This window comes from Allobosea sp. FW305-C-101 (genome assembly GCF_058783685.1).
This window is the reverse complement of the sequence record NZ_JBYSYT010000008.1, coordinates 1-57,671: the sequence shown is the minus strand read 5'-3', so window position 1 is coordinate 57,671 and position 57,671 is coordinate 1. Positions and strand designations below refer to the sequence as shown.

Genomic DNA, 57,671 nt, shown 5'->3' with positions numbered 1-57,671 from the left:
GAATGCGGCCCGGGCGATAGGACATCACGACGACGCGGTCACTCAGTTGAACCGCCTCGGTGATGTTGTGGGTGATCAGAAGCGTCGTCTGTTGCAATTCGGTATGGATCGCCAGCACCCGATCACCGAGCAGGAGGCGAGTCTGCTCGTCCAGCGCCCCGAACGGTTCGTCCATCAGCAGCACGCGGGGCTTGAAGGCCAGCGTGCGCGCGATCGCCGTGCGCTGGCGCATGCCGCCCGACAGGGCTGCGGGCTTGCTCGCCTCGAAGCCCGTAAGACCGACGAGATCGATGTAATGCCGCGCCAGTTCCTCGCGTTCGGCGCGTGGCATGCCCTGGATTTCCAACGGCAGGGCGACATTGGCCAGGACGCTTCGCCACGGCAGCGTCGATTCCTCTTGAAAGACAATTCCGATGTCGCGATGCGTGCCGACATGAGACTGTCCGCCGACGCGAACCTCTCCGTCGTAATCACCGATCAGACCGCCGATAATCCCGAAGAGCGTGGACTTGCCGCAGCCGCTCGGCCCGATGACGGACACGAACTCGCCTTTCCGCACCGACAGGCTGACATCGCTGACGGCCAGTAGACCGCTCGACCGATCGCCATAGCGCTTGGAGACATTGGCGACCTCAAGATCATAGGCCAAAGACAACCTCCTGGATGCATCGCCGCCGCGGCGGCATTTTCCTGTGCTCGATCGCGCGCCCGGCTGATCGCGAGACCTTCGGTACAGCTGGCCTCAGCGGCTGGCGCGCAGAAAGGACGCATCGACCACGCGGCTTGCGTCGAACGGCTCGCTCGCGACCAGGCCTGCCGCCACAAGCGCCTCGTGCACCTTCTTCAACCCCGGCAGCGATACCTCCATGCCTGGCGTCAGGATCCCGAGGCGGGCGGTGTCGGCGATAGCGCGAGCAGCGAGGGGCTCGGACGTCTTCAGTTCGCGCGCGGCAACGGCGGCTGCAGTGGCGGGCTCCGCGGCGATAGCGTCGAGGCCGCGCCGCAATGCGCGCAGCGTCGCCGTCAGGCGATTCCGATTGGCTTCGGCCCAGCGCATATCGACGTTCACGCTGGTGAACTGCCATTCCGGGACGAAGCCGGACAGCGGTCCCAGGTTACTGAAGCCCGCCGCCTCCGCCTCGTAGCTCAAGGGAAACGGCTGCAACCCGGCGTCGATCTCGCCCGATCGCAGGAGGCGCCAGCGGGTCGGGGCGCCTCCAACCGCCTTGACGACATAGTCGCCCGGCTTCAGCCCGGCACTGCGCGTCACCTCGGGCACGAGATGGGTCGTGCCCTCCTGATCCGAGAGGACACCGATCGTCTTGCCGCGGAGATCGGCGATCGTCCGGATTTCCGGCCGGGCGATGATGAAGTGCGGTAAGCGTCCGGCATTGCCCGCGACCACCCGGAGGCTGCCCCCCTTGAGAGCATCGGCCATGATGCTCTCGGGCGTCGACATGGCGATCTGGACCGCCCCCGACCTGAGCGCCTCATTGATCTTTTCCGCGTTGTCGAAGACCTCGATACGCAGATCGATCCCCTCCTCCGCGAAGTATCCCTTCTCGGCCGCCAGCCAGAGCGGGAGGTAGAACACGGTGCGCGAGACGATGGCGAGGTCGATCCGATTCCCGGCTGCGCCGCTGCGAACCTCCTGTGCGTGTGCCGAGACCCAGCCAAAGGCCGCAATCATCAAGGCAAGCATCCACCTTCCGCCCATGGTGTCATCCTCCACACTCGTTTTGTTATAATGATTACTTAGGAAACTAATTTACAATTGCGCAGCTTTCAACCCACAGTCATGATGAGGCAACGAAGGGGCTCGCCGTAACCTCGCGCGCTGCGACTGCGGATGCCCTCAAAAGACGCCGAAGGGAGAGACAATGGCGGTCCGGGCAGGACAAAAGGCAGGTCTGGTGTTCTTCGAGAGCTGGGTCGATCCGATCGCAGAAGACATCCTGGGTGGAAGAGCCGACGTCGACCTGCGGAAACTGAGCTACTCGACCGTCGAGGCGGACAACTGGGACGTGATGTCGAGAGCACATGGCTATCAGGTCCAGGCGCGAACGGAGTTGCGCGAACCTTGGTTCCCCGATGCAGCACTGATCGCCCGTTGCCCTAACCTGCTCGCGGCGAGCTCCACAGGCGCCGGCTACGACTATATCGACGTCGAGGCCTGCACCGCCGCCGGCATCCTTGTCTGCAACCAGGGCGGCACCAATACCGAGGCCGTGGCCGAACATGCTCTAGGCCTGATGCTGTCGCTGTCCAAGCGGATCGGCATCGCAGACAAGGTGTTGCGGCGGCACGGAGCGCAGATCGACCGGTACGCCCTGCAAGGCAACGACATTCGTGGCAAGACGGTGGGCATCGTCGGGCTCGGCGCTATCGGCGGGAGGCTGGCCGAACTCTGCCATGGGCTCTTCGGGATGACGGTGCTTGCCTACGATCCTTATCTCGACGGTGCGGAAATCGTTCGGCGGCGCGGCACCAGCGCAAGTCTGGCGGAGCTTTTGCAGCGCTCGGACTTTGTTTCGGTGCACTGCCCGCGATCCAAGGAGACACTGGGCATGTTCGGAGAGGCTCAGTTCGCCGCAATGAAGCCGAGCGCCTATTTCATCAATACCGCGCGGGGGGGTATCCACGACGAACCGGCGCTCGAGACAGCGCTTCGAGAACGCCGCATCGCTGGCGCAGGGATCGACGTCTTTCTCAAGGAGCCGCCACCGCCAGACCATCCGCTGTTGTCCTTCGACAACGTAATCGCCACGCCGCACACCGCCGGGATTACAAAGGAAGCGCTGGAGCAGATGTCGTCCTCCGCCGCGGACCAATGGATCGAGCTTTTCAACGGCCGTGCGCCGCCCCGAGTGGTCAACCCTCAGGCGTGGCCTGCGTTCAGCCGTCGCTTCGCATCAATGTTCGGGTTCGAGCCCGAGCCCCTGCCTTATGCCTGAGCGGCCGCACCGTTCCCGCCAAGCGTCGCTGGCCGGTCGAAGGCCGGTTTGTGGCGGGAAGACAAGCCGAAATTGTCTCAGTTCGCGCCCTCGAACTTGAATAGTGAAGCCCGGGCCAGCGAGGCAGGGCATCCTCGAACCGTCGCAAGGAGGCGAAACCCGCATGTGTGACACCGCAACCGCCGTCACTGTTCCGGATGGCGCCGCTCCGGGAACGCCGCCGGCGCGGGAACTCATGGACGAGCTCGTCGCAGCCAACCACATTCTGTTCGACCAGGGCGTAGTGGACGCGTTCGGCCATGTGAGCGTGCGCCACGACAAGCGGCCGGATCGGTTCTTGCTGGCGCGCAATATGGCGCCGGGGCGTGTAACGGCAGAGGACATCGTGGAGTTCGATCTCTCGGGCCAGCCCGTCGATGCGAACGGCCGCGGCGTCTACCTGGAGCGGTTCATTCACAGCGAGATCTACCGCGCGAGGCCCGACGTCCAGTCCATCGTTCACAGCCACTCCCATTCGATCGTTCCGCTGAGCGTCGTGAAAGGAACCAGGCTGAGGGCGCTCTTCCATATGGCCGGCTTCATCGGAAAGGAAGCGCCTGTCTTCGAGATCCGGGCGACAGGCGGTGACGCGACCGACCTGCTGATCAGCAGCCCCGAACTGGGGCGTGCGCTGGCCCAGCATTTCCGCAACAGCGACATTGTCCTGATGCGCGGCCATGGATCGACCGTCGTTGGACCGACTGTGAAGAACGCCGTCTACCGGGCCGTCTACGCAGAGCTCAATGCCCGGTATCAGCTGCAGGCCACCCAGCTGGGCGAAGTGACGTACCTGACCGAGGACGAATGCCGGGCCTGCGTCGACCGGGTTGAGGGCCAGGTCCAGCGGCCCTGGGACCTTTGGCTCGAGCAGACCCGCCAGAGGCGGTCCGGGGGCCGGGCCTGACGGCCAAGGGAAGCTGCGAGGTGCCCCGATGCAGTTTCATTTGAACGGCTTCCTGCCCGGCGATCCTGCCATTCTTCCGGTCCCGGAAAGCCGGGCTCCAAGCGGGTCGTCGGACGTCGATGTGCTGATCGTCGGCTGCGGACCGGCTGGCCTCACCCTCGCGGCCCAGTTGTCCGCTTTTCCTGACATCCGCGTCCGGATCGTAGAGCGGAAGCCGGGTCCTCTTCGGATCGGCCAGGCCGACGGCATAGCCTGCCGAACCATGGAAATGTTTCAGGCCTTCGGCTTCGCCGAACGGGTAGCCAGGGAAAGCTACTGGGTCAACGAGACCACGTTCTGGAAGCCCGACGCCGCCGATCCCCGGCGCATCGCGCGCCATAGCCGCATCCAGGATACTGAGGACGGGCTTTCCGAGTTCCCGCACGTCATCCTCAATCAGGCGCGGGTGCATGATTTCCTGCTGGAGACCATGCGCAACTCGGCGAGCAGGCTGGAGCCGGACTACGCGGTGGAGTTCATCGGGCTGGACCGGCCAGCCAATACGACCGAGGCTGAAAGCCACCCCGTCACGGTTCGGCTGAAGCAGCTCGGGCCGGCTGGCTCGGAGCGCGAAGAGGTCGTCACAGCGCGCTACGTGGTCGGATGCGACGGGGCGCGAAGTGCCGTTCGCAAGGCGATCGGACTCGAGCTGCGCGGTGACTCGGCCAACAGCGCCTGGGGCGTAATGGACGTCCTCGCCATCACCGATTTCCCAGACATCCGCATGAAGGCCGCAATCCAGTCGGCCAGCCAGGGCAGCATGCTCGTGATACCGCGGGAGGGCGGCTATCTGGTGCGATTCTATGTCGAGCTCGACAAGCTGGCGAAAGACGAGCGCGTCGCTTCGCGGTCGCTGGAGGTCGTGGACCTTGTTGCTGCCGCGAACCGCATCGCGCACCCCTACCGGATCGACGTCAAGGAAGTGGCATGGTGGTCGGTCTACGAGATCGGCCAGCGGCTGTGCGACCGGTTTGACGACGGCTGCGAGTATGCCGGCCGGCCACCCCGTGTCTTCATCGCCGGCGATTCCTGCCACACGCATAGCCCAAAGGCCGGGCAAGGCATGAACGTCTCGATGGCGGATGGTTTCAATCTGGGATGGAAGCTGGCAGCCGTCATAAGAGGCACGAGCCCCGCGCAACTGCTGCTCAGCTACTCCGCGGAACGCCGGAAGCTCGCCCAGGAACTGATCGACTTCGACCGGGAGTTCGCGGCCATGTTCAGCGCTCGTCCAGCCGGCCCGGGGCCCGACGCCCAACGCGCCCGGGATCCCTCCGAGTTCCAGCGCTACTTCGTCAAGCAGGGTCGCTTCACCGCCGGGACAGCCGTGCGCTACGAGCCATCCGCGATCTGCGCCGACGGCATGCATCAGGGCTTGGCATCGGGCTACCAGATCGGCATGCGGTTTCATTCCGCACCGGTGGTCAGGCTCGCCGATGCCAAGCCCCTGGAACTCTCGCATCGCATCACAGCCGATGGGCGCTGGCGCATTGTCGCCTTCGCTGGAGCCGGCGATCCGTTCGACGGCGGGTCAGGCCTGTCGGAGCTCGTCAGCTTTCTCGACCACGACCAGGCCTCTCCAGTGCGGCGCTACACGCCGCTCGGGGATGCGGACGCCCTGATCGAGGTTATCGCAGTGCTGCAGCAGGCCCATTGCGAAGCCGATCTGGCGCGCGTTCCGCCTTTCCTCCAGCCGGCCAAGGGCCGATACGGCCTGACGGACTACGAGAAGGTGCACTGCGCGGACCAGCGCCCGGGCAGCGATATCTTCGACCTGCGCGGAATCGACCGCGAGCAAGGTTGCATGGTCGTCGTGCGTCCGGATCAGTATGTCGCCGACGTGCTCCCGCTCACCGAGGTAGAGCGCCTGTCGGGCTTCTTCGAGCGCGTCCTGCGCGAGCCGGCGCAGGGTTAAGGCGGCGCGCCGCAGCGACCATGCTCTCGCGGCGGCAGGCCCGCTTGCTCAGGCGACAACAAGCAATGCGCCGACGGTGGCAGCCACCGCCGCTGCGATCGTGATCCAGCCGGGCGCGCGTTCGGTCCGAAGCACGACCGTCGCAATCACCATCGAGACGAAAACCTCGAGCGACTGGATCGCCCCGACAGTCGAGATCGCGGTGTGCTGGATCGCATAAAAGTTGCAGATCTGGCCGATAGAGAAACAGAGGGCGGCCACAACCGCCCAGTTGTTCTTTAGGGACATGGCAGCGAACGTCGCCGTTCTCGCGCGGGCATTGAAGGAGACGGCGAATGCGTAATAGGCTACGGCTGCCATGGAGCCGACGAAGGTGCCGAGTGCGCCATCAGGCACATAGCCGAGGCCCAACTTGCGGGCCACATAGGCCGAGGCGTAGCACAGTGCCGATGCAGTCCCCCATGCGTAGCCGATCGACGCCACCGCACCCGCCTCGCTGCCGCCGCGGCGAGCCAGGTCGACCGCGACCAGAACCGCGATGCTGACGGCGATCAGTGCCAGGCCGAGAAGCTTATTGGAGTTCAGCGTCTCACCCAGAAAAAGGACCCCGAAGACTGCCGCGAAGAAAGGGATGGCACGCTTCACGGCCGATCCGCGCACTGCACCCAGATCGCGCACCGACATGAAGTAGAGGATGCGCGCCAGCGCCGTGGCGAGCAGGCCGGAGACGGCGAACCAGGCAAGCCCGATCATCAAGTCCGGCGTGTCCGGCAAGCTGCCGGCCGAGGTTCCCGCCACCGCCCAGATAAGGGCCGACAGCAGCGTCGTGAACACCACCGAAAGCACGGCGCCGCCATCGCCTTTTCCGTAGAGCTTCGCCTTTGCGATCGAGACCCCGCCATAAGCGAAGGCCAAGACAGAGAGAATGGCGAAGGTCTCGCCCAGCCTGCCCGCAAACCAAGCCATGCCTATTCCCTATCCGCACGCGACGCGGAACAACGGGTTGTCCTCAGCCGCGAGCAGAGGAAGTGCTTTGGCTGCCGAGCCGAACCTCTCGTCCGGTGGCGGCCGATTCGAGGATCGCGAGGCAAGCTGCGAGCGTCGCCATACCCCATTCGCCGGTGTGAAGCAGCGGGACGCCGAACCTGACCGCGGCATGCAGCTCGTCGACCACCTCCGCGCGCGGCACAGCTGGCGCCGGCAATGGATCGAGCCATTCGCGATCATTGGCATAGACACGGATCCCATCCGCCATGGGGCGCAGGTCGGCCTCGTCACAGGAGACCAGGAAATGGCCGAAATGATTATGAGCGGCGGGTGCCGTCCGGCCCGCAACGGTCGCGGACGTACCATAGGCGCGCTTCTCCTTGAGCGCAGCTTCCTCCTCCGGCGTCGAGACCGGCGCGAGGGCCCGACGCGCGGCGCCGTATTGCGAAGGATCGCGACGCTGCCCGAGCTCGCCGAACCAGCCGAGTTGCTCGTCGGTGTCGTACCGCCCATACCCGCTATATGTCAGCGTCGCGCTGGCTCCGTTCTCGAACAGCAGGAAGGCCTGATAAGCGCCTTCCGTCGGCCGGGCGGGGTCGAGGCGCGCGGTGACCGCCCGCAGTGACTCGATCTCCGCCCCAGCGAGAAGGCGGACGACATCAAGCTGATGCGCCGCCTGGCTGAAGACGACGCCGCCACCTCGGGACGTGTCCAGTTCCTCGGGCCGCCGCGGCCGGTACAGGAAGTCCGTATAGTTGCTTCCAACGATCAGGCGCGGGCGGCCGAAGCGGCCCGATCCGATCAGCTCGGCGGTGCGTAGATAAGGCAGATCGAAGGAATGGCTGTGGCCGACGGCCAAGTGGACACCGGCCTCTGCAGCCACATCGATCATGGCGCGACAGTCTTCCAGCCGCAGCGCCATCGGCTTCTCGACCAGGATGTGCTTGCCGGCCGCAGCGGCGCTGCGGACATGGGCGACATGGAACTGGTGAGGGGAGGCCACGTACACGGCCTCGACCGCTTCGTCTGCCAGCAAACCGTCGAGAGTGTCATAGGCCTTCGCGGCGAACCCGTTCGACGAGAATTCCTCGACGAACCGCGACCGCGCCTCCGGACGCGGATCGGTCGCAGCGACCAGTCGAACGAGGGGATGCTGCGCGAATGTCGGCAGCATCAGCATGAAGGCGCGGCCGAGCCCGACCACGCCCAATCGCAAAGGTTCGCTCACCACTGCCTCGCTAGAGATCGAGAACGAGGGCGCCGGATTTGGCGCGGGAGACGCAGATCATGATGTTTCGCGCCTTCTCCTGCTCGGAGAGCGCAAGATCGCGATGGTCGGGCTCGCCTGAGACCAATCGCGTCTTGCAGGTGCCGCAAGTCCCGCTTTCGCAGGAGCTGGGCAGCGTCTTTCCCGCCTCGCGCAGCACCTCGAGGATCGACTTGTCGACGGGAATCTCGAAGATCTCGCCGCTCTTGGCCAGTTCGACGGTGAAGGGCGCATTGTCTTCCGGCTTCGCCTTGGCCGCACCGAAATCCTCGAAATGGACGGCGGCCGAGGACCAGTGGCCGGTCATGTCCCGCACCGCCTCCATCAGGCCCCGCGGGCCGCAGCAATAGAGATGGGCCCCCTTCGGGTCTTCAAGGACCGGCCAGAGGTCAAACGCCTTGTCGGGGTCGCCGTTATCGTGGTGGATGACGACCTTGCCGCGGAATTCCGGCCCGGAGAACTCCTCCCGGAAGGCCATCATCGCCGGTGTGCGCGTGAAGTAATACAGCTTGAAGGGCTTCCCGCGCGTCGCCATCAGATGGCGGATCATCGAGCGGATCGGCGTGATTCCGATGCCGCCTGCGATGAAAATGTAGCTCGACGGGCCGTCCTTCAGCGGGAAATCGTTGCGCGGCGCCGAGATCAGGATGTTGTCGCCGACATTGGTCTGATCGATCAGACTGACGGACCCGCCCCGGCCGCCATGTTCCTTCTTGACGGCGATGACATAGCCCTCGGCTTCGTCCGGACCGTTGCAGAGCGAGTATTTCCGCGTCTCGCCGTTCGGCACCTTCACCGCCAGGTGAGCCCCGGGGGTGTAGGGCTCGAGCATGTTCTCATCCAGCGGCCTGAGATCGAACATGACGATGTCGTCGGCGACCGCCTCCTTCCCCACGATCCTGGCCTTTAGCCACTGCTCCTGATCGCTCATCCAAACCTCCGCGCGGCGCCGTCTCGACAAGCGCTTGAATTCCGAATAATGTGAGACTTAGATACCTAAGTATTATCCGGCTGACTAGCCCGGCCGTCAAATCTGGAGCGAATGAGATGCTGACCCACGAAGAGAACGAATTGCTCTGCCGCGTGGAAGGCGAGGCCCCGATGGGTCAGTTCATGCGGCGTCATTGGGTGCCCGCGCTGCTGTCGGAGCAGCTCATCGAAAGCGACGGCGCGCCTGTCCGCGTGCGTCTGTTCGGCGAGGATCTCGTTGCCTTCCGCGATACTGACGGACGGATCGGGGTGCTCGGCGAGTACTGCCCGCATCGCAAGGCTTCGCTGTTCTTCGGCCGCAACGAGGAGTGTGGCCTTCGCTGCCTGTATCACGGCTGGAAGTTCGACGTGGACGGCAAGGTCCTCGAAATGGTGTCGGAGCCGGCAGAAAGCGGCTTTGCCGATAAGGTTCAGCATAAGGCGTATCCGACCCAGGAGGCGGGAGGTTTCATTTGGGTCTATATGGGTCCGAAGGACCAAATGCCGGAATTCGAGGCCCCGCCGTGGGCGCCCACGCCCGAGGCGAAGGTCTCGATCGTGAAGATCGATCTGCCCTGCAACTGGGCCCAGATCATGGAAGGACAGATCGACTCGGCTCATTCGTCGAGCCTGCACTCCTCCGACATGAAGCCCTCGCGCGTGACGACCGCCGGCGCGACTGCGACGCATTGGACGCGTCCGTCGACCGACAAGAACCCGCGCATCCAGGTCCAGCTGACCAACTACGGCTTCCGCTACGCTGCGCTTCGCCGCCCGATCACCAATGCCCAGACCCACGACTATGTGAGACTGACCGTATTCGTTGCGCCTTTCGCCGCGCTGATCCCCCCCAACTCTTCCTATAACGTCGCGACGGTGATCGTGCCGAAGGACGACGTGTCGAGCTATTTCCATTTCATCGCATGGGGCAATGACGACTGCATCGATCAGGAAAGCTGGCGGAAGTTCTGCGTGGCGCAGGTCGGCATCGATCTCGACAAGACCTACAAGCCAATGCTGCGCAAGCGGGAGAACAACTACCTGCAGGACCGCAAGGCGATGAAGCTGGGGGATTTCACCGGCGTGCCCGGAATTCCCAACCAGGACATCATGATGTGGGAGTCGATGGGCCCGATCGCCGACCGTACCAGCGAGCGCCTCGGCGCGAGCGACATCGCGATCGTGCAGTTCCGCCGGGTGATGATCGATGCAGCGCGCAAGCATGCCGCCGGCGCTTCCCCGCTCGGTCTCGTCGAGCCGCATATCCCGCAGGCGAAGCTGCGTTCCTATCAGGGCATCGTCCCCAAGAGCGACGACTGGCGCAGGCTCGGCGCCTCCAATGAGGAAATCGCGCTGCTCGACGGCATGGAGCAGGACGACACCGAGGCGGAAATGGCGGCTGCCGGCAGCTGAACCCGACGGCGAGCCCGAACGATCATATCGGCTTGGGTGCCCAAGGGATAAAGTCTTGGAAACGCCGGCGGCGCTGCGCGAAACTGAACTTGGAGGGCCGGAGCAAGAGCCCTGGAAACGCATTGGGGTCTTCTTATGCTCGACAAGCCAGCTCCGGCCGGCCGCAGCCTCTACTACGGGGGTGAATGGCGCCATCCGATATCGGGGCGCTACGCCGCAACGTCCAATCCGGGCCTCGACGAGCCGATCGCCGAGGTTGCGGAGGCTGGCGCCAGCGACGTCGATCCCGCGGTCAAGTCCGCACGGCAGGCCTTTCTCTCCTGGCGCGGCGTTGCCCCGCTCGAAAGGGCCCGTCTGCTGAAGGAAGTCGCTGCCGTCGTCCGTGCCAATGCGCGCGAACTCGCGGCCCTCGACGCAGCCAATTGCGGCAATCCGGTTCGAGAAATGATGGGCGATGCCACGATCGCCGCCGCGCAGCTCGACTATTTCGCCGGGCTCGTGACGGAGATGAAGGGCGAGACCATCCCGATGGGGCCGGACGTCATCAACATGACGCTCCGTCAGCCCCTGGGCGTCGTCGCGCGCATCCTCGCCTTCAATCATCCCTTCATGTTCTGCGCCGGCAAGATCGCCGCCCCGCTGGCAGCGGGTAACGCGGTCATCGTCAAGCCGCCCGAGCAGGCGCCACTTTCCACGCTGCGCCTGGCCGAACTGGTACAGGATATCCTCCCGAGGGGCGTATTCAGCGTTCTGCCCGGCGGGCGCGAGGCCGGCGCGGCCCTTGCCTCCCACCCCGGGGTGGACAAGATCGCGATCATCGGCAGCGTCGGCGCCGGTCGTGCCGTGATGAAAGCGGCCAGCGACACCATCAAGCCGGTTCTGCTGGAACTCGGCGGCAAGAACGCATTGATCGCGTTCTCCGACGCCGACCCCGCGACCGTGGCTTCGGCCGTGATCGGCGGAATGAACTTCACCTGGTGCGGCCAGTCCTGTGGATCGACGAGCCGCGCGTTCATCCACCGGGACATCTACGAGGATGTGCTGTCCAGGCTGCCGTCGCTGGCCGGACACTATGTCCCGGGCCTCCCCACGGACGACCGGACGACCATGGGCGCCATCATCAGCCGGCAGCAGCACGCGCGCGTCCTGGAATACATCGCCTCGGCCAAGGAACAGGGAGCACGGCTCATAACTGGCGGTGCGGTGCCCACTGATCCGGCGCTGACGAAGGGATTCTACGTCGAGCCCACCATCTTCGCCGATGTCACGCCGGCGATGCGCATCGCGCGCGAGGAGATTTTCGGGCCGGTCCTCGCAGTCCTGCCCTGGGATGACGAGACGACGATGCTCGGCCAGGTCAACGAGGTCGAATATGGCCTGACGTGCTCCATCTGGACGAACGACCTGCGCAAGGCCCATCGCACGGCGCTTGCCGTCGAGGCCGGGTTTGTCTGGGTGAACGAGGTCTCCAAGCACTTTCTCGGTGCGCCCTTCGGCGGCTGGAAGCAGTCCGGACTGGGCCGCGAGGAATGCCTGGGCGAACTCCTCGCGTTCACGCAGGAGAAGAACGTCCATGTGAGCCTCCGCGGCGGCTGACCGGCGCCGTGGCATCCAATCACATGCGAGACCCTACGTTGCGGCCCTCGGACGGCCCGAATGCCGACCAGACAAGCAAAGGATACACGATGAGCACTCCGATCGACGGCATCGACACGCCTGTCGCATCGCAGGACAACGGCATTTGGGGCAGCGACGCCATTGCCTCGATGCTGCGGCTGCTGGACATTACTTATCTCGCGCTCAATCCCGGCTCGAGCTTCCGCGGGCTGCATGACAGCCTCGTCAACCACCTGGGCAACCAGGACCCCCAGATGCTGCTCTGCCTGCATGAGGAGCACGCCGTCGCTCTGGCTCACGGCTACGCCAAGGTCACCGAGCGGCCGATGGGCGTGGTGCTGCACAGCAATGTCGGGCTCATGCACGGCACGATGGCGATCTACAACGCCTGGTGCGACCGCGTGCCGATGCTGATCCTCGGCGCGACGGGTCCCGTCGATGCTGCCGAGCGCCGCCCCTGGATCGACTGGCTACACACCGCCAAGGACCAGGCCGCCATGATCCGCCCCTATATCAAGTGGGACGATCAGCCGGTCTCCGTCGCAGCTGCGCTGGAAGCTCTGGTGCGGGCGAACAACATCACCCGGGCCGCACCGGCGGCGCCGACCTATGTCTGCCTCGATGTCTCCATGCAGGAGCGCCGCCTGGAGCAGATGCCCGAGTTGCCCGATCCCAAACGCTTCGCTCTGACCTCCCCCGGTGTCCCGGCGGCGCAGGACATCAAAGCCGCCGCGACGCTTCTGAGGAGCGCAGAGCGGCCGATGCTCCTGATCGGCAGGGTTTCGCGCAGCACCCGCGACTGGGCGCGTCGCGTGGCCCTCGCGGAAGCGCTGAACGCGTCGGTGCTCACGGACATCAAGGTGGGCGCAGCCTTCCCGACCGATCACAGGCTGCATTGCGCCAAGCCTGGGCATTTCCTCGACGAGGCCGGCGCGAAGCGGATCGCGGACGCCGACGTCATCCTGTCGCTCGACTGGGTCGATCTCGCCGGCACCCTGAAACAGGGCGGCTGTTCGGCCGCGACCAAGATCATCAATATCCAGCTCGACCATCAGCTTCACAACGGCTGGAGCATGGACCACCAGGCCCTGCCGCCCGCCGACCTGCATTTCAGCAGCGATCCGAACGCGGCGCTCCATCTGCTCGCTGACGAACTCGGCGTCGGTCCCGGTTCCGAACCGGCCGACCTGACGGCATTGCCGGCATTCGACCTGCCCGGCGAATCACGCGAGCTCGACATCGTCTCGCTCGCGGCGGCGATGGGCACGGTGCTGCGCGATGAAGTCGTGTCGCTTGTCCGGCTGCCTCTCGGCTGGGCCGGTGAAAGCTGGCACTTCCGCCATCCGCTCGACTATCTCGGCACCGATGGCGGTGCCGGCATCGGGTCGGGGCCCGGCATGCTGGCCGGCGCAGCGCTCGCGCTTGCCGGCTCAGGCAGATTGCCCGTAGCCGTTCTGGGCGACGGCGATACGATGATGGGCGTTTCCGCGTTCTGGACAGCCGCACACTACAAGCTGCCTTTCCTGGCCATCGTCGCCAATAATCGCTCATTCTACAATGACGAGATCCATCAGGAACGCGTCGCGCGCACGCGCGATCGGCCGGTGGAGAACAAGTGGATCGGGCAGCGTATCGGAGATCCCGACATCGACATCGCCGCGATGGCTAGCGCCCAGGGACTTGTTGGGATCGGGCCAGTCTCGACCACAGACGCGTTGATCGATGCGATCCGGAAAGGGGTCGAGGCTGCTCGCAACGGCGCATCGGTCGTTATCGATGCACGGGTGAAGCCGGGCTACAACCCGGCCATGGCAGCAGGGATGACGCGCGAAGGCACCGGAAAAGTCGGCGACTAACTCGCCGGCACAGAAGCGGAGCCCGCTTTCCGATATGACTGGCGCAGGCGGGACGCTGGAGCATTAGACTTGCTCCAGCGCAGGGTGGCCCGTGAAACCCGGCCCCATGCGCCTGGTCTAGCGCATGGCGCCTCAGTCGATGTCTCTGCCCCCGGAAGGCGCGTCCGCCAGGTTTCGCTGCACCTGCGCCAGGCAACTGATCAGGCGAGCCTTTTCTTCGCCGCTCATCCCGGTTGTCGCGCGCTCGATGACTTCGTTGGCGCAGGGTATCAGTTTCGACTGCAGCGAGCGGCCACGTTCGGTCAGCCTGACGCAGAGCTTCCGCCGGTCGTGCGGATCCCGCTCACGGGTCACGAGACCGGACCTCTCCATTGTCGCCAGCGCGGACAGCGTCGTCGGCTCCATGGTTCCGATTCGCTGGGAAAGTTCTCGCTGGGTCAGGCCGTCCTCCAGCCAGAGAGCCCGCAAGAAATACCACATGCCTAGCGTGACACCATGCGGCTCGATCTGCGATTGCAGATAGCGCTGCACGGCTCTGTTGGCCATCCGGAGCTGATAGCCGACGCTTCCCTCAAGCGGGAGATCGTAGCGCTGCTCGGCGGGCGGCACAGAGGCCTTTGAGTTTGTTTCGGGCATTTCACTCCGTTCTTTCGATCGGACCTTAACGCCCATTGGACGTTGGAGCACGGCATTTTGTTGCCGTTTCGACCGCTACGCAAATGTTTGGAAGACAAAGCGATATAGTATTGGACCACGATGAGGGGCCACCCTAGCGTCGCCTACAAGCGGGCAACCTTCGAGAACGACCTCGCTGGAGGAGATGAATGCCTGCCATCAATCCATTCAAGACCGCATGGGTCGAACGCCCCGACACGCACTGGCGTGACAGGATGCAGGGGCGCAACTCATGAGCGGCAACGATCTGGAGGACGAAAGGCACATGCGGGGGGCTAACGCCAAACTGCGTCTTGCGAGCGAGACCATCGACGAGATCGATGTCGTCATCAAGGACGTTTCGATGCGCTTCGACACGCGCGAAGGAACTGTGACTGCTGTCGATGGCATGTCGTTCGAGATCAAGCGCGGCGAATTCGTTTCGATCATCGGCCCGTCGGGCTGCGGGAAGTCAACGGTATTCAACATCATGGGCGGCCTTGTAGGCGGCTATGAAGGCACCGTGACCGTCGGCGGCGAGAGCGTCTCGGGCCCGCATCCGTCCATCGGCATGGTATTCCAAGAAGAATCGACCTTTCCCTGGCGGACGGTCATCGACAACGTTGCCTTTCCGCTCGAAGTGAAGGGTGTGGGCAAGGAAGAACGCCACGCAACGGCCCGCAAATTCATCGAGATGGTCGGCCTTTCTGGCTTCGAGCAGCGCTACCCGTCGGAACTGTCGGGCGGCATGCGCCAGCGCGTCGCGCTGGCCCGGACGCTGGTGTTCGAGCCCAAGATCCTGCTGATGGACGAGCCTTTCGCTGCACTCGACGAACAGACCCGTGTGCTGCTGGGCGACAAAGTCCTCAAGATCCAACAGGATCTTCGGCAAACGACGCTGCTCATCACCCACAACATCACGGAAGCCGTGCAGCTCTCGGACAGGGTGCTGATCATGACGTTCCGTCCCGGCAAGGTGAAGCGGATCGTCGACATCCGCCTGCCGCGCCCACGCAGCAGCGATGTCGTCGGCAGCGATGCGTTCGGCCGCTATGTGGCGGAGATCTGGAACGATCTGCGAGAAGAGGCATCGCGCGGAATGGCCGATGCCGAGGAAGCAGCCCGCGCGAGAAAAGGCTGACGATGCGGATCCTCGCTTTTCCTCCGATCATATTCGGGCTGGCCACCGTTGCGCTTGTGCTGTGCGGTGTCGAGCTGTTGCTCTATGCCGGGCTGCTCAACCAGTTCGTGATCCCGTTTCCCTCCGCCGTGATAGGCAGCTTCGGCCGCCTGTTTAGCGAGGAGCAACTGGCTCATCGGCTGTTTGTGACCGGATCCGAGGCAGTCGCGGCAAGTCTGCTCGTCATTATCGTGGGTGTCGGCTTCGGAATCTTTCTGCACGAGAGACGCATTCTCAAACTTGCAGTGGAACCCTGGATCGCAGCTGCCGCCGCAGCGCCGATTGTGCTCGCCTATCCCCTCTTCCTAGTCATCTTTGGACGAAGCTCCGCGACAATCATCGCGATGGGATTCGTCGCGGGACTCGCGCCCGTGGCGCTCAAGACCATCGAGGGCTTCCAGGGCGTGAAGAAGACGTTCTTAAACGTTGGGCGCACCTACAATCTGACTCCGTCGCAGCTGTTCTGGAGGATCCAGTTTCCGGCGTCGATACCGACGATCTTCACCGGAATACGTTTGGGTCTGATCTTCACCTTGATCAATCTCATCGGCGTAGAATTCCTGATCAACTTCGGTGGTCTTGGTCAACTCATCAACGACCTGGCCGAACGCTATGATCTGCCCGGCGTCTTCGCAACGATCATCTTCGTCATACTCGTGAGCGTCGTCATTTTCTCGGCCCTGGAATGGCTCGAGCGCTGGATGCGACCCGCACGCTGAATCAGGCTCGGCTCCCGCAGCCGCGCCGGCACAGGGCCGACGCCTTCCTGAGTGCGCCCGTCTGCGCCATACTCCGGCGCAACGGCGAACATCGACAGGAGGAAGTGATCAATCTCAGGCAGCTGCGCTACTTCGTGCGGATCGCGGAAGTCGGCAACATCACCCGGGCTGCCGAACAGCTCAACGTCGCACAGCCAGCGCTCGGTCTGCAGATCCGTCAGCTCGAGCAGGAGCTCAAGACGGAACTCCTGGTGCGCCACTCGCGCGGCGTCGAACTCACCGAGGCCGGCAGGCTTCTGCTCGATCGGGCCCGCCGTATCCTGCAGGATGTGGAGGAGCTCAAGCGCGAAATCATCGGCAATGTCAGTCCCGAGCAAGAGATGATGATCTTGGGCCTCACGCCCAGCATCATGCTGCAGATGGACCCCGACATGCTGCTCAATGCCAAGCGGACGATGCCCACCGTATCGTTGAGCCTTGTCGAAGCGTTGAGCCGGGCACTGACGACATCCCTCGAACAGGGCGAGCTCAGCTATGCGCTGGCTTACGGCGTGGACGAAGCCCGCCCCGGAGTCAGCCGCCGCCCGCTGCTGGTGGAGGAGCTGATCTTTGCTCGTTCGGCGACGGGAGAGCCTCTGCCCCCAACCCTGACTCTGGCGGACGCGCTCTCTCATGACCTCGTGCAGGCCGGCGAGCGCGACATGGTTCAGCGGTTGCTGAGAGACGCCGCAGCCCGCTATTCGCTCGATCTCAGGATCGTCTACGAGGCGGAATCGATTCCGGCGATGCGCAGCCTGGTGGTGCGCGGAGCGGCTGCCAGCATGATGCCCTACGGCACCGCCAGTGAGGAGATCCGGGCCGGGAAGCTGGTGATGCAGCGTGTATCCGATATCCCGTTGACCCGAACCCTCTATCTGCTGAGGCCATCTAACGCGGCCTCTTTCAGAAGCCAGGATCTGATCGATCACTTCATCGATGGGATCGTGAGGCGCCTGCTCGACTCCCTGGGCCCCCTGGCGCGGCGCGTGGGCATCTAGAGCGCGCGGACTTCATTTCGAAACATGCCGTCATTCCGGTCCATAGGATGGAGCCCGGAACCCAGAACCGATGCGGGCCACCGAACGGCACGCGAATGCCGCGGCTGGTCGACGCAGGCGGCCTTGGTTCCGAATTCCGGGCCCATTCCGGCATGCACAGGAAGGACGCTGCGGTCCCATCGTAACCGCGCATAGTCTGGCAACGGCCCGTGCCAGCCCCTCAGCGCATCGTCGCGTCGACCCAGTTCTTCACCTGGTCGAACAGGTTGCGCACGCTGTTCGCATAGGCGTCAGGGTCGGCCGAGCAATTCCGGCACGGGGTGAAGCCGTGGCTGGCGCCCTCGATGAAAAGGAGTTCCTTTTTGGCGGCGACGCTGTTCTCGTATTCCTCTTCGGAGTCGCGAATGAACAGATAGCCCCCCATGCCGACCACGAGCGTCGGCGCGGCAATCGAGCGAACGGCGCAGATGGTGGAATTGTTGCTGGAGCAATGGTCGATACCATCGAGAGAGTTGCTAGAGCGCACGGCCTGAGTGCTCAGGAACGAGCGAAGCGACAGGATTTTTGTGCCGCGATCGAAGCTGTTGGTCGTCTCCTTCGTGTCGAGTTCTGGCGGACTGACGGAGGTAACGATCTGTTCGACGATGCTGCCGTCGTTGCGCACCAGTTTCTGCGGCGCGCGCGTGCGCCGAAGCGGGATCGCCGTATCGAGGCTGTGCAGTTGCGATGCGCCGCCGGGACCCGCGCCGGGATTACCGCCATGCGGGATGGCGAACAGGTCATTGTCCGGATAGGTCCCCTTGCCCTCCCGGATGGCTTTCACGCGCCCCTGCGCGGTCGCGATCAGCGCGTTCATGCGCGCCGACTGCGCAGCAAAATAGCGGGTCTGGAATTCCGGCGAATAGGTTGACGACGCTGTCGCGCTATAGCCGTTACTCGTCAGATACGGGTCGAGCGCGGCATCGAATTTGCCGGCCGTCTCGTCGAGCACCGACCCGTTCAGGCTGCGCAGCAGAATGACCGGCACGCCCGGATGAGCATCGGCGAGAATCAGGCCGTCGGCTTTCGGCATTCCGGCGAGATCGTCGCGGCAGGGCACCAGCTTCTGCGGATCCTTGCAGAAGCCGAGTCCGTTCTCGGCCACCGCCTGATAGAAGCTTGTGGTGGGGCCTCCGCCGCTATGGCCGAACAGCACGACTTTCTCGATACCCTGCTGCTTGCGCAGGAATTCGACGCCGGCCTTCACGTCCAGCGCGATCCGGTCCCAGTCGACCGCGAACTCGTTGTTTGTGAAGCGCGTGCTCATGCACAGGGCCGCAATACCACGCTTCGGCAGTTCGTTGCAGGCGATATGCGTGGTGTAGTTGGCGGTCCGATGGATGACGAGGGCTGCGACCCTGGCGCGCGCAGCCGGTTCGGCATAGACGGCGGTCGCTGGACCCAGGGCGAAGTAGGTGCGCTTCCCCTGGCCTGCCTCCTGGCCTCTCGCCGCCGAGGGCGCGGCGAGAACCGCGCCTGCGAGCAGCGCGAGGGTGATGGCCCGAAATGATCTGGTCATTGATATTCCTCCCTGATCTCCGCTGCGGCGCCTTCCCCTGGTGGACGGTGCCGCCCCCTCACGCACGCAGCGGCAGAGAGACGCGGTGCCGTTGCAAAAGGATCCGCGCCGCGCGGACATACATTGTTATGTGATGCAAAAACGTCGAGAGTCGCCCAGCCGAGATCACGGCATCATCGATCGCATCCCAGCGTTGGGCCGGGCACGATGTCCGCGCCTTTCAGGAGCGACATCAAGTATATTTTGGTTCCTTCTCGTATAAGAAAATCGTCTTGAAGGTCATCGCGCCATCCGGATTCTTCGACGGGCCGCTGCGGCGAACAAAACCTTACGGAGAGGCTGATCGCCTGCACAGTGCGCGTGACGCTGGCGCGACGAGGACGGGCGCCAAACCGTCGAGGTCTCACTGGCATCTCGCAGAAGTCTTTGTCCGAGCCGCGCCCCGGGCGCATCCTGCCTGAAAGCTGGGCCGATGATGCCCGCCTCGGGAGGAAGAATTGTCGAAGCTGCGACTTTCCATCGCGATCGGAGATTACGACCGCAATAGACCATTGCTTGACGGCGAAGTTCAGATCGACGGTGTCGACCCCGTGTTCATGAAGCTTTTCCCGGAGGAGATCTTCTTCCGCGCATTCCGGCATGCCGAATTCGACGTCTGCGAGGCATCCTTGTCGAGTTTCGCGGTGAAGGTCGATCACAGGACCAACCCGTATGTGGGCGTGCCCGCGTTCGTGTCGCGCGCGTTCCGGCATTCCGAGATCTTCATCCGGACCGACCGCGGGATCGAGAAGCCGGAGGACCTGAAGGGGAAGCGCATCGGGTGTCCCGAGTACCAGCTCACGGCATGCGTCTGGATCCGCTCCATGCTCGAGGACGATTATGGCGTGCGGCCCACCGACGTGACATGGGTCCGCGGCGGTATCGAACAGCCCGGGCGCGCGGAGAAGATCGCGGTTTCACTCCCCTCTGACATCCGGGTCGAGCAGGCTCCCGCGGACCGATCCCTAAACCAAATGCTGGCCGACGGTGAGATTGACGGCTTTATCGGCCCGAGGGCGCCCTCCGCCTTCGAGGCGGGCCACCCGAAGATCGCACGACTCTTTGCCACGCCTACGGCGGCGGCCTCCGACTACTACCGCCGCACGAACATCTTCCCGATCATGCATGTGATCGGTGCGCGACGCACGATCGTCGAAGACCAGCCATGGCTGCCGGCCGCTCTCCTGAAGGCGTTCGAGCAGTCGAAGCGGATCGCTCTCTCGCGGCTCACCGATACATCGGCCACAAAGGTCACGCTGCCATTCGTCGAGGAGCAGTTGCAATCGGCGAAGAAGCTGATGGGCAACGATTTCTGGTCCTATGGTGTCGAGGCGAACCGGCACGTGCTGGACGCGTTCCTTCAGGCGCATCACACGCAGGGCTTGTCGTCGCGGCGCCTTGGCGTCGAGGATCTGTTTCCCGCTCCCACGTTGGAGGCCTTCAAGATCTAACGTGCACGGCAAACGCAGCATCCAAGAAATCTGCGACGACCATCAAAAAATGAGGGAGGAAAGATATGACCTTGACGAAGCGAACGGTTCTGGCGGGCGCATTTGCCGGTCTTCTGTCACTCGCGGCAGGTCCGGCAAGCGCACAGGATCAGCTTAAGCTTGCGGTCGGCCAGCGCGGCAACTGGGATACCTCGGTCGCCGAAATCGGCACACGCCTTGGCATCTTCAAGAAGCACAAGCTCGACCTTCAGATGCTGTACACGCAAGGCGGCGGCGAGACGCAGCAGGCCGTGCTGTCGAACAGCGTCGACATCGGCGTGGCCGGCGGCATCATGGGCGCTCTCTCGGCGTTCTCCAAGGGCGCGCCGATCCGTATCATCGGGGCCGAGACGACTGGCGGACAAGATCTGTACTGGTACGTGAAGTCCGATTCACCGGTTAAAACCCTGAAGGATTTCGACGGGCGCACGGTCGCCTATTCGACAAACGGGTCATCGACGCATGGCGTCGTCAACGCCTTCGTCAAGGAAAACGGACTGAAGGCGAAATTGACCGCCACCGGGGGGCCGGCTCCGACGCTCACGCAGGTCATGTCGGGCCAGATCGACGTCGGCTGGGCGGCGCCGCCCTTCGGCCTCGAACAGCTCAGCAAGGGCGAAATCCGCGTCATCGCGACCGGAAACAACACCCAGGCATTCCGGGACCAGACCGTCCGTCTGCTGATCACGAACACGTCGGTGCTTCAGTCCAAGAAGGAGCAGCTCGATCGCTTCATGCTCGCCTACCGGGAAACCGTGGACGCAATGTATGCGAGCGACGAGGCCCTCAAGGTCTATGCTGATTTCGTCGGCGTGCCTCTCGAGATCGCCAAGCGTACCCGCGATGAATTCTTTCCGAAGAAGGCGCTCGATCCCGATCGCATTGTCGGGCTGGACACCATCGTGCCGGACGCCGTGACGCTGAAGTACACCGCGCAGCCGCTCACCAAGGAACAGCTCGGCGAACTGATCCAGATTCCGCCGCGCCGCTAAGACCCCAAGTGACGAGAGTCCGAGCCATGAACCAGGCCGCCGGATCCATGCCGTCTCGTACGACGCCGTGGAAACGCCCTTCGGAAGGGCAAGCAGTCATGCTGACACGCATCGCCATTGTGCTGGCGATCGTGATCGGATGGGAGAGCCTGGCCCGCTCGGGCCTGCTGTATCGCGACGTGGTGCCGCCGCTGCCGCTTATCGGCCGAGAGTTGGCGATGCTGCTGATCGATCGCGGCTTTTACCACAACCTCGCGGTGACCTTCGGCGAGGTTGTACTGGCCGTCGCCATCGGCGGCGGCGCGGGAGTTCTTGTAGGCATTGTGCTGGGACGCGACCGCTTCCTCAGTTCAGCATACGAGCCGCTCCTGCATTATCTGGGTCCGACGCCGAAGATCATCTTCTTCCCGATCATGATCATGTGGTTCGGCGTCGGCCCCGGTTCCAAGGTCGCGATGGGTGCCCTGTCTTGCTTCTTCCCGGTGGCCGTCAGCGTCGCCGCGTCCATGCGCGAGATCGATCGGGTCCTGATACGTGTGGGGATGACCTTCAGACTCACCTCGGCCCAGATGCTGACCAAGATCTATATTCCGGCGATGCGACTGCCGGTGATCAACGGCATCCGCATTGGCCTCGGCGTCGCCATCGTGGGCACGTTGCTGGCAGAGACCAAGCTCGCAAACCAGGGGCTTGGCTACGCCGTCATCCAGACTTACACGACCTTCAACATGCCCCGCATGTACGCATTGCTGCTGATCGTTTTTCTGTTGGCAGTCGGTGTCAACTCCGTGCTCGGCCGCTACACCGAAGTGCGTATGGCGAAGAAGCGCAGCGATGGCTGAACTCGACAGGGGCAAGCCGGCCGCATCCGCGGCAAGTCCCATCCCGCTGGCCTACGTCATCGCCGCGCTGCCTCCGCTCTTCTGGGCGGGTAATTTCCTGATTGCGCGGATGATGCGCGACGACATTCCACCGATCCAGATGTCGTTCTGGCGCTGGGTGCTCGCGTTGGCGATCATGCTGCCTTTCGCATGGTCCTCGCTGCGGCTCGATCGTTCGCGGCTGCGGGAGGAATGGCCGTTCCTGGCCCTGCTCGGCGCAATCGGTGTGACAGCGTTCAACTGCTTCATCTACACGGCGCTGCATCACACGACGGTGATCAATGCTGCCCTTGTGAATTCGCTCCTGCCTGTCGTGACGATCATTCTGGCCTGGGTTCTTCTGGGCGAGCGGATCTTTCCGCTGCGGGCGCTCGGCATCACCGTCTCGCTTGTTGGTGCGGTGCTCGTGATCGCGCGCGGTGACCTTCTCGCTCTGGGCGATCTCGAAGTGGGTCGGGGCGATATCCTGGTCGTCCTCGGCATGAGCTTCTGGGCGCTCTACATGGTTCTCGTCCGACGCCGGCCGCTCGGCCTGAAACCGCTCTCACTGCTGGGAGCGACGACCGTCTTCGGTATTGTCTTCCACTTGCCCTTCGTCCTGGTCGAGACAACCGCGAGCGGTATCTTTGTGCCGACGCTGCACAGCCTGCCGGCTCTGATCTATTTTGCGATTTTCCCGTCGATACTGGCCTATGTCTTCTGGAACCGCTCGATCGCGACGCTCGGCCCGGCAACGACCGGCATGTTCATGCACCTCATGCCGATCTTCAGCGCCATTCTTGCAGCTGCGCTGCTCGGAGAGCGTCTCGCCTGGTACCATCCGGTCGCCTTCATCGTGATCGTGGGGGGCATATTGCTCGCAACGAGGCGCCCCTCCGCAACACCTCAGCCAAATCACCAGAAGCGATAAAAGATGCGCAAGATCTATGACGGCCCGGCAGCGGTGCTGGAGGGCCTGCTTTTCGACGGCATGACGATCATGTCCGGCGGCTTCGGCCTCTCGGGCAATCCCGAAAGCCTGATCCCCGAGATTCGCGATTCCGGCGTGAAGGACCTGACGGTCATCTCGAACAATGCCGGCGCCGATGGCTTCGGCCTCTGGATGCTGCTGCAGACGCGGCAGATCAGGAAGATGATCGCGTCCTATGTCGGCGAGAACAAGCTTTTCGAGCAGCAATATCTTGCCGGCGAGCTGGAGCTGGAGCTCAACCCGCAGGGCACGCTGGCCGAGCGCATCCGCGCCGGCGGCGCCGGCATCCCGGCCTTCTACACCAAGACCGGCGTCGGCACCGTCATCGCCGAGGGCAAGCCGGTCGAGGAATTCGAAGGGCAGCTCTATGTCCGCGAGACCTGGCTCCGGGCCGACCTCGCCATCGTCAAGGCCTGGAAGGCCGACACCGCCGGCAACCTGATCTATCGGCGCACGGCGCGGAACTTCAACCCGAACATGGCGACCGCCGGCAAGGTGACCGTGGCCGAGGTCGAGGAGATCGTGCCGGTCGGGTCCTTCGATCCGGACACGATCCAGACGCCCGGCATCTATGTCGACCGCGTCATCAAAAGCACCATCAACGAGAAGCGCATCGAGAAGCTGACCGAGCGCAAGAGGGAGGCAGCCTGATGGCCTGGACTCGCGAGGAGGTCGCCGCGCGTGCGGCCAAGGAGCTGCAGGACGGCTTCTACGTCAATCTCGGCATCGGCATCCCGACGCTGGTGGCGAACTACATCCCCGACGGCGTGGACGTGACTCTGCAGTCCGAGAACGGCCTGCTCGGCATCGGCCCCTTCCCCTATGAGGGCGAGGCCGACCCGGACCTGATCAACGCCGGCAAGCAGACGATCACGATCCTGCCGAGCTCGAGCATCTTCTCCTCGGCCGACTCATTCGCGATGATCCGCGGCGGCCATATCGACCTGACCATCCTCGGCGCGATGGAAGTCGCGGCCAATGGCGACATCGCCAACTGGACCATCCCCGGCAAGATGGTGAAGGGCATGGGCGGCGCCATGGACCTCGTCGCCGGCGTCAAGAAGGTCATCGTCGTGATGGATCACGCCAACAAGGCGGGCGAATCCAAGGTGCTGGAGCGCTGCGCCCTGCCGCTCACCGGCGCGGGCGTGGTCGACATGATCATCACCGACCTTTGCGTCATGACCTGCGACAAGGCGAATGGCGGCGGGCTCACCCTGATCGAGCTCGCGCCGGGCGTCAGCCTCGACGAGGTCAAGGCAAAGACAGCCGCCTCCTTCGCGGTTGCCACCGAAAAGCAGGACAAGGCGGCGTGAGCAGGCTCATCTTTCCCTATTCACCCAACGATGAGGGCTCTCCCCCCTCTCACTGGCCGGATTACCGCTCCACGGTAGCGAGAAGCCCGCGGCAGGCGCCGCTCGCGATCCCGCAGACGCTGACGGAAGTGACCGGGCCTGGCGACTGGGGCCGGCTGATGGGTCCTGCGATGCTGGACCTGACGACGCAGCACAAGGCTGCACCGCAGGGCCAGCGCATCGTCGTCACCGGCCGCGTGCTCGATGAGGACGGCAGGCCCGTGCCGAAAACCGTCGTCGAAATCTGGCAGGCCAATGCCGCCGGCCGCTACATCCACGCCAAGGACGACTGGCCCGCGCCGCTCGACCCCAACTTCACCGGCGTCGGCCGCGTCATTACCGATGCCGAGGGCCGCTATCGCTATGTCACGATCCGCCCCGGCGCCTATCCCTGGGGCAATCACAAGAACGCTTGGCGACCGGCCCATATCCATCTCTCGCTGCTGGGGCCCGCCTTCGCGACCCGGCTGGTGACGCAGATGTATTTCCCGGACGATCCGCTGATCGAGATCGACCCGATCGCGAATGCCGTGCCGATGCCCTATCGCCAGCGCATGGTCTCGCGCTTCGACATCGACGCTACCGTGCCGAACTGGGCGCTGGGCTATGTCTTCGACATCGTGCTCAAGGGCCGCGACCAGACGCCGTTCGAGGACGACCATGACGACGACCACTGATCTGGAGAGCCGCAACGCCGCCCCGCGACAGGACAGCCAGGATCCGTCGATCTTCGGCCAGACGCCCTGGCAGACCGTCGGCCCCTACTTCCATTACGGGCTGCCCTGGAAGGGCGGCGCCGATCTGGTGGCCGTGTCCGAGATGGGCGCCCGGCCCGACCTGATGCCGCCGGAGCATTTCCTGCTCTCGGGGTCCAACCTCTCGGGCACGCCGCAGGGCGAGGTCATCGAGATCGCCGGCTCGGTGCTCGATGCCGAAGGCCAGCCGATCCCCGACGCCATGATCGAGATCTGGCAGGCCAATGCCGCCGGCCGCTATGCCAGCGCGGACGATACCCGCGAGGATGTGCCGCTCGACCAGCATTTCGTCGGTTTCGGCCGCGGCTCGACCGACAAGGACGGCGTGTTCCGCTTTCGCACGATCCGCCCCGGCCGCGTGCCCGGCCCCGGCAATACGCTGCAGGCGCCGCATGTCGCCGTCTCGGTGTTCGGCCGCGGGCTTCTGAAGCGCCTGCCGACCCGGCTCTATTTCGCCGATGGCGAGGGCAACGAGGCCGACCCGATCCTGAACCTCGTGCCGGAGGCCCGCCGCCACACCCTGATCGCCCAGCGCAAGCCGGACGGAACGTGGTGGCTCGACATCAATCTCGCCGGCGAGAACGAGACGGTGTTTTTCGATCTGTGAGCGTCCTGATACCATGAGCGCTATGCTCAGGCAGCGCCCTGCAACCACCGATACCATGCTGGCCGTCTTCGCGGACGAGGCCACGCTGCGGCATGCGCTCGCCTTCGAGGCGGGTCTCGCCCGCGCGGAAGCGGCCGAAGGGCTGATTGGCGCGGCGGAAGCCGAGGCGATCGCGAAGGTCTGCGCCGCGATCGTCATCGATCCGGCCGAACTCGCCGATGAAGCGGCGCTCGCCGGCACGCTGGCGATCCCACTGGTGGCGCGGCTGCGCGCCGCCTTGCCGGACGTGCCCGCGAAAGTGCTGCATAAGGGCGCGACCAGCCAGGACGTAGCCGACACAGTTCTCGCCTGCCAGATCCGCGCCGCCTTCCGCCTGCTCGACGCTGATCTCGCGCGCCTCGCAACGGCGCTTGCCACGCTTGCCGGGCGCTACGCTACGACCCCCGCCATCGGCCGCACCTTGCTGCAGGATGCCCTGCCGATCGGCTTCGGCCTGCGCATCGCGCAATGGCAGGCCGGCATCGCCGAGGCTGCGGCACGGCTCGGCCGCGAAGTCGAAACCAGCGCGACACTGCAATTCGGCGGTGCGGCCGGAACCCGCAGCGGACTGGACGGCAAGGCTGCCCCCATCGCCTCACGCCTCGCGGCCATGCTGGGCCTCCCCGATGCCGCGCCCTGGCAGAGCCGCCGCGGCGGCATCGCCGGCATCGCGACGGCGCTCGCCATCCTGATCGGCTCGCTCGGCAAGATGGCGCGGGACGTTTCGCTTCTCGCCCAGAACGGCATAGGCGAGGCCCGCGAACCCGCCATTCCTGGCCGTGGCGGCTCCTCCGCCATGGCCCACAAGCGCAACCCCACCGGATGCCAGATCACCCTTTCGGCCGCTTTGCGCGCCCCCGGCCTCGTCGCCGGCATCCTCGCCGGGCTGCCGGCCGAGCAGGAGCGCGGGCTGGGCGGCTGGCAGGCGGAAGGCCCGGCGCTCGCCGATCTCTTCCTGCTCGCCGCTGGAGCCACGGAGGCGATGGCGACGGTCGTGGAAGGGCTGGAGGTAGACGAGACCGCCATCGCCCGCAACCTGGCGGCAGCCGGCATCGGAACGGATATCGGCGAGAGCGCGGCGCTGGTCGCCGATCTTCTCGCCATCAACGATTGAGGACAGGCCATGCCTTTCGCAGCAAGCAGCGGCGCCCGCATCTATTGGAAGCTGGAAGGCGCCGAGGACAGGCCGGTTCTCGTCCTGCTGAACTCGATCGGCACCGACATGTCGCTCTGGGACGCGGCGATGCCCGGCCTCCTAGCCTCGTTTCGCACGCTGCGGATCGACACTCGTGGCCATGGCGCCTCCGATGCACCCGATGGCGAGTACAGCTTGTCGATGCTGGCCGGTGACGTCACCGCTGTCATGGACGCGGCCGGGATCGAGCGCGCCGCGATCGCCGGCGTCTCGCTTGGCGGCATGATCGCGATGGAACTGGCGCTCGGCCACCCTAAGCGCGTCTCGGCGATAGCCCTGATCTGCACCTCGGCCACCATGGACGGCACCGTCTGGCGGGATCGCATCGCGCAGGTGCGTGCCGGCGGCACCGCTTCCATCGCCGATGCCGCCCTGCAGCGTTTCCTGTCCCCGGCCTTCGCCGCCGGACAGCCCGCCGTCGCGGCGAGCCTCAAGCGCAACCTGATCGCCCAATCCGGCCACGGCTATGCCGCGGCCGGCGCCGCCATCCGCGACATGGACCTGATCGGCCGGCTTCCCGGCATCACCTGCCCGGTGTTGGTCGTCACCGGGCAACGCGACGTCTCGACGCCCTTTGTCGGCCATGGCGAGAAGCTGCTCGCCGCAATCCCCGGCGCAAGCCATGCGCATCTGGATTGCTCGCACCTCGCGCCGTCGAAGCCCCGGCGGCGGTCGTCGGCGCGCTGCGCGGCTTCCTGTCACCCGGACCGGACACCGAGGATGCTTCCGAAGCCCTCTTCGAGGCCGGGTTGACGAACCGTCGCCGCGTTCTGGGCGACGCCTGGGTCGACCGCTCGCTCGCCAACCGGACACCGTTCAACGCCGAGTTCCAGGCGATGATTACGCGAATCGCCTGGCAGGAGATCTGGAGCCGGCCCGGGCTGGACGACCGCACGCGCCGCCTGCTGGTGCTCGCCATCACCGCGAGCCTCGGCCGCTGGGAGGAGTTCCGCCTGCATGTCCGCGCGGGCCTGAGCCGCGGCGGCTTCACGCAGGACGATCTCAAGGAGGTGCTGATGCAGACGGCGATCTATGCCGGCGTGCCCGCCGGCAACACCGCCTTCGCAGAGGCGGCAGAACTCATCGCCGAGATCGACGGCGAACAACCAACATCCTAACGAGTGACAGGGAAGATCATGCCCGAGGCCTATATCTGCGATTACATCCGCACGCCGATCGGGCGGTTTGGTGGGTCGTTGTCCGCTGTGCGAGCGGATGATCTTGGCGCGGTGCCGCTAAGGGCGCTGCTTGAGCGCAATGGCGGCCTCGATCCCGCCGCGATCGACGAGGTGATCTACGGCTGCGCCAATCAGGCGGGCGAGGACAACCGCAACGTCGCGCGCATGTCGCTGCTGCTGTCCGGCCTCCCCGAGACTGTGCCCGGCACCACGATGAACCGGCTTTGCGGCTCTGGCATGGATGCCGTAATCACGGCCGCGCGCGCCATCAAGGCGGGCGAAGCCGAACTCGTCATCGCAGGCGGCGTCGAGAGCATGAGCCGCGCGCCCTTCGTCATGCCTAAGGCCGAGAGCGCCTTCTCGCGCAACGCCGAAATTCACGACACCACGATCGGCTGGCGCTTCGTCAACCCGCTGATGAAGAAGCAGTACGGCGTTGTTTCGATGCCGGAGACCGGCGAGAACGTCGCGGCCGATTACAAGGTCTCACGCGAAGATCAGGACGCTTTCGCTGTCCGGTCGCAGCAGAAGGCGGTTGCAGCGCAAGCGAGCGGTCGGCTCGCAAGGGAGATCGTCCAGGTGACGATCCCGAGCCGCAAGGGCGATGCGACAATCGTCGACACTGACGAGCATCCGCGTGGCGACACCACGATCGAAAAGCTCGCCAAGCTGCCGACGCCCTTCAGGAAGGACGGTGGCACCGTAACCGCCGGCAACGCATCCGGCGTCAACGACGGCGCGGCCGCGCTTATTGTCGCCTCCGAAGCGGCGATGAAGCGCTTCGGCCTGACGCCGCTGGCGCGTATCGTGGCCGGTGCAACCGCTGGCGTCGCGCCCCGCGTGATGGGCATCGGGCCCGCGCCCGCAACCCAGAGGCTCTGCAAGCTGATCGGCGTGCAGCCTTCCGATTTCGATATCATCGAGCTGAACGAGGCCTTCGCCAGCCAGGGCATCGCGGTCCTGCGCGAACTCGGGATTCCGGAAGACGGCGCCCATGTGAACCCGAACGGCGGCGCTATCGCGCTCGGCCATCCGCTCGGCATGTCGGGCGCCCGCATCGCGGGCACAGCGGCGCTGGAACTCTCGCTCACGGGCAAGAAGCGCGCGCTCGCCACCATGTGCATCGGCGTCGGTCAGGGCATCGCTATCGCGCTCGAGGCGATCTAGCAACGCGCAGCGACTCGATACCAGATCAGCAGGCATGCGGGCTCTGTTCCGCCAGTGACTATGTAACTTCAATACTAAGGCTGGCGAACATCCTGATCGAGCCCGGCATTGATTTTCTCGACGATGGTAATGAGGAGGGCGACCTCCTCATCGGACAGGAACTGCAGCGCGCGCTCGTTCACGTCGCTGACGCATTGTTCGATACGCGGCCTTAGCGTACGCGCCTTGTCGGTCAGATGGATGTTGGCGACCCGCATGTCCCGCTCATCCCGGACGCGCCGCGCAAGCCCGGCGCGCTCGAGTTGGTTGACCGCGCTGACGACCGAGGGGCCTACGGCCTTGACTGAACGCCCGAGGACCACCTGCGGCACGCCGTCTTTCTTGTAGAGGGCCCAGAGATAGGGCCACATCCCGATGTTGATACCCTGCTCGCCGAGCAGAACCTTGATCTGATCCCGCGCCCGGCGGCTGACCGTCCGGATCAGGTATCCGACATTCCACGGGCCGGAATACAGCGCCCGACGCTCCTCCTCCGACAGCCTCTGTCGACGGCACCCGCCGGGAGCCAGCAGGGCCGTGGCCGTGTCCGATCTGTCACCCATCCGGGCCCTCCCCGACGTTCCGTTTCGAGCGCGGACCCGGCGCGACTGCCGGAAGACGCTCCACTCGTTCTTCCTGCACCGGCCGCCGCGAGCCCTCGTGCAAATCGTCCATTCCATGCGTCGTCGCGCTGATTGGCAGGGCGACAACGCCGAGCCCCCGCAGATGCCGAGGCGAAAAGGACGCGGCGCAACTTACACTGGAAACTCGCCCGGCGATTTAGACCAACAATCCGGATTGACAAGCCCGGCTTCGCCGATAACTTAGTTAGCATAACTAACTTCCTGACGCGAGTAGGGGATCACCCCGCGGAGAGGGACGTGCTGAAATTCCGCAGATCGCGCGCTAACGCCAGAAAGGGCCGGCTTGTCCGGGTCGAGCCTTGCTGAAGGCCGTATCCGCCCGCCTAGCGCTGTCGGTGCCCGTTTTGGCGGGAGCGATCCTCTTCGGATTCGTGCTGCTGCGGGTCGTGCCGGGCGATCCGGCCGCGCTGCTTGCCGGGCAGTCGGCATCGGCTCAGGTGGTGTCGCAGCTGCGGATCGAGATGGGGCTCGACAAGCCCTGGATAGTCCAGCTGATCCACTATTTCGGCGATGTCATCGTCGGAGACCTGGGCCGGTCGATCATCTCGAACCGCTTGGTGCTCGAAGAACTGATCGAGGCTTTCGGCCCCACCGCCGAGCTGGTGCTGACCGCTTTGCTCGTCGCAGTGCCGGTCGGCATCGGACTGGGCGTCGTCGCGGCCGTTCAGCGCGGCACGATCATCGACCGAAGCATTATGGCCCTGGCGGTCGCAGGCATATCCCTTCCCGTCTTCTGGGTCGGCTACATGCTGATCCTCACCTTCGGTGTGCAATGGGGGCTGCTGCCCTTCACGGGGCGGCTCGGCCCCATGTGGACGCTGGAGGGCCTGCAGGGACTTGCTCTGCCGGCCCTGACGGCTGCCTTCACGCTGATCGGGCCTATCGCCCGCATCTCGCGGACTGCCCTTCTGGAGACGCTGCATGCCGAGCACATCAAGCTCGCCAGGGCGAAAGGGGTTCCCGAATACCGGGTGGTGATCAAGCACGGCCTGCGCAACGCGCTCCTGCCCATCGTCACGCTGATTGGAATGCAGATCGGCCATCTGCTCGGCGGCACCGTGATCATCGAGACGATCTTCGCTTGGCCGGGCGTCGGGCGGTTGATCGTGGGCGCGATCATGAACAGCGACTATGCGACCGCGCAGGGCGGGCTGCTGCTGATGGCCTGTGTTTTCGTGATGGTGAACCTGATGGTCGATCTCCTCTATTCTGCGCTCGATCCGAGGTTGTCCTGAGATGGCCGTGGCAGCCAAGCAGGTAACGACCGGCCCCAAATCGAAGCGCCGCCGGGCGCGGGGACAGATCGCCACGATCGCTGCAGCGACAGTGATCGGCGTCATCACCTTCGCTGCAATCTTCGCCCCGCAGCTCGCGCCTTACGATCCGTATCAAGTCGACCTGCCGTCCGCGCTCCAGGAACCGAGTTGGGAGCATTGGCTCGGCACGGACATGCAGGGGCGCGACCTGCTCAGCCGGATCATGTACGGCACACGCCTGACATTGCTCACCAGCCTGACCGCATTACTGATCGGCAGTGTCTTCGGCGCGCTGCTCGGCCTGGTGGCTGTCTTCTTCCCAGCGTCCGATGGTCCGATCGGCCGCCTGCTCGACATCCTGCTGTCGTTTCCCGCCGTGCTGTTCGGCCTGGCACTTGGCGCGAGCCTCGGCCCCGGCCTCCTGCCCGTGACGATCGCGCTCGCGATCGCGACGATCCCAGAGGTGGGGCGCATCACCCGGGCCGCCGCCCTGGTCGTGGCGCGTCAGGAATACATGCAAAGCGGCAAGGCCATCGGCCTCAGCCGCGCGACGCTCTTCTTCAAGTATCTGGCATGGAACTGCGTGCCGACCGTGTTCGTGTTCCTGACCCTGAGGTTCGGATTCATCGTCCTTCTCGGAGCCGGGCTCAACTTCCTCGGCCTCGGCGCCGCGCCACCAACGGCCGAACTCGGCGTTCTCGCCGCAGAAGGACGCAACGTGCTGGCCTTTGCCCCGCATGTGGCGACCTATCCCAGCCTGGCGATCTTTCTGCTGGTGCTTTCGCTCAACGTGCTCGGCGATGCCCTGCGCGACAAACTGGACAAAAGGCTCCTATGAAGCCGGCGCTGCTCGACGTCGAAGATCTGACCGTCGTCTACGATGGCGACGATGGCTCCCGGGTGGACCTGGTCGCAGGCGTCTCCTTCGTCCTCCGCGCCGGCGAGACACTTGGCCTCGTCGGCGAAAGCGGTAGCGGAAAGAGCCTCACCGCTCTTGCGATGATGGACCTGCTCGGTCCCAACCTGGCCGCAGGAGGCACGATCACGCTCGACGGGCGAGAGCTCGGCGGTCTTTCGAGCCGGCAGCGGCGGCGGCTATGCGGTACCGAACTCGCGATGGTCTTCCAGGACCCGATGACGGCGCTGAATCCGGTCTACAACATAGGCGACCAGATCGCGGAGGTGCTGCTAACCCACCGCCTGGTCTCGCGTGGTCAAGCGCGGGCGCGGGCGATCGATCTGCTGCGCCAGGTCGGCATCCCGGATCCGGCCCAGCGCGTCGATGCCTACCCCCATCAGCTGTCGGGCGGCATGCGGCAACGCGTGGTCATTGCCATCGCGCTGGCGGGGGACCCTTCGATCCTCATCGCCGACGAGCCGACGACGGCGCTGGACGTCACGGTACAGGCCCAGATTCTGGAGCTCCTGCGCTCGCTACGCGATCAGCGCGGGATGGGAACGATTCTGATTTCGCATGATCTAGGCGCCGTCGCCGAGATCGCCACGCATGTCATGGTGATGTACGCCGGCCAGGTGGTCGAACATGCACCGGCCGCCAGCCTGTTCCGCGAGCCCCAGCACCCCTACACGATCGGCCTGCTGGGCTCGCTTCCCAAGCTCGGCGTGCGCGAGCGACGCCTGACCACCATCGGCGGCAGGGTGCCGCTGCCCAGGACCGTCAAGTCGGGCTGCCGCTTCGCGGACAGATGTCCCTGGGTGCTGGAAACCTGCCGGCGAGAGGCGCCGCCACTCCTGGAGGCTGCGGCCGATCACCGTGCGGCATGCTTCCGCGTGCCGCTACCGACCGCCGACGGACTCGGAGGCCGCGCATGACGGACGGGGAACAGCTTCTATCGGTCCGCAACCTAGAGAAAGTCTTCGGCTCCCAGTCGTTCTTCCGCCACGCCGGCCGGGGAGTCCACGCGGTGAACGGCGTATCCTTCGAGATCGACCGTGGTGAGACCCTGGGGCTCGTCGGCGAAAGCGGCAGCGGGAAATCGACGGTCGGGCGAATGCTGCTGGGCCTGATGCCTACGAGCGGCGGATCGATCACGTTCGGAGGCCAGGATCTGCAGGCGCTGGCGACCTCGGGCGAGATCCGCCGCAAGATCCAGATCATCTTTCAGGACCCGCACGCCTCGCTGCATCCGCGCCTCACCGTCCGGCAACTGATCGCCGAGCCCGTGCGCCTTCACCACGGCCTCTCGGGCGCTCCGCTGAACGCAGCCGTGGACAGGCTTCTCGAGGATGTCGGCCTCGCACCGGAGCTCGCCTCACGCTATCCGCACCAGTTCAGCGGCGGGCAGCGTCAGCGCATCGGCATCGCCCGGGCCCTTGCCTGCGATCCGCAGCTGATCGTCTGCGACGAACCGGTCTCCGCGCTCGACGTCTCCGTCCAGGCCCAAATCATCAACCTGCTGAAGGATCTGCAGGAACAGCGCGGGCTCTCGTACCTCTTCATCGCGCATGATCTTGCGGTGGTTCGCCATATCAGCCACCGCGTCGCCGTCCTCTATCTCGGACAAATCGTGGAAAGCGCTCCCTCGGACGTTCTGTTCTCGGGGGCCCGGCATCCCTACACGCAGGCATTGCTGGCATCGATCCCGCGAGCCGGTGCGGTTCCGGACGCCAGGGCGCGGCTGAAGGGCGAACCTCCATCTCCGTTCCACAGACCCGATGGCTGCGCATTCCGCGGACGATGCCCGCACGCCACCGAAATCTGCACGACGCCACCGCCGGCAGTGCGTCTACCCGACGATCACGTCGTCGCCTGCCATCACGTCGCGACGATTGCGCCATTCGCCCCGCCGCCGGCCGCACTCGTCTCGCCACGGCTGACGGCGTTGGCAAGAGCCTACGCCCCCCAGGTTGCCGCCGAAGCCTCCTGATCGCGAACCGGATCGAAAGGGAAAGAGGAATGTCGAAATCGCTCAAGGCCACCCTCTTGCTGGCGTTCGCCCTCGCCGGCTCAAGCGCTTCGGCGCAGGGCACGAGCCAGGTCACGATCCTGCGCGCGGCGGAAGCCGAGCGCTACGATCCCCACAAGGTCGTCAGCCGGCCGATGACCGAGATCGCGTTCCTGCTCGCCGATACGCTGCTGGCGCTGGACTATGATCAGAAGACGGTGAAGCCGCTGCTGGCGACGTCATGGAACACCTCGCCGGACGGCCTGACCTACAGGTTCACGCTGCGAGACGACGTCCGCTACTGCGATGGTCGCCCGATGAAGGCCGAGGACGTCGTTTTCTCGCTGAAGCGGTGGATCGCGCCGGAGACGCGGGCTCCGCTCGCAAACCAGGCCGGAAGCGTGAAGGACATCAGAGCCGAAGGCGAAACGACGGTCGTCTACGAACTCAACGAGCCGCACTCGGAGCTGCTGATCAACCTGACGCAGGTGTCGTCATCCATCATCGATCGCAACGAGGTCGAGAAGCTGGGGACCGATTTCGGCGTCAAGCACTTCAACGGCACAGGTCCGTACTGCTGGGTGCGCTGGCTGCCCCGCAACGAACTCGTCCTGAAGCGCAATCCCCACTATAAATGGGGACCCGACTTCTATCAGAACCGCGGCCCGGCTCATGTCGACCAGATCGTCCTGAAGCAGGTGCCAGACGAAGGCACCCGCATGGCCGCGATGACGGCCGGGCAAGCGGATCTCACGCAGTACGTGCCGCGCTGGTCGATCGCGCGCTTCGAGTCGGCCCGGCAATTCTCCGTGGTCCGGCCAGCGACCTTCTTCTCGCTGCTGTATCTCGGTTTCAAGACCGATCGCCCGATGGTGTCGGACGCCCGCGTCCGCAAGGCGATGAACATGGCCATCAACCGGGATGAACTGGCCCGCACCGTGTTCTTTGGCCGATCCGACCCCGCCTACAGCTACACGCACCCCCAGTCGACCGACTACAATCCCGAGCTCGGGCCGGTCCTGTCCCGCTTCAACCTGGCTGAGGCCAATGCGTTGCTGGATCAGGCCGGATGGTCCCGCGGAGCGGGCGGGTTCCGTGCCAAGGATGGCGTCCGCCTGGCTCCGGTGGTGGTGATCCCCGCGCCGATCATGGCTGACGTCGCCCAGGCCATTCAGGGCTCTCTGCGCCAGATCGGCGTCGACGCCAAGCTCGAGCTGCTCGACGGAGCCGTGTTCTTCCAGCGAGCCGCCCAGCAGGACTTCGAGATGTATGGGCTGCAGCAGCCATACCTGACCTCGGGCATGATGATGTCGGAGAACTTTGCATCGACCGCAATCCCCGTCCCGAACCGCATGAACTGGCGCAACGCGGAGTTCGACAAGCTCGTCCGGGAGGCACGGTCCGCCACCGACCCCGCGAAACGCGAGTCGGCCTACAAGCAGGCCCAGCTGATCGTGCACAAGGACGATGTGTGGATGCCGCTCGTCCACGACCAGGCCTACATGATCATGGGCCCTCGCCTTGCCCCCATGAAGGCGCACGGCAACCAGGCCGTCACCTTGTACAAGGCCCTCGACCTTCGCCTCAAATAGTCGGCATCGGCGGCTCCCGCCGCCAGTCGCCGCTTGCCCACGCCTTTCCTGGAGACGACGTGATGGTGCGCAGCATCAACAATCCTGACCGCTCGATCGAAATAAGCGGCTTCTGCAGTCCCGCCTTCGCGGCGGTGAAGGATGCCTTCTACAAGAACTTCACCGCGCGCGATGAAGTCGGTGCGTCGGTATCCGTGACCATCCGCGGAGAGACCGTCGTCGATCTCTGGGGCGGAAACACAGATGCCGCGCAAAAGGAGCCCTGGCAGAAGGACACCATCTGCTGTGTCCAGTCGGTCTCCAAGGAAATTACCGCCCTCGCCTTCCACATGGCCGTCGACCGCGGGCTGATCGACGTCGATGAACTCGTGACGACGTACTGGCCGGAGTTCGGACAGGCGGGAAAGGAGAAGACAAAGGTTCGCTGGTTGCTGGACCACCGCTGCGGTATCCCGATCGTCGCCGGCGCTACGCCTGGAATGGCCTATGACTGGACGCGCATGACGGAAGGCCTGGCAGCAACAGCGCCGCTGTGGGAGCCGGGCACGACACCCTGTTATCATTCCGCGAACTACGGCTTCATCATCGGGGAGGTTCTTCGGCGAGTGACGAACCGTTCGGTCGGGGAGTTCCTGCGCAAGGAGATCGCCGAGCCTCTTGGAATCGATTGCGTAATCGGGCTCAGCGACGAGGAGAATGCTCGCGTCGCGACCTTCCTGGACAAGGAAGACCATGCGTCGCAGGGCTGGATCGACGAAGGCACGAACATCTTCGCCAAGAGCTGGAAGATCTTCTGGGACGATGAGGATTTCAACAGCCGCCAGTGGCGGCGTGCCGAGATTCCCTCCGTCAACGCGCATACGAATGCGCGGGCGCTCGCTCGCCTCTGCGGCGTCATGGCGTGTGGCGGCGCCGTTGACGGCGTGCGGCTCATAAGTGCGGCCGCCGTCGAGCGGGCGGCGGAGGTGCAGTGGACGGGGAAGGAGGTTCAGGACCGGCTGCTGTCGCTTTCACTCGGCTTCCTCATGCCGACCGAGAGCTTTCCAAGCACTGGACCGAGGACGATCGGCATGATGGGCGCCGGCGGAGCAACCGCCTTCGCCGACCCCGATCTCAATCTCGGCTTCGGCTACACCATGAACGCGATGGATCCGGCGCAATCCGGCCGTCAGCGTCCCCAGGCGCTGGTCGCGGCGCTCAACAGATGTCTCGGCCGCTGACCGCCCCCGCCGGAACAGAGCGACGCGCAGGCATTGCCGGCGCGTTGCCGCACGCTATTGTGCGATGCTGGACGAGGCAGCGATCGCAGCCTTCAAATCGAGCGGGCTCCGGTGAGCCCGGGGCGGTTCAGGTGGCCTAGCGTCCGCTGATTGTGCCCAAGAGAGACGCGGTGGCATTGCGGTTGACCAGAAAAAGGACCAGTCCGGTTGGCATTTTGCTTCGACCGGAGGCAGAGCATCATCGAAATCGGTCACCGCATCGCCCTTTTGAAGCGAGTCACCCCCGATCGAGATCTCTCCATCCATAACATAGAGCCATTGCGGACAGTCCGTCGACGTGCGGGATCTTGATCGACTCTCCGACCCTAAGATGAGCGTCGTAGACGGTAACGTCCTGCCGTATCGAAAGCGGAGGACCCTCTCCTTCCGCTGCAGCACGGCCCTCCCCGGGACCGAATCCGCAAGTGCTGTCGGGAATGGTTGAAGGGAAGGCTTGCCTTTCTGCCTCTCATAAATTTGGTCGAGAGCCCTCAAGACGCGCTTTCTCGCCGCCGCCTCCTGCCGGAGCCTCGTCTCCGCCGCCTTGGCCTGGGATCTCGAATCCTCCTTCCCCTTCTTCACCATGGCGCGCTCGAACCGGAGCCCACCTCGATAACGCAGCGAGGATTGAAGTCGGCGTTTTCGCGACTTCCGTCCGCGCCTGGGTACCCCCCCTGATTAGCAAAGACGCGCGTTCGCCCGACGAGATAATCGTGTGCCCCATGATCGTGCCCGTGGATCCACGGGGCAGGCTGATGCTGGTTGATCAGTTCGCTAAGATCAGAGGCGAAGGCTGGCGAGAGCGAGCTCCCCTGGTGTCGCGGCTGCACTGAATCTGGGTGAGGCGCGTGATGGGTGACCACCACTGTCGGCCCGTCATGCTGAATCGCGAGCGTGTCGCGAATAAAGTCGCGATCGAGCCTGTGCTCGGCCGCGGCATGCCAAGGCATAAACCGTGAGACATGGTCAGGGCGTTCTCGGTACTCGATCACTCTGTGATCATTTAACTCGTGCCCCGCGTGGACCATAGATGGTTTAGGCGTGCCAAGGAGCCGGTAGTTCGTCCAGAGGACGGCACCCACGAAGCGCACCCCATCGATGACGGCGGCCCGCCTGTTCAGCAGGTGAATTCCTGCCTGCTGCGCCGCCTCCTCCGATAGCGTCCGTCAACGTGGTGTAATTTCGGGTGTGGGACCGGGCCGTCATGATCAGGCGGCCTTTGGTGTAATCTGAAGGGGCTTATCGTCCTCGATCGCGGGTGGGTTGAGGTCCGCCATGGTGTGTTTCGGCGTGCAAGTTTGGGTCTGACTCAAATCTGCTGCAGGTCGGGGCTGTTTTGATGCTGGTTTCCAGAAGGAATCAGCGCGATGAAGCAGCGATTTCGACCAGCCAGCTTGGTTCCCGCAGGTTTGATTGTCGACGGTATCACGATCGAAGGCGATCGCGTTGTTGTCCGAACCCGGTCCGCCGTCAGCGCCTGTCCATGTCCTGACTGCGGGGCGTTCTCGCAACGGATCCAAAGCCGGTATTTCCGGCGTGCAAAGGACCTGCCGCTCAGCGGCCGACGCGTCGAGCTCCAGGTCCTCGTTCGGCGCTTTCGCTGCGATGCCGTCCTGTGCGGCCGCCAGATCTTCGCGGAGCGCTTTGGTGACCGCGTCCTCGCGCCGCGAGCGCGTCGGACCGATCGTCTCGATCATATCGTCCAGCATCTCGGCCTCGCCTTGGGTGGCAGGCCCGGAGCAAGTTTTGCCGCGAGGATGATGCTACCGGTCAGCAACGACACGTTGCTGCGCGTGGTCCGGCAGCGTGCCAGGGTGCCGAGCGAGCCGCTGCGCGTGATCGGCATCGATGACTTCGCCTGGCGGCGCAATCACCGCTACGGCACGATCGTCTGCGACTTGGAGAGGCGTCGGCCGGTCGCGCTTCTTTCCGACCGGGAGCCAGCAACATCGGAAGCTTGGCTCCGCCATCAGCGGCTGGTCCATACAGTCGCTCGTGACCGTGGCGGTGGCTATGGAGAGGCGGTGGCACGGGCCCTGCCGCAGGCCGTCCAGGTTGCCGACCGCTGGCACCTGATGGAGAATGCCAGCCGCGCTTTCCTCGATGCCGTGCGCAAGTCGATGCGCCAGATCCGTAGCGCCATTGGTGCCACCGTCGTCAATCCTGCGCTCCTGACGGCGGCGGAGAAGCTGCAATACGATGGATATCTGCGGCGGGAAGAGATCAACGCGGCGGTCCTCGCCCTCTGGCGGGAGGGTGTGCCGATCAAGCAGATCGTCAAGCGCACCGGCCATCACCGCCAGACTGTCAGGCGGATCGTCCGCGGCGAGCGCAGCGACGTCTTCCGACCTCGCCAGAGTTCGTTGGATGCGCATCTGCCCTGGCTCGATGCGCAATGGGACGCGGGAACTCGGAACGCAGCTGCTCTCTGGCGCTCGATGAGGACGAAAGGCTTCCGGGGAAGCCTCAGGGTGATCTCGGAATGGGCGACACGCCGCCGCCGCGCGGAGAAAGCGGACGCAAGCAGCCTCGCGCGTGTCCCGTCGGCCCGGACCATCGCGCGGTTGATGACCACCGGTCGCGACAATCTCACAAAGGCTGAAACCGTCACGATCGCGGCGATCGAGGACGGCGTGCCGGCATTGGTCGAGGCTCGCGAGATCATCGCCGACTTCCATGCCATGATTAGGATGAAGCGGGCCGAGCCCTTGTCATCTTGGATCGATCGAGCCTCCCAAAGCCTGGTCGCCTCCTTGGCCAATGGCGTCCGACGAGACGAGGCCGCTGTGCGAGCAGCAATCCTCTCGACTTGGTCGAACGGTCAGACAGAAGGCCAGATCACCCGCCTCAAGCTCGTCAAACGCCAGATGTACGGCCGCGGAAAGATCGATCTTCTCCAGGCGCGTCTGATCGGCGCGCAATGATCTCAAATGTCAGCGGGATTGCGTCAGACCCAACATTGGACGCCGATCGGGGGGCAACTTTGCGCGCCGTTTGACACCTTGCGGCGCCAGCCTACCAAACGGTCGATCTGTGTTTGAGACAGGCCGCCCAGGAACTGGCCTCGATCTATTTACTGTCCGTATTGAAGATCTCCGGCTTGCCGAAGCGGGCCATGGCGTCCTCGACCGCCTCGATGCAGAAGGCGGTGTCCATCGTGATCGAGAGCCGCCAGGCCAGGACCTTGCGGCTGAACCAGTCGACGACCGCGGCGAGATAGACGAAGCCCCGCGCCATCGGGATGTAGGTGATGTCCATCGCCCAGACCTGATTGGGACGCGTCACCGGCAGCTTGCGCAGCAGGTAGGGGAAGATCGCGTGCCCCGGCACCCGCTTCGAGGTCCTCGGTCTGCGATAGAGCGCCTCGATCCCCATGCGCTTCATCAGCGTGGCGACGTGCAGGCGCCCGGCGACATGACCCTCGGCATTGAGAAGCCCCTGCAACATCCGGCTGCCGGCGAAGGGATATTCCAGATGCAGCGCATCGATCTGGCGCATCAGAGCCAGATCGGCAGCCGGAACCGCGCGGGGTAGATAGTAGACGCTGCCCCGGCTGATCCCCAGAACTTTCGCCTGCCGGCTGAGCGGCAGGTCGTGATGACGGTCGATCATCGCTTTGCGCTCAGAAGGCCGGCCTTCCCGAGCGCGCCGGACAAAAAATCATTCTCCAGCGTCAGTTCCCCGATCTTCGCGTGCAGCGTCTTCACGTCGATCACCGGAGCCGGTGCCGCGGCCTTCGCCTCGCCGTCGAACACGCCCGCAGCCCCGTCGAGAAGCTGATTGCGCCATTGCGTGATCTGGTTCGGATGCATGTCGAACTGCTGCGCCAGCTCGACGATCGTCTTCTCGCCCCGCACGGCTGCAAGGGCCACCTTCGCCTTGAAGGCCGGCGTGTGGTTCCGCCGCGGTCGTTTCGCCATGGTCTCTCCTGTCGCGGCCATCATGCCGCCTTCAGGCAGAAACTCCACTTATCCGACCTGTCCAGTTTTCCCGAGCCAGCTCTCAACCTCGGCTAGGCGATGGCGGAGCGCCTCATGGGGTTGGCGTCGAGATCGTGAAGCCGAACGTTCGGGCAAACCCGCCGGACGATCTCGCAGAGATGCTGGTGGTGGGTCAGGTAGATCACCTGGCCGCTCTGCGCCATGTCCGTGAACAGGCGAAACGCTTCCTCTGCCCGAAAATCGTCGAACGTCTCCATGATGTCATCCGCCACGAAAGGCACGGCTCGGCGCGCCTTGGCGAATTCATGGTATCCGGCGACGCGCAGCGCGAGATAGAGCTGGAAGCGCGTGCCTTTCGAGAGCTCGTCCGCGGCCTTCGAGCCGCCGCCGGCGGCAAGGGCGATCAGCGTCTCGCCATCCTTGCCCGGTTGCGCCGCGAGGCCGGAATAGGCACCCCGGCTGATCGTCCGGAACGCGGACGAGGCCTGCTCCATCATCGAACTGCGATGACGCTCCCGATAGATCGTCAGGGCCTGCTCCGCTGCGGCGATGCCGGCGCGCAATTGCAGATAGCGCAGTGCCCCGTCCTCGATCTCCAGCAAGGTCGTGCGGCGGCGTTCCTCGATCTCGGCGACCCTGGCATCGCCGCCGATGGCCTCGACCTGGTCGATCGCCGTCGCCCGGGCGGCGAAGAGCTCGTGGCAGCGCCGATCCTGATCGTCGAAGCGCACCTTCAGCTCGTTCCATTCGGCCTCCAGCGCCGGGCGGGCCGCGTTGTCGAGCGCCGTCTCGGCACCCGCGAGGTCGTCGCTGCGCATCGCCTCGCAGATGTCGCGCTCGGCTTCTCCCGCCCGCTCCTGCAATGCGCGGCGCTGCGTGATCAGCTCCAGCGCCTCGGCGACGTCGGCCAGCGAACCCGCCTCGAAGAAGGCGATCATCCGCTCCGTTTGGCCGGCATGGATCCTGTGCCTCTCGGCCAGCCCGCGTTGCCGCTCCTCCGCGGTCTCCAACTGGGCGGATAATTGCGCACGGCGGTCCTCGCCGGCGCCCGCCTGCCGGACCCTGTCGACGATCTCGCGGACGCTGTCCAGCACCGGCATCTCGCGCGGAAGCCCCAAAGCCTGCGCGAGCACCGCGACCTCGTCGCGAAACGCCGCCTGGTCCTTCTCCATCTTGTCGATACGGTCGACGAGCCCTGCGCGCTTCTCCAGTGTCGGCGCGAGATCTGCCATCGTGATGACAGTCTCGCGCACGACGCCGAGCGCGGGGACGGAACCCGCTTCCGCCAGCCAGCAACCGCGGCAGGTCGCGGACCAGGCCTCGACCCAGTCCCGCTCCTTCGCCGCCGCCTGTTCCGCCGAGTGCTCGCGCATCGCCAGCTCGCGCTGCCGCTCCGCCAGGTCGGCGTGGAGCCGCCTCATCTGCGCCTCGCTCTCCAGGCCAGCCTGGGCTTCCGCGAGCAGGGCGCCGACATCGGCTTCCTCCGCCGCGGCGAACCCGGCCCGCGCCAGCGCGGCCGCAAGACGAGCCCGCGCGTCGCGGATGTCCGCCTGCGCCGCGTCCAGATCCTGTTCGGCAGCCCGCACGGCCCCTCGCGCCTCCAGGGCCCGGTCCCGACGCGGCAGCCAATCCTCCAGCTCCGGCAAGGACGGCACCGGGGACCAGGACGGCGCCATGACGCACACGGCCTGCGCCACCTCGGCGTCGATGCCGTCGAGAGCGGTCGCCGCCTGCGCGGCCAGTTCCTGCGCGCGGGCGAGATCGGCCTGCGCGACGGCCAGCACCTGCCCGCTCTGATGCAGCCGCGCCAGCTCGGCCATATGCGAGAGGCGCCCGGCGCCGACCAGATCGTCCTGGCGCAGGGCGGCCTCGAAGTCATCCGCCGACGCGGCGCCGAGGTCGCGCCGATGCGCGGCCCAGGCCTGCTCGCGGCGCGCGCGGATCTCGGCCGCCTCCCGATCGGTCACGATGCCGGTCGTCGCGGCCAAGCCAGCCCGCTCCGCCTCGACATGGCGCATCTGGGTCGTGAGCCGCTCGATCTCATGCCGATGCTGGGTCAGCGCGGCTTCGCTCTCGCGCCGCGACGCTTTCCACCGCTGCAACAACTCCGGCCTGGGAACCGCCATGTCGACGAGTTGCTCCAGCGTACCCTGCCAGGGCCGCAGCGCCAAAAGGCGCGCGTCGAGATCGTCCTGCGCCGATGCCCGCGCCCGTCCGGCGAGCCGCGCGCGCGGCTGATGATCGGCCGATCGCAGGGCCTCGACCGTCGCCGCCAACGCCGCGACGGCGCGGGCCCGCTCCGGGGACTCCGGCTCGGCGCCCTCCGCCCGCGGCAGCCTGCCCGCGATCTCCGCGAGCCGGCGCTGCGCCTCGTCCCGTTCGTCGCCGGCATTGCGCAGGGCGGCGTCGATGCCCGATCTGGCCTCGATCAGAGCGCGCAGCCGGCCCATCGTCGCGGCGGTCAGGACGAGGCGCTGCGGCTCGCCCTCCCCGTCGCGCTCGATCCGCTGCAGGATGCCGGAGACCTGCAGGTCGAGCTGGCGCAATTGCAGCCGGCGTTCGGGGATGTCCTTGTCCGCGGTGATGTAGCGCGCCCGCAGCTCGGTCAGCCGCTCCAGCCCCTGCGCCTGTCGAAGAGCGGCCTCGTCGACGACGGTCGCGTCGATCTCGGCGCGCAGCCGCGCGATCTCCTCGCGGCTGGCCTGGCTCTGGACGCCGAGCGCGATCTCGTCCTTCTGCAGTGTCGGCAATTCGGCCGCCCAGCCGGCCGGGGCTTCCGGCAGGCCGGCCAGGGGCGCCAGGCGCTCGCGGTCGGCCCGCAGCGCGGCAAGCCGGGGCAGCGCTGCGAGGTGGCGCTGGATCTCGTCCAGGCGCGCCTGGAGGCGCGCACGCTCCCCGACCGCTTCGTCATATTGGCCGGTGGCGCTGTCCCGCCTCTCGATCAGGCGCGCATAGTCCGACGCCGGCGTGTCGAACTGCTCGCGCTCGGCCTTCAACCCCGCGAGGCGCGCCTTGAGCTCGGCGAGCAGGCCGCTGCGGGCCCGGAACTTGTAGAACCCCTCCGCCTCGGCCCGGAGGTCGACGAGCTTGTGGCTGAGATGAGCGAGGCCGGCGCTGGCCGAGAACAGCAATTGCCCGAGATCGCCCTTGCTCGCCAAGATGCTCTCGCCGCCCTTCTCCAGCGTCTCGTCATCGAGCGAGAACATGGTGCGATAGGCGTCGCGCTCGATCCCGCCGATCTCCGCGCGGATGGCGGCTTCGGGCAGCGGACGATCCTCGGCATCGAGCAGGCTGTTCTGCGGCCGCTTGATGCGGGCGAATTCGCGCGTCTCGCCGTCGAACTCCAGCGCCGCGCCGATCCGCATCGTGGCATAGGGATGCAGGAAACCGAACGCGCTCTGCGATCCGATTCCGAACAGGAGATCGAGCAAGGCCGAGAAGGTCGTCGACTTGCCGGCCTCGTTCGGCCCGTAGATCACATGCAGATCCGGCTCACCTTCGCGCCGCGCACCGAAATCGATGCTGTGATCGGTGAACTTGCCGTAGCGCGTCAGGTCGAGGCGGCGAAGGCGCATGCTCAGCCCTCCTCGCCCGCCGCCTGAAGGCGCGCGACCACCGTTTCCGCGCCATCGCGGGCGAGGCGCGCGACATGCTCCCGGAAGGCGTCCTCGTCGGCGCCCAACACGTCGCGGCATTCCTGCGGAAGCTGGGCCCGGATCTCCTCCGCCATGCCGGTCAGCGTCGCGGCGAAGGCGTCGGAGCCGAGGATCTGCTCCTCGATCAGGCGGTGGAGATCGGTGAGCGGGTCGCCGCTCGTCGCCCCCGGCAGCGCCGGCGGCTGGCAGGCGATCTCCAGCTTCTCCACCCAGCATGAGCCGATGACGGCGGCCCGGTCGTCGGCCTCGGCCTTCAGCAGATCCATGTCGCGGCGGATGCGCCAGGCCAGCGATGTCGCTCCCACGACCTGCAGCCGCGCGACCAGATGCGCGGACGCGACCGCGCTGCGTGTCGCCTCCAGGGCCCGCGCGACGCCCGAAACCAGCTCCCGCCAATCCTCCACCCCGGTCGCGTCGACCGTGACCCGCTCGAACTGCGCGACGCTGGTCAGGCGCTCCTCGATCGTGATCGAGCGGTCGTCGCCGACCGTGACCAGGGAGACGGATTTCGGACCGGCCTCGTTGATGTCGCGGCCCTGCGGCATGCCCGGCATCGCGATCAGGCAGCCATCGTCGACGATCGCGCGCTTGTGGATATGGCCGAGCGCCCAGTAGCGAAAGCCCGTCGCCCTGAGGTCGGCCAGGCTGCAGGGCGCATAGAGGTCGTGGCCAGGGTTGCCGGCCAAGCTGGTGTGCAGCATGCCGATATTGACGGCGCCTTCGACCGGCGGCCGGTATTTGCCGAGCAGGCTCTCGGGTGCGTGGGGCTGCGCAAAGCTCAAACCATGGATCACGATCGGAACCCGCCCCGCCGCGCCGGGAAGCTCCAGCGCCTCGGCGCGACCGCCGAAGACCTTGACCGAGTCCGGAAGCACCAGCTCCTTCGTGATCCGCGACATCGCATCATGATTGCCGCGGATCACGAAGGTACGGATCCCGGCCTGGTCCAGCCGCCGCAGCTGCTCGGCCAGGAAGCGCGCCGTCTTCATCGAACTCTGATCGCCATCATAGAGGTCGCCGGCGATCAGCAGCGCATCGACCTGCTCCGAAAGGCAGAGGTCGATAATCCGCACAAGCGCTTGCCGGGTGGCGTTGCTGATCAGATCGGCGAGATCGGGATTGCGCAACGCGAGGGAGCGCAGCGGCGAGTCGAGATGGATGTCGGCAGCGTGAACGAAACGAAAAGTCACTAAACCCTCGTCAGCAGGGCATGCGGCCGCCCTGAGCGTCCGCTAGCGAACGAGCAACTCAAGAACGAGTTGTCAATCGCCAACAGCCGTGTGTTCCCATCCAATGGAGTTTTGTTGCCCATATCGGGGCTTTTCCGGCGCCGCCACAATCCCACGAATACCTTGCACTTCAGCGAATGCCCAAACTGCCATATTTTCAGGAAGTGATTCTCATCTTTTGACTTTGATGAGCACAGGCTTGTACGGGGGATGGTATGAAGATCGCGAAGGTCAAGATGAACCGCCCCGGGTTTGTCGGAGGCCCCAACTCCTGAGAGGATGGGGCTATGACGAGCAAGACGACGAACAAGTTCTCGCCTGAGGTGCGTGCCCGCGCGGTGCGGATGGTGCTGGATCACGAGGCCGAGCATCCGTCGCGCTGGGCGGCGATCACGTCGATTTCGGGCAAGATCGGCTGCACGGCGCAGACGCTGAGCGAGTGGGTGAAGAAGGCCGAGGTCGATAGCGGCCGCAAGCCCGGGCTGACGACGGATATGGCGGCCAAGCTCAAGGCTCTCGAACGCGAGAACCGGGAGCTGCGGCAGGCAAACGAGATCCTGCGTAAGGCGTCGGCGTATTTTGCCCAGGCGGAGCTCGACCGCCGACACCGGTCATGATCGGCTTCATCGACGATCATCGCGGAGCCTATGGGGTCGAGCCGATCTGCAAGGTGTTGCCGATCGCCCCGTCAACTTACCATGAGCATGTCGCCAGGCGGACCTATCCCGGGAAGCAGTCGGCTCGGGCGAAGCGGGACTTGGAGCTGAAGCCTCAGATCGAGCGCGTGTTCGGCGAGAACTTCGAAGTCTATGGCGCGCGCAAGGTCTGGCGACAGATGTTGCGCGAGGGGTTCGACGTTGCCCGCTGCACGGTCGAGCGCCTGATGGCCGACCTTGGTCTGCAAGGTGTCATTCGCGGCAAGCCGATCCGCACGACTGTCCAGGACAAGGCCGCGCCATGCCCGCTGGACCATGTCAACCGGGTGTTCCACGCGCCGGCGCCCAACCGGCTCTGGCTCTCGGACTTTACCTACGTCTCGACCTGGTCGGGCTTCGTCTATGTCGCCTTCGTCATCGACGCTTATGCTCGGAGGATCGTCGGCTGGCGTGTATCCCGGACTGCCCATGCGAGCTTCGTGCTCGACGCGCTGGAGCAGGCCCTGCACGAGCGACGGCCCGCCCATCGCGGCGGCCTCGTGCATCATTCCGACAGGGGTTCACAATACGTCAGCATTCGATACACCGAGCGCCTCGCAGAGGCCGGTATCGAGCCCTCCGTCGGCAGCGTCGGAGACTCTTACGACAATGCTCTCGCCGAGACGATCAACGGACTCTACAAGGCCGAACTGATCCATCGACGCGGACCTTGGCGGAGCTTCGAGGCAGTCGAGTTCGCCACGCTGACGTGGGTCGACTGGTTCAACCATCGCCGGCTGCTGGAGCCCATCGGTAACATCCCGCCGGCGGAAGCCGAGGAACGCTACTACGCCATGCTGGATGAGCCAGCCATGGCAGCGTAACTCAAACCAAACGGCCTCCGGCGAACCCGGGGCGGTTCAAGATCCACAACTTCAAATGCTATGCAGGGACCTTCGAAATTCCGCTAAATGATGGCATCAACATTATCGTTGGAAGCAATGAGTCCGGCAAATCGACGATCCTTGAAGCGATTCATCTCGCGCTGACAGGCATGCTGAACGGACGCCCGCTTCGAAACGATATCTCAAGCTATCTCTTCAACCTCGCGGTCGAGCAGGAATACGTTGCACGACTCTACAGCGCAAATCCGCTGCCGCCCCCGAGCATCTTCATCGAACTCTATTTTTCGGGCGAGGAAAAGGAGTTGGCCGATCTCGAGGGCGACGGCAATTCGGATAAAGTGAAGGCAAGCGGCGTTGCCCTGAAGATCGAATTCGATGCGGATAATTACAGCGATGCCTATGCCGAACTCATCAAAACCAAGACGCTCGAGGCCATTCCAATCGAGTATTATACAGTTACGGCGATGTCATTTCGGCGCGCCGGTATCACGGCCCGGAACATTCCAATCAAATCCGCCTTGATCGACTCGGCCAGCTCACGGCTTCAGAACGGCTCCGATCTCTATGTCGCGCGCATCATACGAGAGAGCCTCGAAGAGAAAGAGCGCGCGTTGATCTCGCAGGCCCACCGCAAGCTGCGGGAGGCATTCATGCGCGACGACAATCTCAAAGTTATCAACGAACGCGTCAACAATGCTGCGAAGATCAGTAAAAAATCAGTCAGCATCTCGGTCGATCTATCTTCCCAATCCGCCTGGGAGGGGAGTCTGATGACCTATATCGACAACATCCCTTTCCACTACATCGGCAAGGGTGAGCAGTGCATCATCAAAACTAAACTGGCACTCAGCGCCAAGAAGAACTCCGAGGCCACCGTGCTCCTCATCGAGGAGCCTGAGAACCATCTTTCCCATTCGAGGCTCAATCAGCTGATCCGCGACCTGACTGCGGATAACGGCGACAAGCAGGTGATCATCTCAACCCACTCCAGCTTCGTTGCGAACAAGCTCGGCCTGGAAAACCTCGTCCTCCTGCGGCAATCGAAAGTAACCAGGATCGGCGCCCTGAGCTCCAACGAGTTTTTCAGGAAATTGGCTGGTTACGATACACTCCGTCTCGTGCTCGCCGCAAAGGCGATCCTGGTGGAAGGCGATTCAGACGAACTCATTGTGCAGCGTGCCTATATGGACGCAAATAACGGGCGCCTTCCGATCGAGAACGACATTGACGTCATCTCGGTCGGCACATCCTTTTTGCGTTTCCTAGAGGTGGCGCGAGCCCTGCGCATCCCTGTTGCCATCGTCACCGACAATGACGGCAATCCAAAAGCGCTCGACAAAAAATACGCAGCCTATGACGGCATCGACCATATAACGATTTGCTATGACGAAGCCGTTGACAAGGGCGAGCTAAAAATCGGGGATAAATCCTTTAATTACAACACTCTGGAGCCAAAGCTGCTCAAGGAGAACGACCGGAAGACGCTTGGAAAGCTCTTTGGTTTCGAGCCAAAATCTGACGACGATCTGCACCGTCATATGCACGCAAATAAGACAGATTGCGCGCTCGCCGTCTTTGCAGCGAAGGAGAAAGTCAAGTTTCCGGCCTATATCACCAAGGCTATTGCTCTATGATGGGGTCAAACCACGTCGTCATCGCCGCGGCGGGCTCAGGAAAAACAACTTACCTCGTCAACGAGGCACTTAAGGTGAAGGACGATAAGGTCCTTATAACGACCTATACGGAATCAAACGAAGCCGAAATACGTCAGAAGATTTTCGACGTAAATGGCCACCTTCCGGCGAATGTTGTCGTTATGACCTGGTTCGCGTTCCTCATCTCACATGGGGTAAAGCCTTTCCAGGGCAGCCTGTTTGATTTTCCGGTGAAGGGAATGCAGCTTGTCTCAAGCCGATCGGGTCTCAAAGCACGCGATAGGGCCGGACGTCCCCTCTACTGGGGTGAAGCGGATTTTGAGCGACACTACTTCGACTCTAGGCGTCGCATTTACTCAGATAAATTGGCGAAGCTCGTGATCCGCTGCAATGAAGCGTCGAAAGGAAACGTTTTCGATCGGGTCAGCCGCGCTTTCCGGCACATCTTTGTCGACGAGGTTCAGGATCTCGCAGGCCATGACCTCGATATCCTGACCGCGTTTTTCGCGAGCGCCTCGCGGATTGTGCTCGTCGGCGACCCGCGTCAGGTGACCTATCTCACGCACAACGAAGCGAAATACGACAAGTACGCAGAGGGAAAGCTGGTGCAGTTTCTCAAAGAGAAATTGCCCAAGAGAGTCGCCTATGAACTCGACGAAGAGAGCCTGAACACGTCCCACCGCAACAGCGACGCAATTTGCGCGCTGGCCTCGAGGCTATACCCCGAGCTCAAGGCGAGCACCGCTTGCAAGTGCGCGTCCTGCCGCAAGGACGACAATGGCCATGCCGGATTTTTCATCGTGCGGCCCGACGATATCGCGCGCTACATCGCGACCTTCCGGCCCATGCAGCTTTGTCTCGCGGCCAATTCAAAGGGCGTCGACCGAACCAATCCCGCAATGAATTTCGGGGCTTCGAAAGGACGCGGGTTCGATCGCGTACTCATCCACCCAACTGATCACATGCTGCGTTGGCTGCGCAACGATAAGCAAGCACTCGCAAATCAAACGCGAGCGAAACTATACGTTGCTTTGACACGCGCGCGCATGAGCGTCGCCGTCGTTGCAAACTTAAACCAAGAAGACGCGCCGGTCGGATTTGAACTTTTTGCCCCAGCATTTTAGAGCAGTCGGATCGGCCGACACAGCTGATGCGGTGGAGAGTACGCCACCGTCACATCGCGGCCATTCAAGCAGCGTCATCGTTTCGGAGACGGGCTCGCAAAAATCGCGAAAGCCGAGAAGTGTCAGCAGTGACAGTTTAGCGGATTGTGGGACCTTGCGCCGCGATCTGACCTATGGTCGCCTCGTTTAATGGCTGAACCGATCAAAAAATCGAGCCTTTTGGACATCTCGCTCGATGCGCTTTTCGATTGTGGTCGGAATGGGATGTCCGTCGTGGCCGTTGACGAACATGGCAGGCTCGTTTCGATTCGTGACGTGCCGAGGGGCCTGGCCTGCAAATGCACCTGTCCTGGCTGCGATCGCCGAATGGTCGCGAGAACGAAGGATGACAAGCGGACTGCCCACTTCGCCCATCACGGCGAAGCAGGCTTCACCTGCACATCGGCGGGCGAAACAGCGCTTCACAAGTTCGCCAAGGAGGTTCTCAACGAACACCTGGAGTTTGAGCTCCCATCGCGGGCGGTCGAAGAAGCTGGCGAACGAGAGGTCGTGGTTCCGGCCGGCCGCTACAAATTTGACGAGGCTGTCCTGGAAAAGAAAACCGGTTCGATCGTACCGGACGTCATGCTGCTGAAGGGCGAGCGACAGCTCATTATCGAATTCAAGGTTACGCACGCCTGCGGACCGGAGAAGATCGCCGAAATCCGCCAGCTCAATATCGGTGCCATCGAGATTGAGCTGGAGCCGTATCGTGGACTGAAACTCGGAGACTTAGCGGATAAGATCCTGTTCGAGGCGAGCCGATCTTGGCTCCACAATCCCAGAGACCTTGATGCCCGTCAGCGGGCGCGTCAGCGCGCGGCTGACAAGGCAGCGGCAATTGAGAAAGAGGCCACTGATATTGCGGCTGGTTATCGGCATGTGCCGCCGACCGCGGCCGCTGGTTCGAGCAAGCAAGAGAAAGCGGTCCGGAGCGATGGGCTCGGCGAGTTCATCAACATCGATGTCAAAGGCTCGGGCTGCTTCAATGTCCCGCTCGGGCAGTGGCAGGCTGCTGTCCTCAGGATATACCTCGGGCCCGACGATGAAGAATTTGGCTTTGGCGAGGTCTACCTCGTTGTTAAGCAGCTCGGGTGGATCGATAAGCTCTACCTCTCGATCTCTCGCGACGTCGCGCAGAAAGTTCAAAGTAAGATACCTCACTTCCAGATAGCCCCCTACGCGGTACGTGATTATCTAAAGCATCTCAGCGATAGCGGGCTGCTTTTACCCACCCAGCATGACGGGTGGCGCCCTGCGCCGGCGCTGCGGAGACTCGTTGCGGCAGCGAAGGAGCTGCGAGAACGCCCGGCCAAGCGTTTCGAAGATCTCGAGGCTTGCGCTCGAGATGTTCTGAAAGACCTTCCTCCTGAGGAAGTCGACACATTCAATATCAAAGCCTGGGCCGACCAGGTCCTGCCCGGTCGAGATTTTTCGCCAATACAGGCCCTTGATTTCGACGACATGCCGTGGCGATCGTTCCGAGGCGATTTGGTCAACCTTCGGTGGCAGGTCCGGGGCAATCCCAAGCCAGAACTGGATCTGATGGGATTGCCGCTCGCTGGCGAGCTACACCGCACGCTGGAACGGAAGGCCCAAGAGTTCGCCGCGCGCGAGCAGGCCAAAGCTCAAAAGGAGCGGGCAGCGGCTGATAGTCGCGTCGGCCAGCTAAAATCGGAAGCTTGGCAGGGATTGGGAGCGGAGGCCGACGCATGGTTCAACTCCCCTCATCGAGATTTGAACGATCGAACTCCACTTGGGGTCGCCGCGATCAGCGATGACGAGTACGTCCGAGCTCATCGGCTTCTTACAGAGCGCATTCGAGAATTCGAACTGGCCAGGGCACAGAAGCAGAAAAAGGGCGCAGCTCTCGGCGATGTCGTCAGTTTCGCACGCACGAAGTACGGCGAGCAAAAGGCCGGGCTCTGGATCCGGGGCGTTCACCCTCGCCTACAAGCTCGGCCAGAAGATTACATCGTTGACGAGACTACGCGCGATGTGTGCCTGAGGCTCATCGACCCTAAGGTGGATATTAGCAGATTTAGGAGAAAGCGGGCGTAGCAGTAGGTCTTCTCGGGGAATCTGTGAGACGGTCGCGATGTTTGCGGTTGCGCTTCGAGCTGCCATCGTCGGCCACCAAGGAGACTAGGCCCGGGCTCTTAGGCAGTGTTTTGACGTTCTCAGCGCTGTCCGGTTTGACATTGCACAAAAATGCGTCAGACTTTATCGTCTCTAAGCAACTGAAATTTAGGCATTATTTTTAATTTCGCTCGATGTGTAAAAAAGGACGCCGGTGTAGAGAGAAGCTGTTATAAATAGAGCAGTGTGACACGGTCGTCATTCTCGTTTGATAATGATCTCGTTCGGCTGCTCCGCAGCACCGGACCTTCGCTCACCATTGCGCTTATTGCCGAGATGGTGAAGGACGGCATATCTCCAGCGGCGGCGCGTCAACGCATTGCGCGTGCCGGCGATAGCGTGACCAAGCTCGCGGGGCTGAGGTTCGCGCACAACGCGCGCTTCTTCTTCTTGTCGGAGCAGTTCGGCCGCCCGTCGTTCTGGAAAGCCATCGAGAGGGCTTGCAAATCCCATGGGCCATCATACTGGGGGGCGATCATCGGCCTGAAGGCCCGTGGCGGCGCTTTCCCCCTGAGGCTATTTCCTGGGCTCTGTGGCGCTCCCCTCGCTCGCAAAGGACAGCTATCGCCCGAGCGGATCATACAGCGCCTGCAGGCCATTCACATGGTTGAGCAGATCACGGACGAGGCAACCGGCGAACGCTTCGTCGCCTTTCAACCACGACAGTATCGGACTGCAAAACTATCGCATATCCGCGCCCAGTTGGCAGCCGAGGACGTGGTTTTGCACGGCATGAAGGAGTGGTGCCGGCGCCTTGGCCTTGCCAGCTTCGAGCGCATCAAACTTCGCGGCGACGACGAGCCACCCGTCGTATCAAGCATTACCTGGGATTTCAGCGGCCCGTCCTATGCACGACCGCTCGCGCAACCACTTAATGGCACCTTACGGCCCGGTTTCGTCGTGGCAGACGTCAATCTCAGCAAGATTCTAGATTCCGATGAGGTGGCGCACTTCGTCCGGAAGCACGACCTAGCATCGGGGCCTCGGAATGTCGCCCCCATCATGCCGTTCTTGGTCGCGGACGGTTTCACGGCAACTGGCTTCAGCCTGGCACGCCAGAAAGGCATTCTCGCGACTACCACAGCGCAGATGTTCGGCGAGGAGGTCGCCAAGGCCCTTCGCGACCTCATCAACCTGTTGAGCAATGCCGGGGCGACAGCAGCCATGAACCCCGAACACCTCGAGCGCGTGATGGGAAGTCTGACAAAAATCGAGGGCGCCGCCCACAATCTGCGAGGCCATTTGTTCGAGCTAGCAGTTGGCGCATTAGTAAAGGACGTAGAAGGCGGCTATTTGCGCGCCGGCGACGAAGTGAGGGACGCACTGACGCGCCGGTCGGCCGAGATCGACGTGCTGCTCGACATGCCGGATGACAAAGGCGTGCTCGTCATCGAGTGCAAATCAAAGAGTCCCACCTCGCGTATTGGCCTTCAGGAAATCAAAAAATGGCGGGAGGATCGTGTGCCGCTTCTTCGCAGCATACTCCGAAGTCAGTCGCTGTTCGCTGACAAGAAGCTCACCTTTGAGCTTTGGACCAATGCCCCGATCGCCGGCCCCGAGCTTGAGTGGCTGGAGAGCAATCGGTTGGAGGAGGGCTGTGAAATCGGCTGGCGGGATGGCGAAGCGATGAAACAGTATCTGGAAAAATCAACGTCGAAATCGCTCATCAAAATCATGAACGAGCATTATTTCCGGCACGCGCTTGTGCGCGTCATTCCAGGTCAGTAGCGCGTCATGACCACTCGTTTCGGGTAGTTGACTCAAACTATATGACCACTCATATTGTGCGGACACAAATGAGGGGGAGGTAGCCAATGAGCCGCTGGCTTACAAACTATGGCGCGACGGAAACCGGGCGGCGGTTAACCGAGATCATCGATCAGCCTGAGCACTTTGCCGCTTTCGTGACGCTATCGGAGCAGAGGAAGCCCGCCGTCCAGGCAGTGGCCAAGGACGTCGCCGCGATCGTCGCGGCCCTTCACTCGAAAAAGGAACGCGATGCCGCGTGCCAGTTTGTCGGGTGGTACGTCGGGCAAATGATGCGCGAAGCGGGATACGTCGTTGTTCAAGAACGCGGTCGCGTTTCAGACGCCCCTTACAAGACTGGAGCGGTATGGGCGCTGGTGCCGACAGAGCCCAAACTGACCTGGGACAGCCCACCCATGATGCCTCAGGGGCGTCTCCAGCTGAAGGTAAGCATGGGTAAAAATGGTGCCGTGGCAGATTGGGAACTGACGACGTCGGACAAAACCCGGAGTGGAACGCCGCGCCGCGTGCACCAGATTATGAGCGTCAAGAAGCCAGTCGCCGCCGCCGTGATCGAGGTGATCGCCTACGCCCGCCGCCATGGTCATGCACTGATCTCGGTTATCGATCACGGCAATCAGTATCCGAAAGCCGACTGGCCAGAGGCAAACCGGTAGATCGCAGCGCTGCTGAATACATACAATCGAGACACTGCCTAGAGGCACCGAGGCCGTTAGCTGACCCCAGCGCAGTGACCCCCGATCGGGTAGCATCGTCGAGACACTCGCACTGGTGACATGCCGCAACGTCGAGCCACCACCAGCTGCGAGGATGGAGCGCCTCGGCATCGTGCAAGGGGCTGGTTTTTGGGCAAGACGTGCTCGCCCAATCTAGAGGCCAAGCGCTGCCATCCAGGCATGCACCTGGCCGAAGGCGTCCCGTTGCCACTGGTCAGGCGTTCTATCGCCCATTGCCGCTGTTCCCTCAACAAACTGGCGCACCCAGACCGGCCCGATCATATCCTCTGCAGCAAACTTCTCAGCGATCCCCTGAAACCCTTCGCGGGCCTCCTCGATCTCCAGCAGCGGGCGACAAAGTTCGGCCAGTGCTTCGGGCCCGCCGTCGTAGTTGCGAATGCAGTAGTACACATCGTACGCGTCTTTGCGCTTCTGCCGACGCGCGAGTGCCTGTCCCTTCATTGCAAGCAGCGCAGGGATGGATGCGACTGCAATCTCGACGCGATTGCGCCCACCGCCCGGCATTACGCCTTCCACGGCGATCAGTTGGTGGAAGCGGATCGCAAGCTCAGCCCCGGACGCACGTTGGACTGCGAACTCCGATAGGATTGGCGGAATATTCTTCTCAATCTCCGCATTGCGCGGCATCAAGAAGTCAACGATGACCTCGATCGGCGGCCCTCCATCAGCCGATTCAACGAGACGCACGAGCTGAAAGCGTCTGTGATCAGGGCTTTGCGCATAGCCGTTTTTCATCAGGGCTTCGACGAGACGCACATATTCGCCATCGCCGAGTGCCTCTGCATCGAGCGTCAGGTCAACATCGATAGTGCCGACATGCTGCATATCGTCCGCCTGAAGAAGGAGCCAGGGAACGGCTCCCCCGACAACGGCAAACTTCCCCTCAAAGCTGCCAAGGACCTGACCGATTTCGAGGAGCGCGGATTTTACGGCCTCGGTGACCCGGTCGGTGTAGTCGGCGGCAGATTGTGGATCAGGCGCTAGTGCCATTTAAGCAGTTTCTCTCTCAAGTGTTCGGCCGCCTCTTGCCCACGATCGTCGAGGTGCGAGAGGTCGAGATAGGTCAAGATCGGCGACGCTACCGGAGGCGCGCCGGGAAGCTTCACACGCTCCTTCAGGATCGAAGAATCGTCTGGCTCGATGATTTCGACGTTAGCGCCGGTTGTGGTGGGCTTCAGCTTTAGCCGCTCGATCAGCTCAGGCATTATCGAGGTGTCGGCATAGAGCGTGGTTGTATTCCCACGCATAAAGGGGGCGAGCCACTGCGCCGCGGAAAGGCCGCCGAGCATGGCATGCCCGTCAGTGTCCGGCGCTTGCAGGGCTCGGCGCAGCGCCTCTTCCCACTGCTTGCCGTGAAGAATGCTATACCAGCTCGTTCGCTTGCCCCGCACAGGCTCATAAGAGCTTCGCCATGCATCCAACAATGCGTCCGGCGCCGTCAGGCGAAGCCCATCGTCGCCAACCGTCGCCCATTCCCGATCCCGCAGGGCAGACCGCACGTTGCTGACATGGCCGAGGCTGGCGTTGGCAGCCTCGGCTAGGTCGGCGACCTTCCAGGCGTGGTCGGGGTCGCGTAATAGAGTCCGCAAGATTTGCCCCGCCTTGGGGGAGAATACCGCCTTATAGGAGCGAGCCGCGGGCTTGGGACGTTCGGCGGTCTCGCGTTCGATGAAGATGGTGTCGAACGCAATCCGGCAGTTTCCGGCGAGGTCGAGCCAGCCCACTCCCGCCGCTTGGCAGATCGCCCGGGACTCGGGCGAAAGCCATGACGAGCCGACAATGGGGACAAACGTGCCTTGTGCAGCCCCATTGTGATATCTGCCGATATAGGCGTGAAGCAGGTTGATGGCGTGCCTGATCTGCTTTGGAAATCCCGGATTCTTCACCTCGCAGAGCAATGTCGCCTCGCGATCTCCCGTTCGCAGGCGAGCGACGATGTCGAGACGCCGCAAGGCCGCGTGGGGGTCGTTGAGGACGACCTCATTGTCGATCGACTGAATTGCGATCGAGGGGATCCGCTCCAATTGCTGGCGCAGCGCATCAGCAATCAGAGGCCCAAGCTCGCCTTCTTTCATCCGCTCTAGTGTTTTCATTGGTCAGTGAAATAGGCCGTCTCGGTGAAATTTTCAACCTCTTCCACTACGAATGCCACTTTCAATTTTCAGTGAAATCACTCATTTGAGTGAAATCGAAGACGCCCCCGTCGCCGGTACGGCCGACCAGCACCGCAGCGCATCGGCCACCAACGCCCACTGATATTCGGAAACGATCTGTATGGCCGCGCCAACCTACGCCGTAAGCGCTGTTCTCAGGCCACGGCCTTGAGCGGCTGAGGCGCATAGGCCCAAGGCAGCAGATCGTCGATCTGGCTC

The 57,671-nt window shown here is 63.9% G+C and carries 46 protein-coding genes, 1 pseudogene and 1 other annotated feature (1 of these 48 running past the window's edge); of the genes and pseudogenes, 34 read left to right on the top strand and 13 right to left on the bottom strand.

The genetic code is table 11. The annotated features are described in order from the left end of the window. Together AC3WMA_RS23965 and AC3WMA_RS23960 are read right to left on the bottom strand one after the other, a co-directional pair. A protein-coding gene (locus tag AC3WMA_RS23965) for an ABC transporter ATP-binding protein (protein ID WP_248312644.1) crosses the window boundary here: on the bottom strand, positions 1-649 show its 5' portion. The gene continues 149 nt to the left of window position 1, outside the view; 649 of the gene's 798 nt are visible here — the first part of the coding sequence; the start codon lies at positions 647-649; its stop codon lies beyond the left edge, outside the window. A 93-nt stretch (positions 650-742) separates the two neighbouring features. Then, a complete protein-coding gene (locus AC3WMA_RS23960) occupies positions 743-1,702 on the bottom strand; it encodes an ABC transporter substrate-binding protein (protein WP_492287778.1) in 960 nt (319 codons plus the stop codon). 178 nt (positions 1,703-1,880) lie between these two features. On the opposite strand from AC3WMA_RS23960, the gene AC3WMA_RS23955 reads away from it, so the two are divergent. The 3 genes from AC3WMA_RS23955 to AC3WMA_RS23945 all read left to right on the top strand — a co-directional run bounded on the left by AC3WMA_RS23955 (position 1,881) and on the right by AC3WMA_RS23945 (position 5,851). Continuing rightward, positions 1,881-2,954, top strand: coding sequence for a hydroxyacid dehydrogenase (locus AC3WMA_RS23955; protein ID WP_492287777.1), 1,074 nt, complete (start codon positions 1,881-1,883; stop codon positions 2,952-2,954). A gap of 235 nt (positions 2,955-3,189) precedes the next feature. After that, positions 3,190-3,897, top strand: a complete 708-nt coding sequence (locus AC3WMA_RS23950; protein ID WP_492287776.1) for a class II aldolase/adducin family protein — start codon at positions 3,190-3,192, stop codon at positions 3,895-3,897. Positions 3,898-3,925: 28 nt separating this feature from the next. Further along, positions 3,926-5,851 carry an FAD-binding monooxygenase gene (locus AC3WMA_RS23945; RefSeq protein ID WP_492287775.1) on the top strand — a complete coding sequence of 642 codons (1,926 nt, stop codon included), beginning with the start codon at positions 3,926-3,928 and terminating at the stop codon, positions 5,849-5,851. 48 nt (positions 5,852-5,899) lie between these two features. Here the strand turns inward: AC3WMA_RS23945 and AC3WMA_RS23940 are convergent, their stop codons facing one another. The 3 genes from AC3WMA_RS23940 to AC3WMA_RS23930 are packed head-to-tail and all read right to left on the bottom strand — an operon-like array spanning position 5,900 to position 9,036. Then, positions 5,900-6,817 (bottom strand): EamA family transporter, encoded by a 918-nt coding sequence (locus tag AC3WMA_RS23940; RefSeq protein WP_492287774.1) that lies wholly within the window; start codon positions 6,815-6,817, stop codon positions 5,900-5,902. A gap of 43 nt (positions 6,818-6,860) precedes the next feature. Next, on the bottom strand, positions 6,861-8,042 hold the full coding sequence (locus AC3WMA_RS23935; protein ID WP_492287773.1) for a Gfo/Idh/MocA family protein: 1,182 nt from the start codon (positions 8,040-8,042) through the stop codon (positions 6,861-6,863). Positions 8,043-8,076: 34 nt separating this feature from the next. Then, on the bottom strand, positions 8,077-9,036 hold the full coding sequence (locus AC3WMA_RS23930) for a PDR/VanB family oxidoreductase (protein WP_492287772.1): 960 nt from the start codon (positions 9,034-9,036) through the stop codon (positions 8,077-8,079). A 116-nt stretch (positions 9,037-9,152) separates the two neighbouring features. On the opposite strand from AC3WMA_RS23930, the gene AC3WMA_RS23925 reads away from it, so the two are divergent. The 3 genes from AC3WMA_RS23925 to AC3WMA_RS23915 all read left to right on the top strand — a co-directional run bounded on the left by AC3WMA_RS23925 (position 9,153) and on the right by AC3WMA_RS23915 (position 13,960). Next, complete coding sequence (locus AC3WMA_RS23925) at positions 9,153-10,487, top strand: Rieske 2Fe-2S domain-containing protein (protein ID WP_191124895.1); 1,335 nt, start codon at positions 9,153-9,155, stop codon at positions 10,485-10,487. Between the two features lie 135 nt (positions 10,488-10,622). Then, on the top strand, positions 10,623-12,083 hold the full coding sequence (locus AC3WMA_RS23920) for an aldehyde dehydrogenase family protein (RefSeq protein ID WP_492287771.1): 1,461 nt from the start codon (positions 10,623-10,625) through the stop codon (positions 12,081-12,083). A gap of 89 nt (positions 12,084-12,172) precedes the next feature. Then, positions 12,173-13,960 carry a thiamine pyrophosphate-binding protein gene (locus AC3WMA_RS23915; protein WP_492287770.1) on the top strand — a complete coding sequence of 596 codons (1,788 nt, stop codon included), beginning with the start codon at positions 12,173-12,175 and terminating at the stop codon, positions 13,958-13,960. A gap of 132 nt (positions 13,961-14,092) precedes the next feature. Here AC3WMA_RS23915 and AC3WMA_RS23910 read toward each other — a convergent pair whose 3' ends face one another. Further along, positions 14,093-14,596, bottom strand: a complete 504-nt coding sequence (locus AC3WMA_RS23910; RefSeq protein WP_492287769.1) for a MarR family winged helix-turn-helix transcriptional regulator — start codon at positions 14,594-14,596, stop codon at positions 14,093-14,095. Positions 14,597-14,867: 271 nt separating this feature from the next. On the opposite strand from AC3WMA_RS23910, the gene AC3WMA_RS23905 reads away from it, so the two are divergent. The 3 genes from AC3WMA_RS23905 to AC3WMA_RS23895 all read left to right on the top strand — a co-directional run bounded on the left by AC3WMA_RS23905 (position 14,868) and on the right by AC3WMA_RS23895 (position 17,550). Then, positions 14,868-15,755: an ABC transporter ATP-binding protein gene (locus tag AC3WMA_RS23905; protein ID WP_248312645.1), complete on the top strand. Its 888-nt coding sequence runs from the start codon at positions 14,868-14,870 to the stop codon at positions 15,753-15,755. A gap of 2 nt (positions 15,756-15,757) precedes the next feature. After that, positions 15,758-16,513 (top strand): ABC transporter permease, encoded by a 756-nt coding sequence (locus AC3WMA_RS23900; protein WP_492287768.1) that lies wholly within the window; start codon positions 15,758-15,760, stop codon positions 16,511-16,513. A gap of 104 nt (positions 16,514-16,617) precedes the next feature. Next, positions 16,618-17,550, top strand: a complete 933-nt coding sequence (locus AC3WMA_RS23895; RefSeq protein WP_492287767.1) for a LysR family transcriptional regulator — start codon at positions 16,618-16,620, stop codon at positions 17,548-17,550. A 220-nt stretch (positions 17,551-17,770) separates the two neighbouring features. Here AC3WMA_RS23895 and AC3WMA_RS23890 read toward each other — a convergent pair whose 3' ends face one another. After that, on the bottom strand, positions 17,771-19,108 hold the full coding sequence (locus AC3WMA_RS23890; RefSeq protein ID WP_492287766.1) for an alpha/beta hydrolase family protein: 1,338 nt from the start codon (positions 19,106-19,108) through the stop codon (positions 17,771-17,773). A 497-nt stretch (positions 19,109-19,605) separates the two neighbouring features. Here AC3WMA_RS23890 and AC3WMA_RS23885 point away from each other — a divergent pair, with 497 nt between their 5' ends. From AC3WMA_RS23885 to pcaF, 12 genes are all read left to right on the top strand, one after another. Next, positions 19,606-20,598 (top strand): ABC transporter substrate-binding protein, encoded by a 993-nt coding sequence (locus AC3WMA_RS23885; protein WP_492287765.1) that lies wholly within the window; start codon positions 19,606-19,608, stop codon positions 20,596-20,598. A gap of 65 nt (positions 20,599-20,663) precedes the next feature. Then, a complete protein-coding gene (locus tag AC3WMA_RS23880) occupies positions 20,664-21,629 on the top strand; it encodes an ABC transporter substrate-binding protein (RefSeq protein ID WP_492287764.1) in 966 nt (321 codons plus the stop codon). 26 nt (positions 21,630-21,655) lie between these two features. Further along, positions 21,656-22,471 carry an ABC transporter permease gene (locus AC3WMA_RS23875; protein WP_492287763.1) on the top strand — a complete coding sequence of 272 codons (816 nt, stop codon included), beginning with the start codon at positions 21,656-21,658 and terminating at the stop codon, positions 22,469-22,471. Next, the gene (locus tag AC3WMA_RS23870; protein ID WP_492287762.1) at positions 22,464-23,420 is read left to right on the top strand and encodes a DMT family transporter; all 957 of its coding nucleotides are present in this window, start codon (positions 22,464-22,466) and stop codon (positions 23,418-23,420) included. Before AC3WMA_RS23875 ends, AC3WMA_RS23870 begins: the two co-directional genes overlap by 8 nt. A 3-nt stretch (positions 23,421-23,423) precedes the next feature. Then, positions 23,424-24,131 carry a CoA transferase subunit A gene (locus tag AC3WMA_RS23865; protein ID WP_492287761.1) on the top strand — a complete coding sequence of 236 codons (708 nt, stop codon included), beginning with the start codon at positions 23,424-23,426 and terminating at the stop codon, positions 24,129-24,131. Next, the gene (locus AC3WMA_RS23860) at positions 24,131-24,796 is read left to right on the top strand and encodes a 3-oxoacid CoA-transferase subunit B (protein ID WP_492287760.1); all 666 of its coding nucleotides are present in this window, start codon (positions 24,131-24,133) and stop codon (positions 24,794-24,796) included. The genes AC3WMA_RS23865 and AC3WMA_RS23860 overlap by 1 nt, the downstream gene beginning before the upstream one ends. After that, positions 24,793-25,512, top strand: coding sequence for a protocatechuate 3,4-dioxygenase subunit beta (gene pcaH / locus AC3WMA_RS23855; RefSeq protein ID WP_492287759.1), 720 nt, complete (start codon positions 24,793-24,795; stop codon positions 25,510-25,512). Before AC3WMA_RS23860 ends, pcaH begins: the two co-directional genes overlap by 4 nt. Further along, positions 25,496-26,197 (top strand): protocatechuate 3,4-dioxygenase subunit alpha, encoded by a 702-nt coding sequence (gene pcaG, locus AC3WMA_RS23850; RefSeq protein WP_492287758.1) that lies wholly within the window; start codon positions 25,496-25,498, stop codon positions 26,195-26,197. Before pcaH ends, pcaG begins: the two co-directional genes overlap by 17 nt. A 13-nt stretch (positions 26,198-26,210) precedes the next feature. Further along, positions 26,211-27,350 carry a lyase family protein gene (locus AC3WMA_RS23845; protein WP_492287757.1) on the top strand — a complete coding sequence of 380 codons (1,140 nt, stop codon included), beginning with the start codon at positions 26,211-26,213 and terminating at the stop codon, positions 27,348-27,350. A 9-nt stretch (positions 27,351-27,359) separates the two neighbouring features. Beyond that, positions 27,360-28,184, top strand: coding sequence for a 3-oxoadipate enol-lactonase (gene pcaD / locus AC3WMA_RS23840; RefSeq protein ID WP_492287756.1), 825 nt, complete (start codon positions 27,360-27,362; stop codon positions 28,182-28,184). After that, the gene (locus AC3WMA_RS23835; protein WP_492287755.1) at positions 28,181-28,549 is read left to right on the top strand and encodes a carboxymuconolactone decarboxylase family protein; all 369 of its coding nucleotides are present in this window, start codon (positions 28,181-28,183) and stop codon (positions 28,547-28,549) included. Before pcaD ends, AC3WMA_RS23835 begins: the two co-directional genes overlap by 4 nt. An 18-nt stretch (positions 28,550-28,567) precedes the next feature. Further along, on the top strand, positions 28,568-29,776 hold the full coding sequence (gene pcaF, locus AC3WMA_RS23830) for a 3-oxoadipyl-CoA thiolase (protein ID WP_492287754.1): 1,209 nt from the start codon (positions 28,568-28,570) through the stop codon (positions 29,774-29,776). 74 nt (positions 29,777-29,850) lie between these two features. Here the strand turns inward: pcaF and AC3WMA_RS23825 are convergent, their stop codons facing one another. Beyond that, the gene (locus tag AC3WMA_RS23825; RefSeq protein ID WP_492287753.1) at positions 29,851-30,378 is read right to left on the bottom strand and encodes a MarR family winged helix-turn-helix transcriptional regulator; all 528 of its coding nucleotides are present in this window, start codon (positions 30,376-30,378) and stop codon (positions 29,851-29,853) included. A gap of 380 nt (positions 30,379-30,758) precedes the next feature. Between AC3WMA_RS23825 and AC3WMA_RS23820 the strand changes: the two genes are divergently transcribed. The 7 genes from AC3WMA_RS23820 (at position 30,759) to AC3WMA_RS23790 (ending at position 40,396) form a co-directional block, all read left to right on the top strand. Then, positions 30,759-31,694 carry an ABC transporter permease gene (locus AC3WMA_RS23820; RefSeq protein ID WP_291552381.1) on the top strand — a complete coding sequence of 312 codons (936 nt, stop codon included), beginning with the start codon at positions 30,759-30,761 and terminating at the stop codon, positions 31,692-31,694. 1 nt (position 31,695) lies between these two features. Further along, positions 31,696-32,553 (top strand): ABC transporter permease, encoded by an 858-nt coding sequence (locus tag AC3WMA_RS23815; protein ID WP_191124912.1) that lies wholly within the window; start codon positions 31,696-31,698, stop codon positions 32,551-32,553. After that, a complete protein-coding gene (locus tag AC3WMA_RS23810; RefSeq protein WP_492287752.1) occupies positions 32,550-33,548 on the top strand; it encodes an ABC transporter ATP-binding protein in 999 nt (332 codons plus the stop codon). The genes AC3WMA_RS23815 and AC3WMA_RS23810 overlap by 4 nt, the downstream gene beginning before the upstream one ends. Continuing rightward, positions 33,545-34,603 carry an ABC transporter ATP-binding protein gene (locus tag AC3WMA_RS23805; protein WP_492287751.1) on the top strand — a complete coding sequence of 353 codons (1,059 nt, stop codon included), beginning with the start codon at positions 33,545-33,547 and terminating at the stop codon, positions 34,601-34,603. Before AC3WMA_RS23810 ends, AC3WMA_RS23805 begins: the two co-directional genes overlap by 4 nt. 29 nt (positions 34,604-34,632) lie before the next feature. Continuing rightward, the gene (locus AC3WMA_RS23800; RefSeq protein ID WP_492287750.1) at positions 34,633-36,213 is read left to right on the top strand and encodes an ABC transporter substrate-binding protein; all 1,581 of its coding nucleotides are present in this window, start codon (positions 34,633-34,635) and stop codon (positions 36,211-36,213) included. A gap of 62 nt (positions 36,214-36,275) precedes the next feature. Further along, positions 36,276-37,433, top strand: coding sequence for a serine hydrolase domain-containing protein (locus tag AC3WMA_RS23795; protein ID WP_492287749.1), 1,158 nt, complete (start codon positions 36,276-36,278; stop codon positions 37,431-37,433). Between the two features lie 1,406 nt (positions 37,434-38,839). Beyond that, positions 38,840-40,396 (top strand): ISL3 family transposase, encoded by a 1,557-nt coding sequence (locus tag AC3WMA_RS23790; RefSeq protein ID WP_076437715.1) that lies wholly within the window; start codon positions 38,840-38,842, stop codon positions 40,394-40,396. A 154-nt stretch (positions 40,397-40,550) separates the two neighbouring features. Here the strand turns inward: AC3WMA_RS23790 and AC3WMA_RS23785 are convergent. The 3 genes and pseudogenes from AC3WMA_RS23785 to AC3WMA_RS23775 form a co-directional block, all read right to left on the bottom strand. Further along, positions 40,551-41,392 (bottom strand): annotated as a pseudogene (locus AC3WMA_RS23785) (IS3 family transposase); the annotation flags it as partial. Between the two features lie 92 nt (positions 41,393-41,484). Further along, on the bottom strand, positions 41,485-44,988 hold the full coding sequence (locus tag AC3WMA_RS23780; RefSeq protein ID WP_492287748.1) for an ATP-binding protein: 3,504 nt from the start codon (positions 44,986-44,988) through the stop codon (positions 41,485-41,487). Positions 44,989-44,990: 2 nt separating this feature from the next. Beyond that, a complete protein-coding gene (locus AC3WMA_RS23775; protein WP_492287747.1) occupies positions 44,991-46,259 on the bottom strand; it encodes a metallophosphoesterase family protein in 1,269 nt (422 codons plus the stop codon). 326 nt (positions 46,260-46,585) lie between these two features. Here AC3WMA_RS23775 and AC3WMA_RS23770 point away from each other — a divergent pair. From AC3WMA_RS23770 to AC3WMA_RS23745, 6 genes are all read left to right on the top strand, one after another. Beyond that, positions 46,586-47,817 (top strand): IS3 family transposase gene (locus tag AC3WMA_RS23770; protein ID WP_492287746.1). Its coding sequence is split into 2 segments (ribosomal slippage): positions 46,586-46,877 and positions 46,877-47,817, totalling 1,233 coding nucleotides; the frame shifts between segments, so codons are not numbered across the junction. Beyond that, positions 46,870-46,986: a sequence feature (AL1L pseudoknot), on the top strand. It overlaps the preceding gene by 117 nt. A 41-nt stretch (positions 47,818-47,858) precedes the next feature. Further along, positions 47,859-49,472 carry an ATP-dependent nuclease gene (locus tag AC3WMA_RS23765; protein WP_492287807.1) on the top strand — a complete coding sequence of 538 codons (1,614 nt, stop codon included), beginning with the start codon at positions 47,859-47,861 and terminating at the stop codon, positions 49,470-49,472. After that, complete coding sequence (locus AC3WMA_RS23760) at positions 49,469-50,617, top strand: UvrD-helicase domain-containing protein (protein ID WP_492287745.1); 1,149 nt, start codon at positions 49,469-49,471, stop codon at positions 50,615-50,617. The genes AC3WMA_RS23765 and AC3WMA_RS23760 overlap by 4 nt, the downstream gene beginning before the upstream one ends. A gap of 189 nt (positions 50,618-50,806) precedes the next feature. Beyond that, positions 50,807-52,717 carry a competence protein CoiA family protein gene (locus AC3WMA_RS23755; protein ID WP_492287744.1) on the top strand — a complete coding sequence of 637 codons (1,911 nt, stop codon included), beginning with the start codon at positions 50,807-50,809 and terminating at the stop codon, positions 52,715-52,717. A gap of 417 nt (positions 52,718-53,134) precedes the next feature. Beyond that, on the top strand, positions 53,135-54,523 hold the full coding sequence (locus tag AC3WMA_RS23750) for a hypothetical protein (protein WP_492287743.1): 1,389 nt from the start codon (positions 53,135-53,137) through the stop codon (positions 54,521-54,523). Between the two features lie 86 nt (positions 54,524-54,609). Further along, complete coding sequence (locus AC3WMA_RS23745; RefSeq protein WP_492287742.1) at positions 54,610-55,218, top strand: hypothetical protein; 609 nt, start codon at positions 54,610-54,612, stop codon at positions 55,216-55,218. A 213-nt stretch (positions 55,219-55,431) separates the two neighbouring features. On the opposite strand, the gene AC3WMA_RS23740 is transcribed toward AC3WMA_RS23745, so the two are convergent. Both AC3WMA_RS23740 and AC3WMA_RS23735 read right to left on the bottom strand, forming a co-directional pair. Beyond that, the gene (locus tag AC3WMA_RS23740; protein ID WP_492287741.1) at positions 55,432-56,289 is read right to left on the bottom strand and encodes a nucleotidyl transferase AbiEii/AbiGii toxin family protein; all 858 of its coding nucleotides are present in this window, start codon (positions 56,287-56,289) and stop codon (positions 55,432-55,434) included. Continuing rightward, a complete protein-coding gene (locus AC3WMA_RS23735; RefSeq protein ID WP_492287740.1) occupies positions 56,280-57,392 on the bottom strand; it encodes a type IV toxin-antitoxin system AbiEi family antitoxin in 1,113 nt (370 codons plus the stop codon). Before AC3WMA_RS23735 ends, AC3WMA_RS23740 begins: the two co-directional genes overlap by 10 nt. Positions 57,393-57,671: the final 279 nt, after the last annotated feature.

What these genes read in the sequence shown, in the direction of transcription:
- AC3WMA_RS23920 (WP_492287771.1), top strand. Translation starts at nt 10,623, where the DNA reads ATGCTCGACAAGCCAGCTCCGGCCGGCCGCAGCCTCTACTACGGGGGT.
- AC3WMA_RS23875 (WP_492287763.1), top strand. Translation starts at nt 21,656, where the DNA reads ATGAACCAGGCCGCCGGATCCATGCCGTCTCGTACGACGCCGTGGAAA.
- AC3WMA_RS23790 (WP_076437715.1), top strand. Translation starts at nt 38,840, where the DNA reads ATGAAGCAGCGATTTCGACCAGCCAGCTTGGTTCCCGCAGGTTTGATT.
- AC3WMA_RS23925 (WP_191124895.1), top strand. Translation starts at nt 9,153, where the DNA reads ATGCTGACCCACGAAGAGAACGAATTGCTCTGCCGCGTGGAAGGCGAG.
- pcaD (WP_492287756.1), top strand. Translation starts at nt 27,360, where the DNA reads ATGCCTTTCGCAGCAAGCAGCGGCGCCCGCATCTATTGGAAGCTGGAA.
- AC3WMA_RS23845 (WP_492287757.1), top strand. Translation starts at nt 26,211, where the DNA reads ATGAGCGCTATGCTCAGGCAGCGCCCTGCAACCACCGATACCATGCTG.
- AC3WMA_RS23735 (WP_492287740.1), bottom strand. Translation starts at nt 57,392, where the DNA reads ATGAAAACACTAGAGCGGATGAAAGAAGGCGAGCTTGGGCCTCTGATT.
- AC3WMA_RS23760 (WP_492287745.1), top strand. Translation starts at nt 49,469, where the DNA reads ATGATGGGGTCAAACCACGTCGTCATCGCCGCGGCGGGCTCAGGAAAA.
- AC3WMA_RS23910 (WP_492287769.1), bottom strand. Translation starts at nt 14,596, where the DNA reads ATGCCCGAAACAAACTCAAAGGCCTCTGTGCCGCCCGCCGAGCAGCGC.
- AC3WMA_RS23780 (WP_492287748.1), bottom strand. Translation starts at nt 44,988, where the DNA reads ATGCGCCTTCGCCGCCTCGACCTGACGCGCTACGGCAAGTTCACCGAT.
- AC3WMA_RS23945 (WP_492287775.1), top strand. Translation starts at nt 3,926, where the DNA reads ATGCAGTTTCATTTGAACGGCTTCCTGCCCGGCGATCCTGCCATTCTT.
- AC3WMA_RS23815 (WP_191124912.1), top strand. Translation starts at nt 31,696, where the DNA reads ATGGCCGTGGCAGCCAAGCAGGTAACGACCGGCCCCAAATCGAAGCGC.
- AC3WMA_RS23800 (WP_492287750.1), top strand. Translation starts at nt 34,633, where the DNA reads ATGTCGAAATCGCTCAAGGCCACCCTCTTGCTGGCGTTCGCCCTCGCC.
- AC3WMA_RS23930 (WP_492287772.1), bottom strand. Translation starts at nt 9,036, where the DNA reads ATGAGCGATCAGGAGCAGTGGCTAAAGGCCAGGATCGTGGGGAAGGAG.
- AC3WMA_RS23860 (WP_492287760.1), top strand. Translation starts at nt 24,131, where the DNA reads ATGGCCTGGACTCGCGAGGAGGTCGCCGCGCGTGCGGCCAAGGAGCTG.
- AC3WMA_RS23950 (WP_492287776.1), top strand. Translation starts at nt 3,190, where the DNA reads ATGGACGAGCTCGTCGCAGCCAACCACATTCTGTTCGACCAGGGCGTA.
- AC3WMA_RS23805 (WP_492287751.1), top strand. Translation starts at nt 33,545, where the DNA reads ATGACGGACGGGGAACAGCTTCTATCGGTCCGCAACCTAGAGAAAGTC.
- AC3WMA_RS23810 (WP_492287752.1), top strand. Translation starts at nt 32,550, where the DNA reads ATGAAGCCGGCGCTGCTCGACGTCGAAGATCTGACCGTCGTCTACGAT.
- AC3WMA_RS23880 (WP_492287764.1), top strand. Translation starts at nt 20,664, where the DNA reads ATGACCTTGACGAAGCGAACGGTTCTGGCGGGCGCATTTGCCGGTCTT.
- AC3WMA_RS23900 (WP_492287768.1), top strand. Translation starts at nt 15,758, where the DNA reads ATGCGGATCCTCGCTTTTCCTCCGATCATATTCGGGCTGGCCACCGTT.
- AC3WMA_RS23905 (WP_248312645.1), top strand. Translation starts at nt 14,868, where the DNA reads ATGAGCGGCAACGATCTGGAGGACGAAAGGCACATGCGGGGGGCTAAC.
- AC3WMA_RS23795 (WP_492287749.1), top strand. Translation starts at nt 36,276, where the DNA reads ATGGTGCGCAGCATCAACAATCCTGACCGCTCGATCGAAATAAGCGGC.
- AC3WMA_RS23940 (WP_492287774.1), bottom strand. Translation starts at nt 6,817, where the DNA reads ATGGCTTGGTTTGCGGGCAGGCTGGGCGAGACCTTCGCCATTCTCTCT.
- AC3WMA_RS23755 (WP_492287744.1), top strand. Translation starts at nt 50,807, where the DNA reads ATGGCTGAACCGATCAAAAAATCGAGCCTTTTGGACATCTCGCTCGAT.
- AC3WMA_RS23890 (WP_492287766.1), bottom strand. Translation starts at nt 19,108, where the DNA reads ATGACCAGATCATTTCGGGCCATCACCCTCGCGCTGCTCGCAGGCGCG.
- AC3WMA_RS23825 (WP_492287753.1), bottom strand. Translation starts at nt 30,378, where the DNA reads ATGGGTGACAGATCGGACACGGCCACGGCCCTGCTGGCTCCCGGCGGG.
- AC3WMA_RS23955 (WP_492287777.1), top strand. Translation starts at nt 1,881, where the DNA reads ATGGCGGTCCGGGCAGGACAAAAGGCAGGTCTGGTGTTCTTCGAGAGC.
- AC3WMA_RS23915 (WP_492287770.1), top strand. Translation starts at nt 12,173, where the DNA reads ATGAGCACTCCGATCGACGGCATCGACACGCCTGTCGCATCGCAGGAC.
- AC3WMA_RS23740 (WP_492287741.1), bottom strand. Translation starts at nt 56,289, where the DNA reads ATGGCACTAGCGCCTGATCCACAATCTGCCGCCGACTACACCGACCGG.
- AC3WMA_RS23960 (WP_492287778.1), bottom strand. Translation starts at nt 1,702, where the DNA reads ATGCTTGCCTTGATGATTGCGGCCTTTGGCTGGGTCTCGGCACACGCA.
- AC3WMA_RS23870 (WP_492287762.1), top strand. Translation starts at nt 22,464, where the DNA reads ATGGCTGAACTCGACAGGGGCAAGCCGGCCGCATCCGCGGCAAGTCCC.
- AC3WMA_RS23745 (WP_492287742.1), top strand. Translation starts at nt 54,610, where the DNA reads ATGAGCCGCTGGCTTACAAACTATGGCGCGACGGAAACCGGGCGGCGG.
- pcaG (WP_492287758.1), top strand. Translation starts at nt 25,496, where the DNA reads ATGACGACGACCACTGATCTGGAGAGCCGCAACGCCGCCCCGCGACAG.
- pcaF (WP_492287754.1), top strand. Translation starts at nt 28,568, where the DNA reads ATGCCCGAGGCCTATATCTGCGATTACATCCGCACGCCGATCGGGCGG.
- AC3WMA_RS23865 (WP_492287761.1), top strand. Translation starts at nt 23,424, where the DNA reads ATGCGCAAGATCTATGACGGCCCGGCAGCGGTGCTGGAGGGCCTGCTT.